This is a genomic window from Aquamicrobium ahrensii, from assembly GCF_040545755.1.
GTDB lineage: Bacteria > Pseudomonadota > Alphaproteobacteria > Rhizobiales > Rhizobiaceae > Mesorhizobium > Mesorhizobium ahrensii.
On the sequence record NZ_JBEPMN010000015.1, the window covers coordinates 1 to 57,304 of the forward strand.

The following is a 57,304-nucleotide window of genomic DNA, read 5'->3' on the forward strand; positions in this document are numbered from 1 at the left end:
CCATCTTCCAGGTCGCCGACTACGGCATCGTCGGCGACCTCTTCACCATCCTGCCAGAACTCCAAAAGGCGCTTTGACCGGGACACGAAGAGCGTCAAACCCCTGTCGGAGGGCTCCCGCAATCAGATCAATTATCGTCCTAAACGAATAAGCTAGAATAATTATTCATTTTTCTTGCTGTGACCTTCGGCCGATGATGCCATCGGGTACACGTAGATGTGCAAGTTGGAGCCGTCACCGGGCACGCCCTCAAAGGGCTGTTCCAACTCCAGGCGGAGGATTGCGGTTCCTTTCAAGGATAAATGTCTGAGGGGCATTTCAGGAAGGAAGCAATCGGCTGCAATTCAGTAGAACCGGTCTCAAGGCAATCGGTCTGATCAATGGGAGAGCAGGGAATGGATAAGTCGAAGGTCTTCAGGAAATGGCCGGCTCCGCGTCGCATGTGGCGACTGGGCGCGGTGGTGCTTGCGACGATCGCAGCTACAGAGGTGGCGGCTCAGGACAATGCCTGTGACTTTTTCAAGGGCAAGACCGTCGAATTGTCGGTGCCGTTCGAGGCGGGCGGCGGGTTCGACATTTACGCTCGAATGGTCGCGAAATTCATGGCAGGCGAGCTCGGTGCGGCCCACATGATCGTGCGAAACGAACCGGGCGCCGGGGGGCTTCTCGGCACCAACCAGACCTGGAAGGCTGAGCCGGATGGCCTGCGCATCCAACTCGCCTTCACCGGGGGCATGATCACGGCCGAACTGGGTGGCGCCGCGGGCGTCGGATTCAAGAGCAACGAGTTCTCGTGGATCGGCCGCATCACGGGAGAGCCGGATGTAATCGTCAAGGCGCCGGAGAGCACGCTCGAGGATGCTGATGGCCTGAAGAAGCTTTCCACGGAACGCAAGATACGTATAGGTTCCACCGGTGTCGGGGCGGGCAACTACATCGAGGCACGGTTGATTGCCGAGATCTTCGACCTCGATGCCGACATCATCACCGGTTTCAGCGGTGCGCCGGAAGTCTATACCTCGCTGGCGCGCAACGAACTCGACCTCTTTACGGCTTCGCTTAGCGGCGTTCAGGTTGCGAAAAAGGCCGCCACCGCAGACTACCTGTTCGTTTTCAGCGACAAGGGCGTTGCCGAATTGCCGGACATCAAACCATTATCGGAGGTGGTGGATACGCAATATCTGCCGCTGGTCAAAGCGCATTCTGACGTCATCGCCGGCGGGAGGGCGCTCGCTGCTCCTCCGGGAATGGCGCAGGACCGGCTGCAGTGCCTGCGCGATGCGTTTGACCGGACCATGTCGAGCGAGGGCCTGCAGGCGGAATCCAGGCAGTTGAACCGTCCGGTGGAGCCCCTGAGCGGCGATGAGATTGCTGCGCTGGTTGCGGGCGTCACCAAAAACCCGTTGCCAGAATATATGGAGCTTTTGAAATCGTCCTTCGGCAATTGACGGTCGGATCCATGCTCGCAGCGGCGGCTGATGCGTGAGGGTGGCTGCAAGGCTGCTCCGGTGTATGACGCCGCCGTAATCCTGACCATCTTCACCGCCGGATGCCGGCCTTAGAAAGGTGGCGCGTGTAGATCTGTTTGGCCGGGCAAATATTGGTAATAATGAATAATCCAGAAGAATTATTCATTTGCCTTGCTGGTATGACGAGCGATGATGTTGGCAAGCACACAGCGATGTGCGGCGAAAGATTCAGTAACGATAAACCGTGAGAAAGGCTGTTTCGGCTTCAAAATCGGTGTCGCGTGAGGGACGCGATATGGATCTTTGCAGATAAAGTTCCTCGAAAGCGCCCGGGCATCATTTCGACCCCGGCGTAAATGGGTGCGAGTGCGGCTCAATCGTCCGCGTCGCAATCCAAAAAACAATGGGAGATGGAAATGAAAAAACCAGACATCCTCAAAAAGGCGGGGACTTGGCGCTTGCTTGCCATGCCCTTGGCGGCAGTTATCACCGCCGCGGCAGGCGAAGCGATGGCGCAAGACAATGCCTGCGACTTCTTCAAGGGCAAGACCGTTGAGTTGGTCGTGCCTTTCGAGCCAGGCGGCGGTTTCGATATCTATGGCCGCATGGTGGCGAAATTCATGAGCGACGAACTCGGCGTTTCTCACATGATCGTGCGCAATCAGCCCGGCGCTGGCGGTCTGCTTGCAACCAACCAGACCTGGAAGTCCAAGCCGGACGGCCTGCGTATCCAGCTTATGTCGACCAGCGGCATGATCACCGCCGAGGTCGGCGGCGCCGAGGGCGTCGGGTTCAAGAGCGGCGAGTTTTCGTGGATCGGCCGCGTAACGGGCGAGCCCGATATTATCGCCACATCGCCGGAGGGCGGGGTCGAGGGTGTGGACGCGCTCGCCAGGATTTCGGCCGAGCGCAAGGTGCGTATCGGATCCTCGGGCGTGGGCGACATCGACTATGTCGAGGCGGAACTTCTCAAGATCATCTTCGATCTGAATTCCGACATCATCACCGGGTTCAGCGGGGCGCCCGAGGTCTACACGTCGCTGGCGCGGGGCGAACTCGATCTTTTCACGTCATCGCTCAGCGGCGCGGTGGTCGCCGTCAAGGCCGAGTCGGGCAAACCTTTGTGGGTTTTCGACACGGAAGGAACCGACGTCATGCCTGACGTCAAGCCGCTGTCGGAAGTGATCGATCCGCAATTCCTCCCGCTGGTCGAGGCGCATTCCAACGTGATCGCCGCCGGGCGGGCGCTGGCTGCCCCTCCGGGAGTGGATGAGGCGCGCCTGACATGCCTGCGCGACGCCTTCGACAGGACGATGGCGGGCGAGGGGCTCATGGAGGAATCCAGGAAGCTCAACCGGCCGGTCCAGCCGCTGACCGGCGCCGAAATAGACGAGATGATCAGCAGCGTCACGGAAGGCGCGCCGCAGGTCTATGTCGACCTGCTGAAACAGACCTACGGTCAATAACGGCGTATCGGATACCGGTTCGACCTTGCCGGCTTGTGGGCGAAAGACCGTCCGCAAGCCGCGCCTTCAAGGCAAATCCCTGATCAGGACAGGAAGATTCAATGCTCGAAGCCGCACTTTCCGGCCTTTTGCAAGTTCTCAGCCCCATGGCCCTCGGCCTGATGCTGATAGGAATCGTGATCGGCTTCATCGTGGGCATCCTGCCGGGGCTTGGCGGTTCCGTCACCATGGCGCTCATGCTGCCGTTCACTTTCGGTATGGAACCGATCCAGGCGTTCGCCTTCCTTCTGGGAATGAAGGTGGTGACCTCGACGACCGGGGATATAACGTCGGTCCTGTTTGGCATACCCGGCGAGGCTACGTCGGCTGCGGTCGTACTCGATGGCAACCCAATGGCAAGGAAAGGGCAAGCTGGCCGCGCGCTGGGCGCGGTACTGATGAGTTCTCTCGTGGGTGCGGTCATCGGTGCCGCAGTGCTTGCCGCCTCCATTCCCATCATACGCCCTATCGTCCTGGCGTTCGGTCCGCCTGAATTCTTCATGCTCACGGTGGTTGGACTGACCTTCATCGCGTCGCTCTCGGACGGACAGGTGATCAAGGGCCTGATCATGGCCACTTTCGGTGTTTTGATTGCGCTGGTCGGCATCGATCCGCAAGCTGGCGTCCCGCGCTATGCGTTCGGCCAGCTCGATCTTTGGGACGGGCTGGGCATCGTGCCGATTGTGATCGGCCTTTTCGGCGGTCCCGAACTCCTCCAGCTTATGCTGAGCAAGGAAAGCATTTCAGGCAAAAGCTCCGCCAGCAAAATCTCGGGTGTCGGTCAGGGCGTCATGGACACGTTCCGCCACTGGGGCTGCGTGGCCAAGGCCGGCATCATCGGTTCCGGTATCGGCGTTATTCCGGGCGTAGGCGGCTCCGTTGCCCAGTTCATCGCTTATGGATACGCCAAGCAATCTTCGAAAACACCGGAGGAATTCGGCAAGGGCAGCATCGAAGGGCTTCTTGCTGCAGCCGGCAACAACAATGCGAAGGACGCAGCGTCGCTGGTGCCCATGATCGCTTTCGGCCTGCCCGGAAGCGTCAGCACGGCGATCCTGCTCAACGCCTTCCTGATCACCGGCATCAATCCCGGCCCGGAGATGCTGACGACCCATCTGGACGTGACGTTCTCCATGGTCTGGATCGCCATCATCGCCAATGTGATCGTGGTGCTGGCCGCCTTGCCGCTGCTCAGGCCATTGTCGCGCCTGACCTTCACGGAAGGGCCGGCCCTGGTGCCGTTCCTGCTGGTGCTGGTGGTGCTGGGCGCCTATGCTGAAAACAACCGCCTGCTCGACGTCTGGGTCATGCTGGGCGCGGCCATTATCGGCGTGGCGTGCCTCAGGTGGAACTGGCCGCGCGTACCGATGCTGCTCGGCCTGGTCCTGGGTGATCTTTGCGAACGCTATCTGTTCCTGTCGACCTCGCTCTACGGCTGGTCGTGGGTGCAGCGGCCACTGGTTCTTCTGTTCGCCGTGGCTGTGGTGGCGATTTTCTTCAAGTCCGCGTGGAGCTTCGTGAAGAAGCGTCGCCAGCCTCTGGAGGTGCGGGTATGAGCGAGGTTCGGATATCGGTGCGCAGCCGGCATGAAGCGGGCGACTGGATGATCACCCTCATCCTGCTGGGGGTGATGGTCGGAGCTTATGTTCTGGCGCGGAGCTGGCCGGGCAATGCCGCCTTTTTCCCCCAGTTGGTCAGCGCCGCCGGCGCCGTGCTGTCGGTCATCAAGGTGGGCTCGATGATCTGGTCGGATTTTATGGCGCCGCCGAAAACGGTGCTGGTTTCCGAAGCCGCCCCTGCGCCCGACCAGGTTGAAGACGATGAAAAGCAGATCGCAATCGCCGGTACCGATGATGACGACCAGGGAGACGAAGACGAGTTGCACAGCGTCTTCACCACCTCCGGCGGGAAGCTCTGGGCAAGCGCTATCGCCTGGATGACGCTCTTCTTCGTCGGTCTCTATACATTCGGCCTGCTGGTCATCCTTCCGGTTTTCACCATCCTCTACCTGCGCTTCGTCGCCAGGTTTTCCTGGCTGATGTGCCTGCTCTACGTATTGGGGACAGCTGGGGTGATCTATGCGCTGTTCGTACTGGTGCTGCACCTGCCGCTGCCGGAAGGCGTGTTTCCGCTGCCGGGCGGCTGATCGCCCGCTGTGGCGGGTTTCGCAATAGCGGCCTGCCGACAACCGATCGTTCGAGAAGCGCCGGCTTTTGCGGCGCGGCAACGTGATTAGCATGCAAGGAGATAGAACATGACTGCCAGGCCAAGGGTAGGTTTCGTCGGCGTGGGAAGAATGGGGCGTCCGATGTGTCGTCACATTATAGGTGCAGGCTTTGATCTCACCGTCTACGATCCGGCGGCGGCGGCCATTGAGGCCGTCCAGAAGATTGGGGGCAAGTCCGCCGCTACGCCCCGGGAGCTTGCTGCGGTATCCGACATCATTTTCGTCATGCCAGGCTTCTTCAATGAGGTCGAGGCGGCCGTATCAGGTCCGGACGGCCTGCTGGACGGCGCGGCCCCGGGCAGCATCATCGTGGTCGCCAGCACCATCACTCCGGCGCAGGCCAAGGAATTGGCGGCGCGCTGCGCCGAGAAGGGGGTGGATTTTGTTGATGCTCCCGTCTGTCAGGGGGAGCGCGGCGCTGAGGAAGCCTATCTGGTGTGGCTTGTCGGCGGCGATGAGAAGACGGTCGAGAAGGTGCGGCCGGTGATGGAGCCTTGCGGCCGGGAGGTGTTCCACCTCGGCGATATCGGCGCGGGCATGGTCGGCAAGGCGATGAACAACATGCTGCTGTGGGCCGCCCTCATCGCCGACCACGAAGCGCTGTCGATCGCCGAAAGCCATGGCGTGAGCAAGGAGCGGCTGATCCCCGCGCTGTTGCGTTCCAGCGGCACCAACTGGCCGCTTGAGCACTGGAAGGACATGCACCGCATTCCCTGGGCGCACAAGGACATGCAAATCGTGCTTGAGATGGGCGATCAGGCGCGCCTGACCCTGCCCCTCGCGGGGCTCCTGCGTGAGCAGGTCAAGCCCGTCATGCGCGCGGCCGGCATTTCCGAAGAGCTTATCCGATGAGCGGGAAGAAATATGGTTCGGACCTGATGGTGGATGTCATCAGGTCTTTCGATATCCCCTATATCAGCCTGAATCCGGGAGCCTCCTATCGCGGGCTGCACGACTCCCTGGTCAACTGGCAGGGTGGCGGTCCGCAGCTGATCTGCTGTCAGCACGAGAAGGTTGCGGTCGGCGTGGCTCACGGCTACGCCAAGGTGACCGGCAGGCCGATGGCGGTGGCCCTTCACGATCTCGTGGGCCTGCTTCAGGCGACCATGGGCATCTATTACGCTTTTCACGATCGGGTGCCGATGCTTTTGCTCGGCGGGTCAGGACCGGCCGATACGTCGCGCCGGCGTCCTGCCATCGACTGGTTCCACAGCGCCAATGTGCAGGGCAACGCCGTGCGCGACTATGTGAAGTGGGACGACGAACCGCGTTCGGTCGCCGCCACGCCGGAATCGCTTATCCGCGCCTGGAACATAGCCCGGGTTGGGCCGGCCGGGCCTGTCTATGTTTCGCTCGACGCGGACCTTCAGGAGCAGGAACTGACCGAGGATATCGCTGTTCCGGATCCGGCGAGCTTCGCGTTGCCGACACCGCCGGGGGCGGACCCGGCTGCTCTGGCGAGGCTGGCGGAAGCGCTGATGGAAGCCGAGCGGCCGCTGATCGTCGCCGGCTATGCCGGTCGCGATCCAGACGCTTTCACGCTGATCCCCGAACTGGCGCAGATCGTCGGCGCCGGCGTGATCGATACCGGTGCGCGGCTGAACATGCCGAACCGCCACCCACTCAACGTGACCGGCACGAATGTGGCGTCCGAGGCGGATCTGGTGCTGTTCCTCGATTGCAAGGAAACGGAGATTTCCATCAGCTCGGTCGATTCGGCGACGCGCGTGGTAACCTCGCATCTGTCGAAGGACGCGCGCTGCATGTCGCTGGGCTACAGCCTTGCGGGCATCCGTGGCTGGTCGCACGACTACGGCCGCATGATGCCGATGGAGCTGGATATTGCGGCCGACACCGTTTCGGCGTTGCCGCAGCTCGTTGAAATCTGCCGGACGCTGATGCAGGAATCCGATGCGGTGAGCGAGCAGCGCCGCCAGACGCGGCGCGAAGCGCTTGCTGCCAGGCATGAGCAGCAATGGAACAGCTGGCAGAAGCAGGCCGCCGAAGTCGCCGATGACCAGCCCTTGTCGACGTCGCGGCTTGCGTCGGAGGTCTGGGAAGTCATACGCAACTATGACTGGGTGCTTACCGCCGGCACCTCCCGGGGCTGGGCGCGCAAGCTCTGGGACTTCGACAAGCACTACCGTCATCCCGGCGACAGCCTGGGCACCGCGACCCAGATCGGAATATCGCTCGGTGTCGCGCTCGCCCACAAGGGCACCGGGCGGCTGGTCGTCGATCTGCAACCCGACGGCGATCTCATGTTCGATTTGGGCACGCTGTGGGTGGCGGCCTACTACAAGATCCCGATGCTCGTCATCATGGTGAACAACCGGGCCTACTACAACGACTGGGCACATCAGGAGCACATCGCCATCGAGCGCGGGCGGCCGGTCGAGAATGCCTATATAGGCATGGAGATCAGCGGACCGGCGCCCGATTTCGCCAGTATCGCCCGGGCGCAGGGCTGGTGGGCGGAAGGGCCGATCGACAAGCCCGAAGATGTTCGCGCGGCCATCGCGCGCGCCGCCGAAGTGGTGGCCACGACAGGAAAACCCGCGCTGGTCGATATCGTCACGCAACTGACGTGAGGCCACCCTGCCGGCAAGCCACTGCCCGCAGGTTTCAGTTTGCTTGCAGAAGGGGCCGTTCGCCCTGTCCTGCATGCGTTGTAGCGTTTCAGGAAGGCCCGTCCGGCGGCGTCGCCATGCCGGATGGGCCGCTTTGTCTTTGGCGTGGCGCATACACGCCCAGAAGATGTCCACTTATTGCTTCTGATTGTGAATAGACAAAAATTAATTGTTTGTAGTCCGAAATCGATGACCTTAGACTCCTGTTCATATCGCGACGGTCAACTGATTTCTAAAGGCAATCTGCTTTCGGTGCCCGGATATATACATTGAAATTCGGTGATTGGATCGAAATCATGAGTAATGTTGAATATAAAGAGGCATGGTCAGAAATTGTTGTCCGCGTATTGAAGGCGAATGACGTCAGCCTGGTCGCCTATGTCCCGGACAATGTCCTTTCGCCACTGATCAGGCTTCTCCACGCCGATCCATATTTTACCATCGTGGTCCCGTCTCGTGAGGAAGAGGTTATCGGCATTATCGCTGGTGCCTATATGGGCGGCCAGCGCGGCATAGCCTTGATGCAGACCAGCGGCTTCGCCACCATCGCCAATGCGTTGGCCTCACTCGCCTGTCCGTTTCAGATTCCGGTCGTGATGATGATTTCCGAGCGCGGCACGCTGGGTGAATTCCAGCAGGGGCAGGCGATGGTCTGCCGCACGATGCGCCCCGTTTTGCAAAGCCTCGGCATCGAGCATTTCGCGATTCAGGAAACCGCACATGTGGAATTCGTCATCGACAAGATGATCAAGCAAGCATTCAGCACCCAGGCTCCGGCTGCCGTCATCCTGTCGCCCCTGCTGACCAAGCGTCCCCACTGAGCGGAGAGGACACCATGTCGAAGACTGAAGACAAATCGGGTCGTAATGGGGTGAAGGTGATGAACCGGAGCGCTCTCACGCGCCGCCTCGTAGCCAGGCTGAATGCCGAAGAGGCGGTGGTGGCCGGCATCGGCAACACGAATTTCGACCTTTGGGCCAGCGGCCAGCGGCCCCAGAATTTCTACATGCTCGGGACGATGGGACTAGCGACCTCCATTGCGCTCGGCGTTTCGCTGGCCCAGCCGAACCGCAAGATCTTTGCGCTCGACGGCGACGGGTCGATCCTGATGCAGCTTGGTTCGCTTGGAACAGTTGCCTCGACCGCGCCGAAGAACCTCGCCATCATCATCTGGGACAACGGGCTCTATCAGATCACGGGTTCTCAGAAGACGCTGACGTCCAGCAGTGTCGACCTTGTCGCTATGGCGAAGGGGGCCGGCATCGCACAGGGTGAATGGGCGCGGGACGAAGAGCATTTCGATGCGCTGGTGGACAAGGCGCTCGATGGCGATGGGCCCTGGTTCATCGGCGTCCGGATTGATGGCGAGAAGGCCGCGGGCACTACCGAGCGGGATCCCGTCAAAATACGCCTGAACTTCATGCAAGGCCTTGGCGTCGGGATCTGACGGAGCGAAACGATGTCCAAGCTTCTGATAGATGGAACATGGGTCGACGGCGAGATTGTCGAGCGGCTGACAGACAAGTACAGCGGGGCGGTCTACGGTGAAATGGCAGTTGCCTCGAAGGCTCAGGTCGACGCTGCTGTCGCGGGCGCTGTTGCCGGCCAGCGCGAATCGGACCTGACACCTTATGACCGCTACCGGATCCTGTTGAGGACGGCGCGCCTGGTCGATGAGCGCATGGATCACCTCGTCGCAGTGATGCGAGATGAGGCCGGTTTCACCCCTGCCGACGGCGAGAACGAAGTCCGGCGCTGCGTCCAGACGCTGGAACTGTCCGCCGAAGAAGCCAAGCGGCTCAACGGCGAACTGGTGCCGATGCTTGCTGCAGCGGGCGTCAGGGATCGTCTGGGCTTCACCGTTCACGTGCCGCGCGGCGTCATCTGTGCGATCACGCCGTTCAACTCACCGTTGAACACGCTGGCGCACAAGGTTGGCCCGGCTTTGGCCGGAGGAAATTCGATCGTCATAAAGCCTTCCAACCACACGCCACTTTCGGCGGTGGAGCTGTGCAAAGCGCTGATCGACGCCGGCCTGCCGCCGAAACTGCTGGCTCTGGTTCATGGGCGCGGGCGGGAGGTGGGCCCCCAGTTGCTTGCCGACCAGCGTATCGCGTTCTACGCCTTCACCGGCAGCACGCAGGTGGGGCGCGAGATTCAGCAGGCTGCGGGACTGCGTGGCGTCCAGCTCGAACTGGGTAGCATCGCCTCCACGATCGTTTGCCATGACGCCGACATCGACAAGGCGATCCCGAAGATCATCAATGCCGGTTTTCGCAAGGCCGGGCAGGTCTGCACGTCGGTGCAACGCCTGCTGGTCGACCGGAAGATTCTGGACATTTTCATACCGAGGATGGTTGCGGCGATCGGGGTCCTCAAGGCCGGCGATCCGGCTTCAGCGGACACCATGGTCGGTCCCATGATCACGCTACAGCACGCGGAGCGGGCGGAAAGCTGGGTTAGGGAAGCTGTTGCCGCGGGTGCGCGTATCCTGGCCGGTGGCCGGCGCCACGGCGCGGTCTTTGAGCCGACCCTTCTCGACAAGGTGCTACCGGACATGCGGGTCGTTTGCGAGGAAATCTTTGCTCCCGTCATCGCCCTCATTCCATTCGATACGATCGAGGAGGCGGTCGAGGAGGCGAATTCAAGTTCGTTCGGACTTGCAGCAGGTCTTTTCACCTCCAACCTGCACACCGCTCTTCGCGTCGCGCCGCTGCTCCGGTTCGGCGGCGTGCACATCAATGAGGCGTCCAGCGCCAGGGTCGACGTGATGCCATTTGGCGGTGTCAAGGACAGCGGCTTCGGCCGCGAGGGGCCAGCCTACGCCGTGCGTGAAATGACCGAGGAGCGGCTGATCACGGTCGCCTACTAGCCACCCGCGCAAGCGCAGTTTTTCTCTTTCAGATCATGGACGTCATGGAAAGAAAGTCTAATACCGACAATAGTTTGCGTGTCGCGGTCGATATCGGCGGCACATTCACGGATGGCGTTGCGACGCTGTACCCCTCCGGCGACATTTGGGTGGCGAAGTCGCCAACCACGCCAGCCGATCCCGGCGAGGCCGTTTCAACCGTCATTCGCGACCTGCTGCGCCAGGTGGAAGAGTCGGTTCCGCAGGAGACGCCGGTCCTGGCAGAAGTCGTGCATGGCACGACGCTCGTCACCAACACCCTGATTGAACGTAAGGGAGCCAGGACCGCGCTGGTAAGCACAAAGGGCATGCGCGATGTGCTCGATATCGGCCGCGAGTGGCGCTACGACATCTACGATCTCGATATCGAGTTGCCGAAACCGCTGATCGACGCTGACAAGCGCGTGGAGATCGACGAACGCCTTAACGCGCGCGGCGACATCATGGTGGAACTGGACGACGAGAAGCTCGACGCCATGGTTGAGGGAATCCGCAAGCTCGATGTGGAATCCGTCGCCGTGTCATTGCTTCATTCCTACGTCAACACGGACCACGAGAAAGGAATCGAGGCTAGGCTCAAGAAGGCTCTGCCGAACCTCGCAGTGTCGCTGTCTTCCGACCTGGTGCGGGAAATCAAGGAGTTCGAGCGCACTTCGACGGTTGCCGCCAACGCCTATGTCAAGCCGATCGTAGCCGCCTATTTGCAGCAACTTGAGTCCCGTATCGAACAGATCCGGGGGGGCATTCCCTTGCGGGTGATGGTTTCTAGCGGAGGCTTCTCGTCCGCGACCTCCGGCGCAGAGTCGCCCATCCTGTTACTTGAATCCGGCCCCGCGGCGGGCGTTCTGTCGGCGTTGAACACGGCACGCCAGCACGGGCTTAATCAGGTGCTCGCATTCGACATGGGCGGCACGACGGCCAAGGCCTGCGTCGCCGTTGATGGCGAAGCGCCTATTGCCCATAGCTTCGAATGCGCCCGCGTCGAACGCTTCAAGCGAGGCTCCGGCCTCCCGATCCTGATCCCGAGCATCGAACTGATCGAGATCGGTGCGGGCGGCGGCTCCATCGCCCATCGCAACAGGCTGGGTTTGCTCAACATCGGGCCCGAGTCCTCCGGCTCCGTGCCGGGGCCGGCTTGCTACGACCGGGGTGGCACGAGCGCCACCGTCACCGATGCGGACCTGCTCCTCGGCTATCTCAATCCCGACAATTTCCTGGGAGGCGAGATGAAACTCAACCTCAAGGCTGCGCAGGACGCCGTCACACAGCTGGCAGCCAGCCTCGGTGTCGAGCCGATCGATGCAGCGTTTGGCATCTGCAACATGGTCAATGAGAACATGGCAAGTGCCGCGCGTATCCACATCGCAGAGAACGGCCATGACCCGCGTGACTTCTCGATGGTCGCGACCGGCGGCGCGGGACCTGTCCATGCAGTCGAGGTGGCGCGCAAGCTGCGCATACCGCAGGTGCTCATCCCGATTGCCGCAGGCGCGGGTTCGTGCCTCGGAATGCTGGCGGCGCCTGCGCGCATCGACAAGGCGTGGTCGAATCCGCAACTGCTGGCGGATGTCGACTGGAGCGAGGTGGCGGAAAATCTGGCTGTGCTGCGCGCACAGGGCGAAGTGGAACTCGCAACTGCCGGAGCCAGTGATGTCGAATGGGCGATCGGGGCCGAAATGCGCTACTATGGACAAGGCGCGGAACTGGCCGTGTCAATTCCCTATGAGAAGATCGGCAAGGGGGCCGACAAGGCGCTGCTCGAGGCTTTCGAAGCCCAGTATGAGAAGCTCTACGGAAGGCTGGTGCCCAACGCCGCCCCGCAGGTCATCACATGGCGGCTCGTCGGGCGCGCGCCGACGGAAGGCCATCACTTCGAATGGGGCGACAGCCGCGTGAAGGCTGAGGGAGCGCCGTCGCGGATGCGAAGGATCTATCTGCCGCTGAAGAAGGATTACGCCGAGGTCAAGGTCTACGACCGCTATTCGGTGCAGCCCGGGCAGGTCCTGCAGGGGCCACTCATCCTGGAAGAGCGGGAATCGACAATCGTCGTTGCTGTTGGTGCGGACGTCACCGTCAAGCCCGATCTCACCGTTTCGGTGATGATCAAGGAGTTCGAATGATATGGATAAGATTGAACAAAGCGCCTTGGCCTCCCACGACAAGAAGACCTCGAATTTCGATCCTATTGAGCTGGAAATCCTCTGGAAGCGCCTCATCAGCGTTGTCGACGAGGCTTCAGCGGCTTTTGTACGAACCTGTTTCTCCACGCTGGTGCGTGACGGCAACGACTTCGCTATCGTGCTGACCGACGTTCAGGGTCGTTCGCTGGCTCAGTCGACCATGAGTCTTCCCGGTTTCATCGGCTGCCTGCCAGCTACCGTGCGCCATTTCATCGAACGCTATCCTGTCGAGACGATGAAGCCGGGCGACGTCTTCATCACTAATGATCCCTGGAAGGGATCCGGCCATGTTCATGACGTCACAACGGCGACGCCGATCTTCCATAGGGGCAAGATAGTCGCCTTTGCGGCCGTGGTTTCGCATCTGCCGGATATCGGCGGAAAGCTGCGTAGCAACTCCAGCCGGGAAATCTACGAGGAAGGCCTGCAAATCCCGATCATGAAGCTTCTCGATGACGGGAAGCCCAACGAAATCCTCATCAAGATGATCCAGCAGAACATTCGTGTCCCGGAGCAGGGACTGGGCGATATCTGGGCGCAGGTTTCGGGTTGCCGCACCATGGGAGAGCGCCTCCACGGCTTGCTGGACATAATCGATATCGACGCTCTGGGCGCGGAGGTCCGCCGCCGGTCCGAGGCCGCCATGCGCAAGGCCATCTGCCAGATTCCCGATGGCGTATATCGCTCGACCGTCCAGCACGATGGCTTCGAAGAACCGATCACCATCAATTGCGAACTGACGGTAAAGGGCGATGAGATAGCCGTTAACTATGCCGGCACGAGCCCGCAATTGCCGCACGCGCTGAATGTGGTGCCAATCTATACCTTTGCCTATACGGTTTACGGATTGAAGGCGCTGCTATGTCCCGACATACCCAACAATGAAGGCAGCTTCCTGCCGATCTCGACTGCCGCCCCGCTAGGTTCGCTTCTGAACCCCACCTTTCCGGCGGCCTCCGGCGGACGTAGCCAGATCGGGCATCTTCTGCCGGCGGCGGTATTCAAGGCGCTTGCCGACGTTTTGCCGGACAAGGTCTGGGCGTCGGGCTCGCCGAATTCGTCGCTTACCATGTCCGGCGAATATCGCTCAAAGCGTTTCGCGGTGGTGAACTTTCTCAACGCCGGCCAAGGTGCGACCGCGCATCGGAACGGATTTTCGGCGCTCAGCTTCCCCGCAAATCTCGGTAACACGCCGGTGGAGATGATGGAAACGCTCGCCCCCATTCGCGTGCTTCGTCGCGAGATACGGCGCGGCAGCGGCGGTGCGGGCAAGCACCAGGGCGGTTGCGGCATCAGTTTCGAGTTCGATGTGTTGCCGGATGCGTCAGAGTTAATGGCCTCCTTCCTGATGACGCAGCTCAAGTCTCCCACCGCCGGGCTTGCCGGTGGCGGGGTTGGCAAGCCCGGCCAGCTCGTTCTCAATGGAGAGCGCATCGACCCCACTATGCCAAAGGTTCTGAAAGCGCGTGACCATGTGTTGATGGAGACGGCCGGCGGTGGCGGCTATGGCCAATCATCCTGATAGGATTAAAGGAATGCACGTTATGAGTGACGATATCGGCCGTATAGATCAGAACCACAGGCGCAGCCGCGCGGTCGTCCACAACGGATTGGTCTTTACGGCCGGCCAGATTCCGGATGATCTTTCCCAGGATATAATGGGGCAAGCCGGGCAGGTTCTGGCCAAGATCGACAGCCTCCTGAGGGAGGCAGGCACGGACAAGAGCCGGGTTCTCAGCGCGCAGGTGTGGTTGCGGACCATCGATGACCTCGCCGGCATGAATGTTGTATGGGACGCTTGGGTAGTCCAGGGCCGGACGCCGGCACGAATCTGCGGCAGGGTCGAGATGAACAATCCGGCTTGCCGTATTGAGGTGCAGGTGATTGCGGCGGTCTGATCGTGCAGCTGGGGTTCTTTATTTGGTGCCAATCTGCTTTATGGTTGGCGCGATAGTTGCAGGAATGTGAACAGAGAGGGATATGGGAGCTCGAATTTCACTACGCCATCTGCGGTGTTTTTCGGCCGTGGCGGAAACCGGCTCGTTCACGATGGCCGCGCATCGCCTGTTCCTTACCCAGTCGTCCCTGACAGCAACGATCAAGCAACTGGAGGAATCGGCGGGCCTGAGGCTTTTCGATCGTACCACGCGTCGCGTCGAGCTGACCAAGGACGCGATCTGGTTCAAGACCGTTGCCGACGGGGTGCTGCGCGATTTTGACAACGCTATCGCCGATCTTCAGGCCATATCGAAAAGTCAGCGCGGCCATATCAGGATCGCCGCGGCGCCGTCGATGATGACACATGTTCTGGCGCCGACTCTCGTCGCCTTCCGGCGTTCCTATCCCGATATAGCGATATCGGTCTATGACGAGGGATCTGACAAGATCGAGCGCTCCGTTCTTGAGGGTGAAAAGGATTTTGGCCTGTCTTCCCGGCTGAATGGGTTTCCGGATCTGGACTACATGCCCGTTATCGCCGACACGTTCGGTGTGATCTTTCCGAAGGATCACCCCTTGATGAAGCGGCGGGGAAAGCTGACCTGGAAGGATTTGCGCGATTACGAATATATCGGACTGACCAAGGACACCGGCATCGGCGCGCTTCTTGAAACTTACCCCAATCTCGGGTTGGTCAGTCGCGGCGAAGACTATGACCATGCGTCGAGCACAACCTCGCTCTACGCCTTGCTCAAGCTTGGAGGCAAGATTTCGGTTTTGCCGGCCCTGGCTGCGCATACCGGACCTCTCGTCGAGTTCGAGTTCCGGGAATTGCACGAGCCGCGAATTGAGCGGGAGATCTGCCTGATCACCCGGCATCTGCGCTCGTTGTCTCCGAGCACCCACCGAATCCTCGAGATTCTGATGTCGACGATCAGGTCGGTCGACCAGATGGTGGGAGCTCGAATTCTGCAGGCGGATGCGAAGCCTCAGGCCAAGTCGTAACGATCGTTAAAGCAGTTTAACGCTTCTCGTCGGCAGGTGCGGTCAGAAAGGTGCCGCGGCCGCTCGAAACGAGCCGCCCCTGCAAGTCGAAAACCTGGCCCTCACAAACGGAAACCTGCCTGCCCAGCTTGACCAGATGCCCTTTGGCAATGAGGTTGCCCCTAGTGGCGATGCGATGATAATCGACCCGCAGATCGACCGTCAGGACAGGCCGGCCAATATCGGCAAACAGAGAAAAATTGGCGGCGAAGTCGACCAGTGCGGCAAGGATGCCGCCTTGGGTCTGTCCAATGACCGGGTTCGCCACCCATTCCTCACGCCACGTCGCACTGACTTCGATGGCGCCTTGGCGCAGGTCCAGCAATTCCAGCCCGAGCCAACTCAGATAGGGGCTACGGCCGATGATCGCCCGAAGCTCGTCGGGGCGGGAAGAGGGTTCGGTCAATTCGCTTCTCTTTCTGTCGCTTCGGCTGGTGCGGCTGCGCGTGCAGTCAGCAACTTGCGGTCGATCTTGCCGACTCCGTTCATCGGCATGGCCGGCAGGAAGATCACTTTGCGGGGATGTTGGTAGGGCGGGGCGTTGCGGAGGGAGTAATCCTTCACGTCCTGTTCCGTCAGCTCGGCACCAGCGCGCTTGACGATGAAAGCATAGGGAACGCGATATTTGATCTCGTCCGGGGCCGGCACGACCAGCGCCTGATCGATGTCAGGATGTCGCTCCAGCATGAGCTCGACTTCGCTTGGATAGATGTTATTGCCGCTGGATACGAACATGTCATCGCCGCGACCGACGAAATAGAACCAGCCGGCTGGATCGCGGCGGAGGATATCGCCGGTGTCGAACCAGCCATCCTTGACCCGTTTCTCCATTTCCGCGGGGTTGTTATGGTAGCCGTTCATCAGGCCGGGGCTGCGCACATGCAACGTACCGAAGTTCTCGTCCTCACCGCCTTCCAGGCGAAACTCGTTGCCTGCGATAGGCCAGCCGATGGAGTGACGGGGGCGGGCCTCGCCCTTGGGGTGGCGCCCGAACAATGCAGCGCTCGCTTCCGTGATGCCGAATATCTGGACGATTTCCGCCTGATGGAACAAATCTGCCACGGCATCAATCAGCGCATCCGTCGCTGGCGCTCCGCCCATGGTGGCCAGCCTTACGAAGGAATAGTCGCGTCCTGTCAGCATGTCACGCTGTTGCAGCATCATCGCGAAGATGGTGGGAACACCGGAAACCACGGTCGTGTGGTATCTGGTGACCGCTTCGATATAGGCCCGAGGTTCGAATTTTCGCATCAGCACCACGGTCGAGCCGCCGACGAGCACGCATTTGATCGAGTTCATCGCATGCTTGTGGTAAAGCGGCGCCGCCACGATCATCGTGTCCGTCGGTGAGAAATCACGATCCCGCGAAATGGTTTCCGCGACCCAGGTATGGGCGCGGTGCGAGAGAAGCACACCCTTCGGCCTGCCGGTGGAGCCTGATGTATACGGCTGGAAAGCTATTGCATCGCCGACGGGAACGAATGGTGTAAATTCACCCTCGCGCTTGAATGCGGCCAATCCGTCCTTGGCCGTGGAGTCTATGTCGACGACAGCAATGTCGGGTAGCTTCTCGCGCAAGCTCGATTCGCAGAACACCAGCTTTACGCCAGCATCGCGGATGATCCACTCGACGATCTCTTTAGGCTGCAATATGCCGATCGAGACTGGTACCACGCCGGCGCGCATGCAGCCGAAGAAGATTTCCAGGAATTCTACCCGGTTGGAGCACAGAATGCCGATCCGGTCTCCAGGCCTGAGGCCGGCTTCAATCGCGCCCTTGGCCACCGCATCGCAGGCGGCATGAAAGACAGGATAATCGATAATACGCGGATTGTCGGGATCCCACAGATCGATCACCGCCGGCCGCTGTTGGTCGCGATATTCGATGCCAAGCAGCCCAAGGTTCTTCACTGGCTTAGTCATGGCTTGATGATTACCTTTCCAAATATCCGCCGGCTCTCGAGCAGGCCGATACCTTCGGCGGCGCGATCGAGCGGCAGGACCGTCTCGACCACCGGCTTCAGCTCTCCCGAAGCAACATAGGCCACGCAGGCTTTGATGTCCTCGGGCAGATAGGCGCGCGAGCCAATGATGTCGGTTTCACGAAACCAGAGGAAACGTACGTCGATCTGGCACAGATGGTCCACCGTCGAGCCGCATGTCAGTATCCGGCCGCGGTTCGCCATGCTGCGCTGGGTCTGGATCCAAGTGTCGCCGCCGGTGAAGTTGACTGCGACATCTACCCCCTTCTTCTCGGTGGCGGTCCAGACGGCCCTGGAGAATTCGGGATTGTCCACGTAATTTATGATGTGATCGGCGCCCAGCTCCCTCAGCTTGCGCCCTTTTTCTTCGCTGCTGGTGCAAGCGAAGACCTCGGCGCCCGCCATCTTCGCGAACTGCACGCAGGAAACGCCCACCCCGCCGCTGGCGCCGAGGATAAGGATTTTTTCACCCGGCTTGATGTTGCCGCGGGTGAACAGCATGCGGTGTGATGTGCCATAGGCGATAGGCAGCGCTGCCGCATCCTCGAAACTGACATTGTCGGGAATCTCGATGAGCTGCGCCTCGTCGACTGCGAGATATTGGCAAAGGCCGCCGTTGGCGTGTTCACCCAGCACGCCGCCCTTCGGGAATCGGGGAAAAAGAACAACCCGCTTGCCAACCCACTCTGCCGGCACGCCGGAACCGACCTCGCGCACGATGCCGGCGATGTCGCCGCCGGGGATGCGGGGCATTTCGGTTGGCAGGTCCGGCATGCCATGCATGACGAAGACATCCATATAGTTCAGGCCGCACGCCTTCACTTCGACCAGCGCTTCATGAGGCTGGACGTGCGGCGTCGGCCATTCCTCGAGTTTGAGCTGTTCGGTCCCGCCGTGCTGGCGCAACGCTACAACTTTCATCGTCGGTGTCATTCGAGAACTGCCTCATTGCTGGGGTATCGGAGCTGGGTGTTGGACGCTTTTCAGCTATCCGTGTGCAACTATCCGCATAATTTCCTACAGGGCGTATTCAAATGTAACAAATTGATAATTTCACGATATTGATCACATTGACAAATCAATAGGAAGGCTAAGCCATGACTTTCGTGGTGCGACACCATTCAAGGCGTCAATAAATCGAGAGGAATTATTTGTTTGTTCCGGTGCCGGAGCCGGGCAATCTTCATGAGGGGTCGATGCGCCGATTCGGTCACGGTTCGGAAGATCGTGTCATGACATTGGTCCTGCGTGCTGCCTGTCGCCCGAAAGGAGACTGCGATTTCGTTTGAACCGCGCAAGTGGGACCTGTTCTGGTTTGCGGGGGCCCAGTATGTGACGTTCAGCGGATTCTGGATGCAGAAGACCGCAATCGGCTGGTTGACATGGGAACTGACGCATTCCCCGGCCTGGGTGGGCACAATTGCCTTGAGCGATCTGATCGCGTCCCTCTGGGTTGCGCCATTATCGGGTGTTCTCACCGATAGAAGCAATCCGTATCGGCTGATCTGGACCACCCAGCTTGCCGTCATGGCCAATGCCATTCTACTCTGGCTCCTGGTCGTGACCCACGCGATTACCCCTTGGCTGCTGCTAGGCTGGGCCATTGCCGACGCGACGCTTCAGGGGTTCAACCTGCCGGTGCGATTGCTTGTAACAGGCTCACTGGCCACAAGGGGAAAGATGAACCAAGCCATCGCGATCAGCTCGATCGCGGTTAATTTGGCCAGAAGCACGGGACCGGCCCTGGCAGGTATCATCATGCTGGGCGCCGGAGCTGATTACGCGATCCTGGCCAACATCCTGACCTTTCCCGTGATGTTTCTCGCCCTTCTCCGCATTCGCCGTGTCATCGACCGGCCCCGAGCCGAAACCGCGCGAACATCCTTTACATCGGAGCTTTCGCAGGGGCTCTCATATGTCACCAGAACGCCCAAGATAGGCCTGCTTTTCACCGTCGTCGTCATGTTTTCGCTATTGGCGCGGCCCTTCATCGAACTGTTTCCCGCCATCGCTGGCGGCGTCTTCCATGGCGGCCCGGGAACGCTGGCCATGCTCATGACGTCGCAGGGAATCGGCGCGCTCTTTGGCGCTGCGTGGATGCTGCGTTCCCGTGAGCCGATGGCACTGGTGCGCACGACATTCGCCGCGGCATTCGGCATTGGCGTCGCGCTGGTGTGCTTTTCTTGGATCGCGGACGTGACCTACGCTTACATTGCGATAGGCTTTGCTGGGCTGTTCCATGTCATCACCAACATCGGCATGCAGTCGATGACCCAAACAATGAGCCGGGAAGGGATGCTGGGCCGCGTGCTTGCCTTGTACGGGCTGCTGTTCAAGATCGGCCCTTCGGCCGGGGCGTTCCTCATCGGTTTCGGAGCGCATTGGATTGATCTCCAGATCCTTATCGGCGTATCGGCGGCGATCTTTGCGGGTGCCATCGTCATGCTATGGCCGGCGCTCCGGCGTACCTACGGATATTGAGACGATGTTTCGGCATCGGCGGGAGCATCGCCGTTCCTTCCATTCCAGCGGCAGGGCATGTCATTTATTGCCAAAAGTACATAATTAAGCGGAATTAGTTATTTGCGACAATGAACGCGCAACCCTAGTATTTTGACAAATGGCGGCTGCATGCGTTCTGCTGCAACTTCGAATACTGAAGACGGAGAGGGGGATCGTCTGGCATGATGGACTTGCGTTTCTGCGATTGTGCCGACGCCTGGTTTTCAGATGCAATGCAATCGGTTGGCCTGACGCCTGTGAAGCCGCGGTGCTTTTCCGGTCGATGCGCTGGCGCCCGCAGGAGCAGTGCTCATGAAGCCGCCGCCCTTTGAATATTTTTGCCCGACAGGTCTGAACGAGGCGGTGGAACTGCTGGCGGCGCACGAAAACTCCAAGGTTCTGGCCGGGGGGCAGTCGCTGATGGCGATGCTGAACCTGCGCTACCTGTTTCCCGACGTGCTGGTCGACATCAACCGGATAGACGAATTGGCCGGAATTGCCGTGGCTTCCGGCGCGGCGCGTATCGGTGCGATGACGCGCCAGCGGGTCATCGAGACCAACGGGGAAATCGCTCGTGTCGCGCCGATCTTCCGTGAGGCGCTGAAGCTGGTCGGACACCGCCAGACGCGCAATCGCGGGACGATCGGCGGCAGCCTCTGTCATCTCGACCCTGCTGCCGAACTTGCCACCCTAGCGTTGCTTCACGACGCCGTGGTGGAAATTGCCGGCCGCGACGGCGGCAGGCGAAGGCTCGGCATCCATGATTTCATCGCCGGCTTCATGATGCCGAACATTGAGATGCATGAGATCGTGGTGGCGATTGAAGTGCCCTTGTGGAGCGCCGGACATGGCTACGCCTTCCATGAATTTGCCAGGCGGCATGGCGATTTCGCCATCGCCTCCGCGGCGTGTCTCCTGGAGAAGGATGGCGGCGGCGCGATCTCGCGCATCTCGATCGCTCTGGGCGGCGTCGGCTCTGTACCGCAGCGCCTATCGGCGGCGGAAGAGTTTCTGCTCGGCAAACGAGGGGAGCCGGGGAATCTGGCGTCCGCACTCGAATTTTGCGCCGGACTGGAGCTCATCGGCGACTTCCATGGCAGCGCCGAGTACCGTCTGAGCGTGGTCCGCTCCATGTTGCGCAAGAGCCTCGAACTGGCATTGGCTCGGGCCGGGAGGCGGGACACATGAGAACCCACCTGATCGAGATGAAGGTCAACGGCAAGGCTTGCAGTGGGGAGGCGGTTGCACGCACCACGCTTGCAGATTTTCTGCGGCACACGCTCCACCTCACCGGCACGCATGTCGGCTGCGAACATGGGGTGTGCGGCGCATGTACCGTGCTGGTCGACGGTGTGAGTACGCGCGGCTGCCTCATGCTGGCTGTCCAGGCGAACGGCGCGCGCGTGGAAACGGTGGAGGGCCTGGCGTCGGCGGAGGGCGTGCTGCATCCGCTCCAGCAGGCGTTTCGTGACCAGCATGGCCTGCAATGCGGCTTCTGCACGCCCGGCATGCTCATCACGCTCAAGGAGTTGCTGGCGGAGAACCCCGACCCCACGGAAGACGAGGTCCGCGACGCGATCTCGGGCAACATCTGCCGCTGCACCGGCTATCAAAGCATCGTGGCGGCGGCCTTGCAGGCGGCGAAGGAACTGCGCCGAAGTGGGTCCGCACCATGAATCGCCTGATCGGGAAATCCGTACCGCGTCTGGAAGACCCGGCCCTCCTGGTCGGCAAGGGGCGATATGTCGACGACATTCACCTGTCGGACATGCTGCATTGCACCTTCGTGCGCAGCACCATGGCTCATGCCGCCATTACCGGTTTCGACGCCGAATTTGCGCGCTCCATGCCGGGCGTCCACGCCGTTCTTACCGCATCCGATCTCGCTCCGATGCTGATGTCGAAACGCATGCCGCTGAGCGCCGCTCCAAGCAAGGAGGAAAACAGCAGCACGCCGTTCGTGCTCCAGGACAGGGAAGTTTCCTATGTGGGTGAGCCAGTCGCGCTGGTGATCGCCGATTCACGCGCCGAAGCGGAAGATGCGGCGTCGGCCGTCCAGGTGGAGTACGAGCCGTTGCCAGTGGTCGTAGATGCACGCAAGGCGTACGAACCGGGCGCCGAGGTCGTGCGTTCGGAGCTGAAATCCAATCTCCTCAACAAGCTGCATGTCGGTTATGGCGAGGTGGACGAGGCTTTCGCCGCCGCCGCCCATGTCTTCGCCGACGACATCTGGCAACACCGCGGTTGTGGCCATTCGATCGAAACGCGCGGCGTGGTCGTGGAGTCGCGTTTCGGCGGGAGCGAATTGTGCATCTGGTCGTCGACGCAGATGCCGCACGACCTGTTCTACATGCTGGTCGCCATGCTGGACATGGACGAGAATCGGTTGCGGGTGATCACGCCGGACGTCGGCGGCGGCTTCGGGCCGAAATATTGCATCTATCCGGAAGAGATAGCCATTCCGGCCGCGGCGCGGTTGCTTAACCGCAACCTCAAATGGATCGAGGATCGCCGGGAATATTTCATGGCTGCGGTCCAGGAACGCGACCAGTACTGGACGCTGGAGATCGCGGTCGATGCGGATGCGCGCATCCTGGGCCTGCGCGGTCGGCTGGTGCATGATCAGGGCGCATATGCGCCCAAGGCGGTCAATCTGCCCTACAATTCTGCCACCGCAATGACCGGTCCCTACATCGTCCCCGCCTACGGCATGGATGTGCTGATCGTGCACACCAACAAGGTGCCGGTCTCGTCGGTTCGCGGCGCGGGCTATCCGCAGGCGGCTTTCGCCATGGAACGCATGATGGATCTGATCGCGGTCAGGATGGACCTCGACCGGGCTGAGGTGCGCCGCCGCAACCTCATTCCGCCGGAGAAAATGCCTTATGTGAAGCAGCTGAAGGCGCGCTCGGGCGTGGCCATGATCTATGACAGCGGCGACTATATCGCCTCGCAGGCCGAGACGCTGGCGGCGGCCGGCTGGGAAGATTTTCCGGCGCGCCAGAAGGCGGCGCTCGCCGAGGGGCGCTATATTGGCATCGGTCTCGCCAATGCGGTCAAGGGCACCGGCCGTGGTCCGTTCGAAAGCGGAACCGTACGCGTTTCGCAGAACGGGAAGATCAGCGTCTTCACCGGCGCGACCGCCATGGGGCAGGGGCTTGCGACTGCGCTGGCGCAGATCTGCGCCGAGGAACTGTCCGTGACGCCCGAAGACGTCACCGTCATCGCCGGGGACACAGCGGTCACGCCTCTGGGCCTGGGCGGCTTCGCCAGCCGCCAGCTCGTTACCGCAGGGTCCTCCGTGCATCTCGCCGCCAAATCCGTCGCGGCCAAGGCCATCAAGGCGGCCAGCCGGTTAATGGAGGTGGACGAGGATGCGCTGAAGCTGGAGGAGGGGCGCGTCTGGATCAGGGACGGCAATCGCAGCCTCGGGCTTGGCGAGCTCGCGCAGGTGCTGCGCGGCGCGCCCGGCTTCGCGTTCCCGGCCGATCTGGAGCCGGGTCTGTCGACGAGCATCCAGTGGAAGACCGATGCGCTGACCTACGCCAATGCCTGCCACATTGCGGAGGTAGAGGTGGACATCGACCTCGGCGAGGTGACCGTGGCCCGCTATGTCGCCTTCCACGATTCCGGACGCCTGATCAATCCGATGATCGTCGAGGGACAGGTCGTCGGCGGCATAGCGCATGGCATCGGCAACGCCCTTTTCGAGTTCATGGGTTATGATGAAACCGCTCAGCCGGTGACCACGACATTTCAGGAATATCTGCTGGTGACGGCGACGGAGTTGCCGAACTTCGAAACGATCTACCGGGAAACGCCTTCCGGGCTCAACCCGATCGGGGCGAAGGGCATTGGCGAGGCCGGAACGATTCCGGCGGCCGCCGCGGTCGTGTCGGCGGTGGAGAACGCCCTTTCCCCTTTCCGTATCCGCATCTCCCAGACCCCCATCCTGCCTGAAAGGCTTTTCAATCTCATCCAGGCCGCCAGAGCCACGACATAGCGACAAAGGACCTGCCAGTGACCAAGAAACTATCCCTCACCCTTGCCTGCGGCGACTACGAGATTATCCGGCCGCTCAAGGAAGGCGCGGTCTCCCCGGATGGGATCGAACTGAACGTCCTTACTGGTGCGGACTCGGCCACGCGCCATTGGCGTTTCCTGCACAACCAGTACGACATCGCTGAATGTTCGGGCTCATCCTATATGGTCGCCACTGACCGGGGGCTGCCGTTTCGTGCGATTCCGGTGTTCCTGCACCGGCGCTTCCGCCATGGCTTCATCTTCATCAACAACACCAAGGGGATCACCAAGCCGACTGACCTGATCGGCAAGAAGGTCGGCGTCAAATTCTATCAGGTTTCCGCGATCGTCTGGCTGCGGGGCATCCTCGAGGAGCATTACGGCGTGCCGCACAAGTCGATCGAGTGGTACACGGAACTGGACGAGGACATTCCCTTCACGCCTCCCGCAGGTGTCACCATCCATAAGATCGATCATGCCAAGTCGGCCGAGAAGATGCTCGCCGAAGGCGAACTCGACGCATTGCTGCATCCGGATATCATCGATCCGATCCTGAATAAGGATCCGCGGGTCGGCCGTCTTTTCCCCGCCTACAAGCAGGAAGAACTCGCCTATTACGGGAAGACCGGCATTTTTCCGATCATGCATGTGCTCGGCATCAAACAAGAACTGGTGGAGCGCTATCCGTGGATCGTTCCCAACCTCTACCAGGCGTTCGAGCAATCGAAGGCGCTCGCCATGAAGCGCATGCGCAACCCGCGCCTCGTTCCGCTGGCCTGGTACCAGGAAGCCTGGGAGGAACAGGAGGAGATTCTGGGGCCTGATCCTTGGGAGTTTGGCCTCACCGAACGAAATCGCAAGAATTTCGAGACCTTCGTGGGCTATTCCCATTCGCACGGGCTCATCAGCCGCAAGATTCCACTGGAGGAGCTGTTCCTGGACGTGTCGCAAGGACGCAAGCGAGGCACCTCGCGGGCCTGAGCCTCGTTCGGGAAAGGGGATGAAGTATGGAAATCAAGAACAATTTCGAAGTTCCTCTGCCACCCGTCGAGGCGTGGAACGTGCTGATGGATATTCCACGTGTGGTCCCCTGCGTGCCGGGCGCCGAACTGGTCGAGATGGTCGATGACAGGACCTTCAAGGGGAAGGTGGCGGTCAAGCTCGGTCCCATTGCGCTCGTCTTCAACGGCACGGCGCATTTCGACGAGATCAATGAGCAAACCCACAGCGTCCGCGCCACCGCCCAGGGTGCGGATACCAAAGGCCGTGGCGGTGCGAACGCAACGGTGCGGTTCGCACTTACGCCGGTTCCGGCCGGGACGAGGGTCGATGTCGTGACCGACGTCAACCTGTCGGGCTCGGTCGCGCAGTATGGTCGCGGCACCGGCATCATACAGAGTGTGGCGACTCAACTGGTCAATCAGTTCGCGGCCAATTTGCGCGCCATGCTGGGACAGCAGCCGGATATGCCGGTCCCGGCTTCGGCTGAGGTGCCGCACGCGGGAGAGGATTCGCCGGTGCGGGCTGCGCCTTTTTCTCCGCAGCCTGCGCCGGCAAAACCCATCTCCGGCTTCGGCCTGATGATGAGTGTGCTGTGGCAATCGCTTGTTCGCCTTTTCAGCAGGAAACGCGACAGCTGATCCGGCCGCAGAAATGTAAGAAAGGCATTCTGCGGAAAGGTTCGCCACAATGGTTCGCAAGACGGTGGTGCGACTGGATACATGGTACGACAAGGCGATGGAGGAGCGTCTTGCCTGTGAGCGGGATATCGATCTTATCACCTGCGAGCGGCTCGATGTTGCTGCTGCAACGGCGGCGCTCGGGCAGGCCCATGTCTACCAGATATGCTCTACCCGTGACGAGGTGCCAGAGGGGCTGTTCGTCACCGGTTCGCTTGTAGGGCGCTGCCCCAACCTGTTGTGCGTTTCCACCAGCGGGGCGGGGTTCGACACCGTCGATGTAGCGGCCTGCACGGCGGCCGGCATCCTCGTGGTCAATCAGGCTGGCGGCAACGCCGCCGCCGTAGCCGAGCACACCATCGCAATGGTGCTGGCGCTCTCGCGGCGCATTCTGGAATCGGACCGCAGGCTGCGGCGCGAACGTGGGTTTACCCGCGAGGACCTGATGGGCAGCGATGTCGCCGGCAAGACCATCGGTCTGGTCGGGCTTGGCCATGTCGGCACATGCGTCGCAGCCTTGGCGCAGGCCTTCGGAATGCGCGTCGTTGCTTGCGATCCTTATTTGACGCCGGACGAGATTTCGCGGCGTGGCGCATCGGCCCTGTCCCTGGAGGGAGTGCTGGCGCAGGCCGATTTTGTTTCCCTGCATTGCCCGCGCAACAAGGAGACGCTGGGTATGATCGGGCAGGCCGAGTTCGGCCGCATGCGGAAGGGAGCCTTCTTCCTAACCACGGCGCGGGGCGGGATTCATGACGAGGCCGCCCTTGCCGAGGCCCTCGCTCGCGGCCATCTTGCCGGTGCTGCGGTTGACGTGTGGGATCGCGAACCGCCGCCACTGGACCATCCCCTCCTCGCGTCGGACAAGGTCATCGCCACTTACCACACGGCCGGCGTCACCCATGAAGCGCGGCGCAACATGGCCGCAATCGCGGCGGAGCAGATTGTGACAGTCCTGCGCGGAGAGCGTCCGCCACGCCTTGTGAATGTTGCCGCCTTTCCAGCCTTCCTGCGCCGCTTTGAGGAAACGATTATCGCGGAAGCATGTGAGCAATGAACAATAATAGAAGTGAAGAGTTAAGGCGGCGATGCCAATCATCGGTTGTGTTGCAAAATTTTTCGCAAGAGCTTCGGGCATGAGGCGTCTCCATTAGTGGAGGGGATTTCATGTTCAAAGGCCGTCACTTCGATTGCTCTGTGATCCTGTTATGTGCGCGCAGCGCCTCACCTTACGGTCTGGGCTTGCGAGATCTGCAGGAGATAATGGCCGAGCACGGAATTCGACGATCCATCGCAGGGTCATGTGGCTCCCCCCGGGACTGCTAGCGGTTCAATCGCCGAAGCGTTCCGTCGGAAGCAAGCGGCACATGGACGAGATTTATATCAAGGTCCGCGGCTGTCGATTGGCACTTACCGCAAGAATGCAGCCATAGCGCTGGAAGCGGGAAAAAGGTGGGGGTTCGATAAGCCCACGTCAGCCCTTGACCCCAAGATGATTTCAGAAGTTCTTGACGTCATGACTGATCTTGCGAACGAAGGGATGACATGCTTTGCGTTACGCATGAGATGGGATTTGCAAGAAATGTAGCTGACAAGGTGATTTTCATGGACCAGGGCAAAATAGTTGAGCCGGGTGATCTCACCAATTTTTTCAAAAACCCACAATCTGAGCGAACACGGACCTTCTTGAAGCAGATTCTTCTTTAACCTTTAACCGTTTCTGTGGGTGTGAAGAACGCGCCCAGTGCCCCCGCGATCATCTTGCCAATGATCGTGCGTGTTCGCACCAAGCAGGCAGCGAAAGAGTCATCCCGATCAGTCCCTCTTCCGTGGATTCCAGGCATTGAGCCGGAGGACACGCCATAAGCGGATCATCGACATCACCCCAAGCGTCTTACGCTTCTTTTCCTGGTCGATATGAGGATCGCCACAAGCTGGGATCGGAAGGTCGGGCGACCAAGTTAACTCACGTCCTCGCTGTCGCAGAATGCAATGCGGACAAGATTCTCAACGCGCTCACCCGAACCCTCGTCCCTCGGGGGACATCTCTCCGCGGCAGCGGAACTCTCAGCCTACGTCCATGCGGATGACAGGCAGATGGCCTTAATCGGCGGGAGCGGAATGCGGTACGATTGCCTGACCATCATCTGTTTTCCAGATGAATGTGGTTTCGGGAGCGGGAAAAGGTGGGGTCAAGCCGCAAGGTCGAACTTGGCTTGTTTAAGCCGACCGTCGGCAACTGCGGCGCGGAGCTGAAGTAGCCTGTGCGCCGACCGGCGACCAACTTCCTGAGCTTGCCGTTCTCATCCTCAAGCTGCTTTAGCCGCTTCATCTCGGTCGGCAGTAGCCCGTCATATTTCTTTTTCCAATTGAAGTAGGTCGCCTGGCTGATCCCGGCACGGTGGCAGATCTCCGCCACCGGAATCCCGTCCACCTCCTGCTTCAGAATGAATGCCTTCTGTGCGTCCGAAAACTTCGACGCCTTCATCGTCTTCCGCTCCTCTCCCAGCCAGGAAATCGCAGCGGAAAACTCCAGTTCTGAACGGTCCAGTTTTCGGGGATCAGATCAACGCCAAAATATCAGAGGCTCTCCTTGCCACAGTGCCGGTATTCAAAACGTTGCAACAGAACCAGGAATGGCGGCATAGAGAGCGGCCGCTTTCACAAGATGATCCTTCCAGGTTATCTCGTTGGGAGCATGTGCCTGTTCTTCCTTGCCGGGTCCGAAGCCGATGCACGGAATCCCGTGGCGTCCCATGATCGCTACGCCATTGGTGGAAAATGTCCAGACGTTGACTTCCGGCTCTACGCCATAGAGCGACGCGTGAGCTGAGAGCAGAATCTGGCAGACCGGGTGCTCCCGTTCGATGTACCATGCGGGGAAATAGCATTCGGTCGGGTAATCGAGGCCCCTCCACGACGTTCTGGAATAGGTGTAGAGAGATACCTTCGCTTTAGCTGCCTGCACTGCGGGTAGGCTGCGGATTTCCTCCAGCGCCCCCTGCACGGTTTCGCCCAGCGTCATGCGACGGTCTATGGAGATTGTGCACTGGTCGGCCACTGCGCAGCGGGAGGGCGAACTTGCGAATATCTCGGAAACCGTCAGTGTTCCCTTGCCAAGGATTTCGTTATCCGGCAGGCGCGCATGCAGTTCCTCCAGCTCCGACAGAATCCTGCCCATGCTGAAGATCGCATTGTCGCCCAGATGCGGCATGGAGCCGTGAGCGCTTCTTCCGCGCACATCGACCCGGATTTCCATTCTGCCGCGCTGGCCAAGGTGGATGTTGCAGTTTGTGGGTTCCGTGCTGACGACGAAATCCGGCCTGATGCCCATCTCCTCGATCAGATATTGCCAGCAAAGGCCGTCGCAATCCTCTTCCTGAACCGTCCCGGTGCACAGAAGAGTGTAACCCTCGTCCAGACCCAGTTCCTTGATGATCTTGCCGGCATAGATCATTGCGGCCATGCCGCCTTGCTGATCGCTCGCGCCCCGGCCGTAAACGATCTCATCGTCGTCATAACCCAGATAGGGATCATGTTCCCAGTTGGCGCGATCGCCGATACCGACTGTATCGATATGGGCGTCGAGGGCGATCAGCCTGGGACCGTTCCCGATATAGCCGAGGATATTTCCCATCGGGTCGATTTCGATACGATCGAAACCGACCTTTTCCATTTCCGCCTGAATGCGCTGTATGACCGCCCCTTCCTCACAGCTTTCGCTTGGGATTGCGATCATGTCACGCAGGAAGCGCGCGATGTCTTCGCGATGGAATTCGGCCATTTCTCTGATCTTCTGAAAATCGGCAGCCATGATCTTTCCAAGCCCTCGGTGGTTCGTTTGGTAAAACAATGCGCTCGTGTTCAGTGATGAACGACGTGGCGCAGAAATTCTTTCAGACGCGGGCTCTTTGGCGCCCTGAACACGTCTTTCGGGGGACCGTCCTCGACGATGTGGCCGCCATCCATGAAGATCACCCGGTCGGCGACTTCGCGCGCGAAGCTCATCTCATGGGTGACAACGACCATAGTCATCCCCTCGTTGGCGAGGTCGCGCATGACCGCCAGAACCTCGCCCACGAGTTCCGGGTCCAGCGCAGATGTCGGCTCATCGAACAGGATCGCCTTGGGTGACAAGGCCAGCGAACGGGCGATGGCCACGCGTTGCTGCTGGCCCCCTGAAAGCTGCGAGGGAAAGGCGTTTATTTTGCCGGAAAGCCCCACTTTTTCCAGAACTCTGCGCGCCACCTCATTGGCGGTCTTCACCGGCATGCGGCGTACTTTGCGCGGGCCGAGGGTGACGTTTTCCAGAACGCTGAGATGAGGAAACAGGTTGAACGACTGGAACACCATGCCAATTTCTGCGCGTACCAGATTGATGTTGGTGGTGCGCGCGCAAAGGTCTTGTCCGTTGACGACGATCCGGCCCGACGTTGCTTCCTCAAGCTGGTTTATACATCGCAGGAAGGTGGATTTCCCCGATCCTGACGGGCCGATGACCGACACCACCTCTCCCGCTTTGATGCAGACGTCTATGCCCTTCAGAACTTCGAGTTCGCCATAAGCTTTGTGCAAATCTGTAATTTCGATCATCTTCCGGCTCCGGATCTTTCAAGGCCGATCAACGGCGCTCCATGTATTTTATGATCTGCGAGACTGAGAACGTCATGACGAAGTAGATGACGGCAACGGCGAACCAGACTTCAAATGCGCGGAAATTGTAGGCAATCACCTCCTGGCCGGTCCGTGTCAGTTCGCCCACGCCGATGACGACGAGGATCGAGGTGTCCTTCAGGGAAATGATGAACTGGTTTCCCAGCGCAGGCAGCATGCGCCGGAAGGCCTGCGGCCAGATCACGTAGCTCATTGTCTGAGGGACAGTCAGGCCGATCGAGCGGCCGGCTTCGGTCTGGCCACGATCGATCGACTGAATGGCGCCGCGGACGATCTCGGCAATGTAGGCACCGGCGTTCAGGGAGAGCGCTATGATGGCGGCGACCAGTGGCGGAATGCGAAAGCCCATAGCCAGCGGCACGCCGAAATAGAGGAACATCACCTGGACGATGAAAGGCGTGCCACGTATGGCCTCGATGTAGATATTGGCGATTGCCCTGAACACGATATTTCCGGCCAGCTTGATCCAGCCGGCGGTTACACCGATGATGAAACCGAAGAACAGCCCGCCAAAGGTTATGATGACAGTCAGTTCCGCACCCTTGACGAGTGCCGGAATGGCCTGGAACACCGCGCTCCAGTCGAATTCAAAGTTAGTCATCTGGCCTCCCGGAGAATAGGGAGCGGTAAGGACCCGCTCCCCTGTTGTCAGTGTCTGGACTTGGCCTATTGGGCGTCCGAGCCGAACCACTTATTGTGCAGTTCGTTCAGCTTGCCGCTTTCCTGCATTTCGAGGAGAGCGACATTGATCTTCTTCCGGAGTTCGCTGCCTTTAGGCATTCCGATGCCGTAGTAATGACCGAGATAGAGAGGACCGACGAGCTTCACTGCATCCTTGCCGACCGTCGTCGCATAATCCTGAAGCGGCGGCAGGTCGAACATGACGGCGTCGGCGCCGCCGGCACGCAATTCCAGGAAGGCATCGGTGATGTTGGGAAATTCCTTGACCTCCTTCGGAGCGACCTTTCCGGCTTCGGTGTTTTCCTTAAGGAAGGGGACAGTCGAGGTGCCCTGCTTGGTGGCGATCACCTTGCCGGAGAGATCCGAGAGGTCGCTGACACCCTCCTCGTCCGCGCGCACCATGATGGTGATGCCCGCCTTGTAATAGGGATAGGAGAAGTCGATGACTTCTTCCCGTTTCGAGGTAAGGGACATCGCAGCGATGGCCACATCGATGTTGCCGGACTGGATTCCAGGAATGATGCCGTTGAAATCCATCGGCCGCAGTTCGTATTCTATACCGGTTATCTTCCCGATTTCTTTCCAGATATCGACATCGTAGCCGACATAATCGCCTTTCTCGTTGCGATAGGAAAACGGTTTGAAATTGGTGTCGGTGGCGACGACGATCTCATCGCTCGCAGCCGCGAAACCTGCCGTTGCAAGGCTGATTGCACCGGCTACCAATATCGTCTGAAAGAATTTCATGCTCACTCCTCCTTGGTTATAAACGAATGCGGGAGCGGGCCCTTTTCCCATTCCCGCATCTTTTCAGGCAGTCAGGTTCTCCGCGGCAAAAGCCGGATCGCTTTCCATAATCGACTCGTAGACGTGCTGGTCGGTAGCGCCTTCGCTGCCGATGCAAAGAACCACGGAATTCTCGTTGAGTCCGAGCTGGGTCCGGATATCGGCATCGTCCAGCGCGGTGAGAAGGCCGACAAGGCCGCCGACAGCTGACTCGCCAGCAATGATCGCAGCGTCGCCATCGTGCGGCCGGGCCAGAGCCCGCATGCAGGCGCTTACCGCGTCGTCCGATACCGCCAATGCAGCATTCGCGCCCACCCGCAATATGTCCCAGGCTATCAGGGATACCTCTCCGCAGGACAGGCCAGCCATCATGGTTTCGAGATCGCCATGGACAGCTGTGGGTGTATTCGCCCGTACGCTTTCACAGAAGCAGGCTGCGTTTTCGGGTTCCACAACCACAAAGACAGGGCGCTCGCCGGCCCACGCCTCCCAGAAATAGCTGCACACGGCTGCGGCCAGGCCACCGACACCACTTTGCACGAACACATGGGTGGGAGGAGCCTTGTCGGCGAACTGCTCGACGATCTCGGCGGCCAGGACGGTGTAGCCCCGCATCACATCGCGCGGAATCTCGAAGTAGTCCTCATAAGAGGTGTCAGAGACCACGATGTGGCCGAGTCGTTCCGCTTCGCTGGCGCAGAAGCGGACGGTATCGTCGTAGTTGCCGGAGACACGCACGACCTGCGCGCCGTAGCTTTCTATCGACAGTTTGCGGCCTTCGCTCACCGTTGCGTGGATATAGATAACGCATTTGCAGCCGAACATTTTCGCTCCCCAGGCGACAGATCGCCCGTGGTTGCCATCGGTCGCGCTGCATACCGTCATTTCGTTCGTCAGATGCGCATATTTTCCCGACAAAAGCTCGGAAGCGTCGATTTTCCTCCCCACTTTTTCCTCGACATATCTGAGCAGGATTCTGAGAACCGCATAGGCCCCGCCAAGAGACTTGAAGCTGCCGAGGTTGAAGCGGCCGGATTCATCCTTGTAGTGCAGGGAGGCAATCCCGAGTCTGGCTGACAGCTGGGGGAGAGCTGTCAGCGGCGTGACGTCGTAGCCTTTCCAGGATCCAATTTCAGAGCGCGCCTCGTCACTGTCAGCGCGGTTCAGGATCGAACGCAGATTCTCCGGATATTTCGCAGAAGCATCGAAACTGTTGTTTACGACAAACGAGTGTGTGGCCGATTTCATGTTTGAACTGTTCCAGCTTGATTGCGACATTTTGCCAGCACTGGCAGGGTTCAGCCGGGTCTGGCTGACCCGGTGATTTCAACCGCCGTGCTCACGCTGGATTGAAGAATAATTCAGTTCATGGGGAAAATCGGCTTGATATTGACCTCTTCATAGGAGTTATGTCTCGTTTTTGGGTATAAAAACGAGCGAAAATTTCATGAGCACAAAGCCAGATCTTGACAGGGCGGACCGGGCGATCCTCGCTGCGCTACAGATCGACAACAAGATGCCGCAGCGGAAAATCGCGACGCTGGTAAACCTGTCGGCGCCCGCTGTTCAGCGGCGTATCCGGAGGATGGAAGAAGCGGGGGTCATTCAGGCCAATATCGCTGTCGTCAATCTCGCCAAGGTCGAACAGACGATCACCATCTTCGTGGAAGTCGAAATGGAGAGTGAGCGTCTCGATCTCTATGAGGGAGCAAAGCGCGTCTTCGCGCGCGTTCCTGAAATCCAGCAGTGCTACTATGTAACCGGAGAGGCAGATTTTCTGCTGATCGTGAACGTCAAGTCCATGGCCGACTACGAAAGCCTCACCCGCCAGCTGTTCTTCGAGAACAACAACGTCAAGCGCTTCAAGACATTCGTCGTCATGGACCGGGTCAAAGTCGGCCTTTCGGTGCCGGTTTGACCTTGTGTGTTGGTTTCCGCGGAGAAGTGACCCATCTTCATGTATGCTTTGGGTCTCAGGCTTTGGGCAAGGGGGTGCTTTCTCCTTCTTTGTGGCGGTTGTATGGGCCGACCTTGTCCTGGGCCTTCTGCTGCTCGAGCGTTGACGAGTTCCACGGTGGAGAAGAAGCGCTTGCGGTGGCGCTCGACCGCCTGCACGCCAATGACAGTGGCGATGTGAGTCTTTCCCGTTCCCGGACCGCCGACAACCACGACGTTATTAGCCTGATCCATAGACTCGTACCGATGAAGCTGGCGCATGAGGACCTCGTGATCTCGCTGCTGGCAAAGTCGAAGCCGGCCAGGTCGCGATAGACCGGGAAGCGGGCTGCCTTGAGCTGGTAGGCCACTGATCTCCCGCTTGGCCATCTCGGCCATCGTTGAAGCATCATGGCCGGCCCGATCGTATCGTCATTGATGGCAGCCAGACGAACGGAGAGGCAATCATTATCTGCGACAGTGAGAGCAGGTTGCAGGATCGATCCCGCCGACCGCTGAAGCGGATCCGTATCCGCCAAAGTCAATATCTTAGCAACCGCATCGAGCAAGATCACCGGCGCATCAAGCGCCGGATCCGGTACATGCTCGGCTTCAAATCGACCACGTGCGCAGCGACTATCCTGTGCGGTATTGAAATGGCCCACATGATGCGCGACGACAGGCGAGATACGCCTGTATCCCAGCATCTTCATTGGCCGGGCAGTTCGAAATCCTGGCTGCCTGAAAACAGGACCGCGATTCCTCCCCGTCTCCGTCCCAAATTTGCGACGGAACCAATATCGACAGTCTTACGAACCCATCGCCAGGCCGAAATCACCGGCCAAGGAAGCGGGGCCGCGCAAAGGCTCTTCAGCTCTCGGGCAGCGTCGCACCGGATAGTTGTGCATAGAGCCGCGCCAGGGATGCGTCGTCATCTTTTCCCATGCCCACCCCAGCGGCGGCGAGATACATTTGCAACGCCGCTGCGGCGAGGGGGGCGGGATATCGTTCGGACCGTGCCATGTCCTGAATGATGCCGAGATCCTTGACGAAGATCTCGATGGCGCTGAGGGGCCGGTAGTCGCCCGCCAGCACGTGGGGCATCCGGTTTTCGAACATCCATGAATTGCCCGCCGACGCGGTGATGACCTCATAGACCTTCGCAAGGTCGAGATTCTGCTTAGCGGCAAAAGTCATCGCTTCGCAGGCGGCGGCGATATGCACGCCGGCAAGAAGCTGGTTGATCATCTTGAAGGCGGCGCCTGTGCCGGGTGCATCGCCCAGTTCGTACAGCCTGGCGGCCATGGCGTCGAGGGCCGGCCGGGCCGCGTCGAAAGCGGCCGCGCTGCCGGAAGCGAGCACCGTCAACTCGCCCTGGGCCGCCCGCGCCGCGCCGCCGCTGATGGGGGCGTCGAGATAGTGGCGTCCGGTCGCCTCCAGCCGGGCTCCCAACTGGCGCGCGATTTCCGGGGACATGGTGGCGCAGGAGACGAACACCGTGCCCGGGCGCATCGCGGATGCGGCCCCGTTCTCGCCGAACAGCACCGATTCGGTCTGGGCGGCGTTGACCACCACGGAAATCACGACATCGGCGCCGCTCGCTGCTTCCGCGGGGCTGCCCGCCGAACGCCCCCCGGCTGCGATCAGTTTGCCAACCAGTTCGGATGAGACGTCACAACCCACGACTTCGAAACCGGCGCGCATCAGTGCAGTTGCCATGCCGCCTCCCATCGACCCGAGGCCTATCACCCCCACCACGCTCTTACGATCGCTCGGGGACTGGTCGCCTGCGGTCATCATGCGCTCCATCGTTCATTTCCTGTCATGGTTGGTCCGCGCCGCATCCATCCGCAGGAAGCTCCCTGCGCCGGTTTCGGCGAAGGACTTTCAAGGCGCTGTCCTATTCCTTGGGCATAGCTTGTTTGCGCCGCACTGCCAAGCCAACCCTTCACCAAGTTCTATGATTACGCATTCACAAACACTGATTTTAACAACAGAGATGGCGGTGTAGAATTTGCCGTAGACAGAATATGGAGAAAAATTTCATTTAAAAACAATATGATGTGAGATTATCCATTTTTGGTTACGTCGAAGTCGGCTCTGTTGACGTATCCAGAAAACTATGATTACGTATTCTTGAGAACGTCAAAAGGCGTCATCAGGGAGGCTTGGGAGAAGGTCCGGCGTATGCCGTCTTCTTGCTGGCGAGGCCACGTTAGGAGGCGTGGACGAGCATGAATGTTACCAGCGTCGATATAGCCAGGGTGGCGAAGGTTTCGCAGGCGACCGTCTCGCGTGTTCTCAACGGCAATCCCAATGTCAGCGAGGAGAAGCGGGCGGCGGTTCTGGCGGCCATGGAAGCGACCGGCTATCGGCCCAACGCTCTGGCGCAGGGGCTGCGTATGCGCAAGACCTCCACGATCGGCGTGGTCGTCGCAGGCATCACCAATCCGTTCTATCCTGAGGCGCTGGAAGCGGTCGGCAAGCAGTTGGAGCGGGTCGATCAGCGCATGGTGCTGTGGGATTCGGATCGCGGCGGCGAAGATGCCGCGCTGGACGCCGTGCGGCAGGGGTTGGTCGATGGGGTGATCTTCACCTCCGTCTCGGAAGGGTCGGGCACACTCGATGAGGCTCTGAGGCTCGGCGCGCCGGTTGTGCTCCTCAACCGCGGCAGCGCCGACGCGTCCTGCGACCAGGTCACCAGCAACAATTTCGAGGGAGCGGCGGAAGCGGCGCGCTACCTGTATCAGATCGGCCATCGCCGGATGGGGCTTCTGGGCGGTCCGCTGGTTGCTCGCACTGCGCGCGACCGCATGGACGGTTTCCTCCATGGTCTGCGCGAACTGGGCCAGGCGGTGCCGGACGAACTGGTGCGAGACGCGCTGTTCACTCATGAGGGTGGGCGTATGTGTATCCGCGAACTGCTCGACCTGCCCGATCCGCCGACCGCCGTTTTCTGCGTCAACGATTTCTCCGCTTTCGGAGCGATTGACGGCGCGCGCGAGGTAGGCCTCGACGTGCCCTCGCAGCTTTCTGTCGTCGGTTACGATAATGTCGCGATGGCTGCCTGGCGCAGCTATCAACTCACCACCGTCAGCCAGCAGCTCGATGCGATGGCCGGCCGGGCGGTGGAGCTTTTGCTGCGTCGTATGGGCCGCCAGGAAGCTCCCATCAGACACGATCGTTTTGCCGGCGCGCTGGTGATTCGCAACACAACGGCTGCTCCCGCCCGCCAGATATGATCGGCAAAACCCAGATGGAACATTCAACCCGACGCACTGTGTGAGACAATATGCAAGCTAAGCTAGAGGCCCGCAATATATCCCACAGCTACACTTCGAACAGAAATGTTGCGGAGGTGCTGCGCGATCTCAATTTTCACGCTGATGAAAACGAATTCATATCCTTTGTAGGCCCCAGCGGCTGCGGAAAGTCGACCCTATTCAATATCATTGCCGGTCTGCTGACGCCGACAGGCGGTGAGGTTCGTATCCAGGGCGAGACAAGCACCGGCAAACCGCATCCTTCGCTTGGCTATGTGCTGCAAAAGGATCTTTTGCTGCCCTGGCGCACCATCATGGACAATGTCATCCTCGGTCTTGAGGTGCGCGGTGTCGACCGCAAGACGGCAGTGGAGCGTGCACGGCCCCTTTTTGAGGATTACAACCTCAAGGGCCGCGAAAACGATTATCCTTCCGCTCTTTCGGGAGGTATGCGCCAGCGCGCCGCCCTGATGCGCACCTTGGTCATGGATCCCGAAATCCTGCTGATGGACGAGGCCTACAAGGCGCTCGACTATCCGTTGAAGATCGCGCTGGAAAGCGAACTTCTGGAAACCGTGCGGCGTCTGCGCAAGACCGTGATCTTCGTGACGCATGACATCGAGGAGGCCGTCACGCTCTCCGACCGTGTCTATGTGATGAAGGCCCGTCCGGGCCAGATCATCAAGGAGATCAAGGTCGATCTCGGCGTCGAGAGCACGGATGTCCAGGATCGCCGCATGGCCCCCGCCTTCAACCATTATTACCAGCTCATCTGGAAGAGCATCGCCCAGCAATCGCTGCCGGCGAAGAACCGAAAGGTTGCATAGATGTCCGCGCAATCGCAAACGTCACAAGGCGATGTAGAGGCTCGGCGCACGTCGTCTTCACTGGCCGGCATGAGCCCGGCGCGTGAAACGCTGCTGGTCTGGGGTCTTCAGGCTGTCATTCTCGCGGCCTGCCTCATATTGTGGGAGGTCGCCGCGCGGCAGGGCTGGATCAGCACTTTCCTGTTCGCTAGCCCATCCAGAATCTTCGACGTGCTTACTCGCCAGTTCGCGAGCGGCCAGCTTTTCAATGATGTGAAAGTGACCACGATGGAAACCGTTCTCGGCTTCATTGTGGGCGGTGTCGGCGGCTCCATCATCGGGCTGGCGCTGTGGTATTCGCCGCTGGTAGCGCGGTTGACGCGGCCCTTCATCGCGGCGGTCGGGTCGATTCCGGTGCTTGCAGTCGCACCGCTCATCATTATCTGGTTCGGCACGGACATAACCTCGAAGGTCGTCATCGTCGCCTTTTCCTGCGTCGTCGTCTCGCTGATGAGTTCCTATAGCGGCGCCCAGCAGGTCGATCAGGACGAAATCAACCTGATGCGCTCCTTCGGCGCGACGCGCAATCAGATATTCCTCAAAGTGGTCGTGCCCTCGTCGATGACGTGGGTGATTTCGGGCCTGAAGCTGAACATCGGCTTCGCACTTATCGGAGCCATCGTCGGCGAGTACATCTCTTCCGAGAGCGGCGTCGGCCACTCCATTCTTGTCGGTAGCGCCAATTTCGCGATCGACACCGTTCTTGCTGGTCTGCTGGTCGTGATGATCCTGGTCACTTGCTTCAACGCGATAGTCCGGGTCCTCGAACGGTGGATTCTTCCCTGGAAATACGCGTGACAGGGGGCGGGCAAGATCACGCGCGGGACAGTGCCTGAAAAATCAAGTCGAACCTGTAGAGTGGAGAATTAAATTGTTTAATTACAAGGCCATCATCACAACGGCCGTCATGCTTGGCGCGACCGTTTCCTTCAGCCATGCGGAAGCGGCAAAGACCGTGCGCATCAATCAGGCGTTCCAGTCGCTGCTTTATCTTCCCCTGTATGTCGCGCGCGACAAGGGCTTCTTCGAGGAAGCCGGAGTGGACGTGAAGATCACGACCGGCGGCGGCGCCGCTCAGTCCTGGTCGGCGGTTCTCGGCGGCTCGGCCGACTTCTCGATCCATGATCCGGTCTTCATCCCGATCTCCAAGGCCAAGGGCGGTCCGGGTGTCGTCGTTGCAGCCATCCAGGATGCTCCGGCGGTGTGGGTTGTGGGCAAGGATTCGACCGACTTGCAGGATAATGTCGCGCTGTTCAAGGACAAGATCGTCACGACTATGCCGGAGCCGGACAGCACCTGGGCCTTCTTCAGCTATCTGATGCAATCGAACAATTTCGACAAGGACTATGCCAAGATCAACCAGGTGGGTGTCGGCAATGAAATGGCGCCGCTTCTGGCCGGCCGTTCCGACTACGCGCTCGGCACCGAGCCCCAGATCAGCCAGGTCGAGACGGAAGGTATGAGCGTCGTCTACTCGTTCTCCGCCGATCCCGACTGGTATCCGTTCGCATTCTCCGCGCTGCTTTCGACCGAGGCTTACGTGAAGGACCACGCCGATGAGACGCAGCGCGTGGTCAATGCGCTTCAGCGCGCTTCGGAATACATCTACACCAACACCGATGATGCGGTGAAGGTTGCGCAGGATGCGTTCCCGGATCTCGACAAGGCGGTCGTGGAAAAGGCTGTCCAGCGTGAACTGGCCGCCAAGGCCTATCCGAAGGAAGTGACCGTTTCCGAAAAATCCTGGGAAAATGCGATGCGCATCGCGGATTTTGTCGGCATCATCGACAAGGACGCCGACACCAGCAGCTATGCCGGCAACGTCAACACCGAGTTCGCGAAGAACGCTGTCGGCCAAGCCGACTAAGGCGTATCGCCCGGTAACCCTCGCCGGGCCAGGCAAGACCTTTTCGCTCTCATGGCGGAAAGATCGGACCGGGTCCGGCGAACATCTGCAATCATATCTGAGCGGTTTCGGATTGCACCGCACAAGGGACGACATGAAGCGGTTGTCCATGAGTCACGAACGAGGCCTGCCGTGAGCGAACTTCATTTTCTCGAACTGCTTGAACTGACCCGTCTCATTCATGCTGGCAAGCTGTCGCCGGTGGAGGTTACGGAAGCCCAGTTGCAGCGGATCGAAAATGTCGACGCCGATATTTCAAGCTACGCGGCGGTCAGCGCCGACAGTGCTCTGGAAGCCGCGCGACAGGCCGAGGCGGAGATCAGGGCCGGAAGGATAAGAGGCCCGCTTCATGGCGCGCCGGTGGCCGTCAAGGATCTGTGCTGGACCACCGATGCGCCGACGGCGGCAGGTACGGTCGTCCGTTCCGGTTTCATGGCCGATGAGGACGCCACGGTGGTCAGGCGCTTGCGCGATGCGGGCGCGATCATTCTCGGCAAACTCAAGCTCACCGAAGGCGCTTACACCGATCATCATGCCGACATCGCCGCTCCGAAGAATCCGTGGGGGCGCTCCCACTGGGTCGGCGCATCCTCATCCGGCTCCGGCGCAGCGCCCGCTGCCGGGCTTTGCTACGCCGCCATCGGCACAGATACGGGCGGCTCGATCCGTTTCCCGAGCGGCGCCAACAGCATCACCGGCCTGAAGGGAACCTGGGGCCGCGTCAGTCGCCATGGAGTGTTCCCGCTGGCCCCGACACTGGATCATGTCGGCCCGATGGCGCGCAGCGCCCGCGATGCGGCGGCTGTCATGGGTGCGATTGCCGGCGCGGATTTGCTGGACCCCACAGCCACGCTTGCCCCCGTCCCGGATTATCTGGCCGAAACCTCCAAGGGGGCTAAGGGGTTGCGGCTGGGCATCGACGCCAAATGGCTCTCCGATGTCGACGGCCCGGCCGGCGCTGTGCTGGACGAGGTCAGGCGCGTCGCCGTGCAGCTTGGTATGGATCTGGTGGAGATCGCGTTTCCTGATTCCCGACAGATAGTCATGGACTGGTTCCCTCAATGTGGTGTCGAGGTGGCGGTGGCGCATGAGGGAACCTATCCCTCACGCCAGGGCGAATACGGTCCCTCGCTCGCCGGACTGATTGAACTCGGCCGCGCCACAAGCGGGTTGGAGTACCAAAAGCTGGTTCTTCGCCGCGTCGATTTCACCGGACGCGTTCGCCGCCTGTTCGAGGATGTCGATCTGATCCTCGCGCCGGTGCAGAGCTTTTCGGCTCCGACTTGCGAATGGATGGCCGGACTTGGCGTCAATGTCGAGACTGTGCGCCGATTGCATCAATACACCAGTCCGTTCGATTCCTCCGGGAATCCCACCATCACCTTGCCGGGCGGCTTTACAAGCGGGGGATTGCCGATCGGCTTCCAGTTCATCGCCGGGCATCTGGAGGAGTCGCTGCTGCTGCGGGCCGGCGCTGCGTTTCAGGACGCGACAGACTGGCATCGGCGGCACCCGCAGATGTAGATCCCGGGGTTCGCTTCCCAAGCCTGACAGCCTCATAGGAGATAACCATGCTGCTCGGTTGTATCGCCGACGACTTCACTGGCGCGAGCGATCTAGCCAACACTCTCGCCAGGCAGGGAATGTCGACGGTGCAGTTTGTCGGCGTGCCGGATAAGCCCGCGCTGGAATGCGAAGCGGGAGTGGTTGCGCTCAAGACCCGCTCCATCGCCCCCGAGGAGGCCGTGGCGCAATCGCTGGTCGCGTTGGATTGGCTTCTGGAACAGGGTTGCCAGCAGATATTCTTCAAATATTGCTCGACTTTCGATTCCACTCCACAGGGCAATATCGGTCCGGTGGCCGAAGCTCTCCTGGATGCGCTCGGCGCGCACAGCGCTGTGGTCTGTCCGGTGTTTCCGGCGGCCGGCCGCCGGCTCTTCATGGGGCATCTTTTCGTCAATGATCGCCTGCTCAGCGAATCAGGTATGGAGAAGCATCCTCTTAATCCCATGATCGATCCGGACGTTCGCCGGTGGCTGCGCCTGCAAACGAAAGGTGAGGTCGGGTTTGTCGGATACAAGCAAGTCCGCATGGGCCCTGAGGAGATTGCAGCCGCGCTGGAAGCGGAGGCCGGGGCCGGCCGACGGCTTATCGTAATCGACGCGGTAGAGGACGACGATCTGTTCGCCATCGCCGCGGCGCTGGTTGGCCAGAAGCTGGTCACCGGTGGTTCCGGCCTTGCGCTCGGGTTGCCGGAAAATTTTCGCAGGGCCGGGCTGCTGGGAAAACAGAGCGCGCCTTATACGCGTCTGAGCGGCCCCGGCGTTGCTCTGTCCGGATCGTGCTCGACTGCCTCGCAAGCGCAATTGGCTCACTATCTAAAGTCTCATCCGGGACTAGCGCTCGATCCGGCTGAACTGATGGCGGGCCGGCAAACCCCGGACATGGCTGTCGCGTGGATCCGCGAGCATCTGGACAGTCAGCCCATGGTCTACTCGACCGCCGATCCAAAGCAGGTCGCGGCCGATCAGATCCGGTTCGGGCGTCAGGAACTAGCCGAAAGGATCGAAGGCTTTTTCAGGATGCTTGCGACGAAACTGGTGGAGGCCGGCGTGGTCCGGATCGCGGTTGGCGGTGGCGAGACTTCGGGTTCTGTGGTCGCCGGTCTTGACGCACACAGTCTGTTAATCGGCCCCGAGATCGATCCCGGCGTCCCGGCGCTTGCTGCGATTGGAACGCGGCCCGTGCGCCTTGCGCTCAAGAGTGGAAATTTCGGTGCGCCCGATTTTTACGAAAAGGCGCTGAACGCGCTGGGAGATGGCTGAGATGAGCAGCAATGAGGAGCGGATATGCGAAGACATCGTGCGGTGGAGCCGTTCGCTGTTCGAGCGCGGCTTCACCGTGGGATCGTCCGGCAACATCTCGGTAAGGCTGGACGATGGTTTTTTGTCCACGCCGACCAATTCATGTCTCGGCTTTCTGGAGCCGGAGCGTCTGTCGCGCTTGGATGCCGAAGGGCGGCATATAGGCGGTGACGCGCCGACCAAGGAATTGCCGCTGCACATGGCGTTTTATGCGGCGCGCCCGACCGCGCGCGCAGTGGTGCATCTGCATTCGACTTGCGCCACCGCGCTTTCCTGCCTTGCAGACGTCGATCCCGACGATGCGATCGCGCCGGTTACGCCCTATGTGGTCATGCGTGTCGGACGCGTGCCGGTCCTGAATTACACCAGACCGGGCTCCGCCGACATCGTGCCCCTGATCCGCGAACGGGCCAGCCGCTGTTCAGCTGTCCTGCTCGGAAACCATGGGCCGGTGGTGGCCGGCACATCGTTGGAAGGCGCGGTGTTCGCAGCGGAAGAGCTGGAGGAAACCGCGAAGCTGATCCTGCTTACGCGCGGCATGGCCGTCCGCACGCTCGATGCGGTGGCGGTGGCCGATCTAGAAAACTCGTTCCGTCTCAGGTGATCATGCCCCGTTTTTCAGCAAATCTCGGCTTTCTGTGGCCGGAACTCGATCTCATCGGGCGCATTGAATGCGCGGCTGCGGCCGGGTTCGGGGCAGTCGAGCTTCACTGGCCCTATGACGTTCCGGCGGGCGATGTGCGCGCCGCCTGCACGCGTCACGATCTTGCCCTGCTGGGCGTCAACACAGGCGTTGGAGATGCATCGCGCAGCGAGTTCGGACTGGGCGCGGTTTCAGGCCGCGAAGCCGATTTCCAGGCGCTTGTGGACCAATCGATCGCCTATTGCCGCGACAGCGGTGCAACATCCATCCATGCCATGGCTGGCGTCACGGCGCCCGATGAACGGATTGCGGCGAGATCGACGTTTCTGCGCAATCTCGAAGTTGCCTCGAAGAAAGCGGCGCGGCACGATCTGACGCTGTTGCTGGAGCCGATCAATCCGCGCGACAAGCCGGGCTATTTCTATTCGCGCATCGGCGAGGCTGCGGAACTCATTCAGGAGCTTGGCGCCACAAACGTCAAGCTAATGTTCGATGTCTACCATGTCGGCGTGACGGAGGGCGACGTTCTGAAGCGGCTGGAGCGCTTCATGCCGATGATCGGCCATATCCAGATCGCGGCGGTTCCCTCGCGCGCCGAGCCCGATGAAGGCGAAATCGCTTATGGCCGGGTTTTGAAGGCTATTGACGCGCTGGGCTACGAGGGCTGGATCGGTTGCGAGTACAAACCCCGCGCCGATACCGGAGCAGGGCTTGGGTGGATCGATGCGCTTGGTCTTGGCGCCAGCTTCCGCCGCTGATTCCTGGTTTTCTGCGTTTTCGCCGCGCTGCACAATGCCCTAACCAAGCGGCCTGCCGCCATCGACGGGAATGATCGCGCCCGTCATGAAGGACAGGCTGGTCGCCGCAGCGATCACGGCGCTTCCGATCTCCTCCGGCCGCGCGAGACGGTTGAGCGGCGTACGTCCGGCCTGATCGTTGCGCCAGTCTTCATCGAGCTGCTTGACGAATTCCGTGTCGACTAGCCCCGGCGCGACCGAAACCACGCGCACGTCAGGCGCCAGCGCCCGCGCCAGCGACCGGGTGAGATTGTCCACCGCCGCCTTGGAGGCGCAATAGGCGATGTTGCTGCCCATGGCCGTCGTTGCCGCAATGGACGATATGTTGACGATTAGCGGCGAGGGTGCGGCCCGCAACAAGGGCAGCATGGCGCGGGTGGATGCGATCACCCCACGCACATTGACCGCGAAAATTTCGTCGATCAGCGCATCGTCGAGCATGTCGAGATCGTGATGGGGTACGAAGCGGGTGATGCCCGCGCAATTGACGAGCAAGTCGAGACGGCCATACGTCTCGTTAACCCTCGCGGCGGCAATGGCCAGCATTGCCGAATCCGTGACCGGTGCGTGAACGGCGATATGACCGTCGCCGGAAAGTTCTGGCAGCAGGGTTTGCGCCTTGGCCCGTGTCGTATAGCCGAGCGCTATCCGCATTCCCGCATTCGCGAGAGCATGGCATATGGCCTGGCCGAGGCCGCCGGTAGCGCCGGTGACGAAAGCGCATTGTCCTTCAAGCATCGCCCTTGTCTCCGCTTTGCTTGCGGAAGGCCGCTATCCGCGTGAGGTAGGCGTCCCGCCACTCGCGCCGCGCGGACAGGTCAGTCTCTGCCAGAACCTGCCGCCGTTCGTCTTCGACGCGCGCGATCAATTCGTCGGACCACGGGCGCGGTTCCTTCCGCGACCGGGCGATTCCGTGGTAGAGCGTTCCCAGGCGCTTCGCATAGTCGGCGACGCCGCCCGGCGCGTTGAGGTCGATAGTCTCGAACGGGCCCATGAAGGACCACCGAAGCCCGAGTCCGTGAGCGACGGTCTTGTCGATGTCAGCGGCGCTGGCGTAGCCTTCCTCGAACAGCGCCCACGCCTCGTTGAGCAGCGCGCCCTGAAGCCGGTTGAGAATGAAGCCCTCGATCTCCCGGCGCACCATGACGGGAACTTGGCCGACCCTCTCCATCAGAACGCGGACACGCTCTGCCGCTGCCTTGTCGGTCCACGGTGTGGGTACGATCTCGACCACCGGCACCAGATGCGGCGGATTCACCGGATGCGCCACCATGAAGCGCTCCCGGTTGACACAGTCCTGCGTGAAGGCGGATGCGGGGATGCCGGAACTGGAGCTGCCGACGATGGTGCCGGGAGCCATCGCAGCATCGATGAGTTGCGAGACCTCGCTTTTGACATCGACGCGCTCGAATACCGATTCCTGCACATAATCGGCATCGACAAGCGCCTCCTCTATCGTTCCGGCGATGCGGATGCGGGCAAGTATTTGCGCCGCATCATCGATCAGGCCGACGCCTTGAAGGTCGGCGAGCGCATCCTTGATGAAGGGCAGCGCCCCTTCGCGCACAGTGGGAAGCGTATCGTAGACGGCGACCTCCAGTCCTGCTCTCGCAAACACGATGGCCCAGCCGGAGCCGACAAGGCCAGCGCCCACGATAGCGATCTTGTTGATGGGCTCAGTCAATGTGACACCTCAGGAGATTGTAGCCGGAAGGAATGGCAAAGAGATGGGAACAATGATCTAGCGCCGGCGTGTAGTGGTGCGCTCGACGATCGCGCGCGGCGCAAGCCGGGTCACGATGGGTTTTTCGCGCGGATCGGCGGCCAGCGTCGCGGCAAGCTCGACGGTCGCCGACACCATCTCGTCCACTGGCTGCCCCACCGTAGTGAGGCCGTGCGAGGGCCAGCCGGCCATGGCGATGTCGTCGAAGCCCACCACCGAGATGTCGCCGGGAACATCGAGGCCGAGCCTGTTGCGAACGCCGTCGATGAAGCCCAACGCGACAATGTCGTTGGCGCAGAAGACCCCGTCCGGACGCTCTTCCAGTTCGCCAAACGCGCCGGCCGCTTCATAGCCCGCCTCGTAGCTGAAGCTCCCGGCTTCTATCACCACGGGCCGGGTGAGACCTCGCTCCACGACGCGCTTCAGAAAGCCGTCGCGCCGCTCCATATTGGTCGAGGCGTCGGCATAGGCCGAAATATAGGCGAGGCGCTTGTGGTTGCGCTTGATCAGAAAATCCGCCGCCTTGCCGCCGCCCTTGGCATTGTCGCAGCTTACGCCGAAACTGTCGGGATCGCTGGACAGGCGGTTGAAGAAGATGCACGGGCTACCCGCCGTCCGGCACTCTCGCATTGCTTCCGATGACAGGGTAGCGGCAAGTATGATGACCAGATCGGGCTGATAGGAGAGCAGCAGCTTGACCGCATCGTCGATCTCACCCGCTTGCGGAGCGGAAATCAGCATGACGTTCATGCCTATCTCGTGAAGCCCGGCGGCAAGCCGCGACATTACTTCCGGATAGAACGGATTGGTGATATCGGATACGACCATCCCGGCGATCTGGGTGCGGTTCGTCTTCAGGCTCTGGGCCATCGGATTGGGCCGATAACCGAGTTCCCGTGCACGTTTGAGCACCAGTTCGCGGGTTGCCGGAGCGACGACGGCCTCGGCGTAGAAAGCGCGTGAGACGGTCGAAACCGACATTCCCAGATCGCGCGCCAGGTCCTTGACTGTGACCCGCGACCTGCCCTTACGCGAGCCCGGACCCGCCGAGACGCCCAGTTCGTTCACTTCCTCCATTCATACCGACCCGGATTTCCCGTACCGCCTGACGCGGATATTGGCCTGCTCCGAATGGCCGATGAAGCCTTCGAGCCTGCAGAGGCGGGAGCAATAATCGCCGACAAGTGCGCTGGCTTCGTCCGTCTCGATCCGCTGATATGTGCAGGTCTTGAGGAACTTACCAACCCACAGCCCGCCTGTATAGCGCGCCGCCTGTTTGGTCGGAAGCGTGTGATTGGTGCCGATCACCTTGTCGCCATAGGCGACATTGGTGCGTGGCCCAAGGAACAAGGCGCCATAATTGGTCATGTTTTCAAGGAAGAAATTCGGATCCGCCGTCATGACCTGCACATGCTCGAAAGCCAGCCGGTCGGCGACCGAAACCATTTCCTGCTGCGTTTCGCATACGATCACCTGCCCGTAATTTTCCCAAGCGACGCGGGCGATGTCGGCGGTCGGCAAAACGGAGAGCTGGCGCTCGACCTCCGCCATGGTCTCACGGGCGAGAGCGTGGGAAGTCGTGAGCAGTATGGCTGGGCTGGTTGGTCCATGCTCGGCCTGGCCAAGCAGGTCGGTCGCACAAATTTCCGCATCGACCGTTTCGTCGGCGATGACCAGCGTTTCCGTCGGACCGGCGAAGAGATCGATGCCCACACGCCCGTAAAGCTGGCGCTTGGCCTCCGCCACATAGGCGTTTCCGGGGCCGACAATCATGTCGACCGGAGCGAGCGTCTCGGTGCCGAGCGCCATAGCTCCGATTGCCTGCACGCCGCCGAGCACATAAATCTCGTCCACACCGGCCAGATGCATCGCGGCGATGATTGCCGGGTGCGGCTCGCCGCCGAAGGGTGGCGCACAGGCGATCACGCGTTTCACGCCAGCTACCTTGGCGGTCACGATGCTCATATGGGCGGAGGCCACCATCGGATATTTGCCGCCGGGAATGTAGCAACCGACGGCGTTCACCGGAATGTTGCGATGGCCGAGAAATACGCCGGGAAGCGTTTCGACCTCGAGGTCCCTGATGCTGTCGCGCTGCCTGCGGGCGAAATTGCGGACTTGTTCCTGTGCGAAGCGGATGTCGTCGAGATCGCCCTTTGTAACCTTGGACATGGCCCGCTCAATGTCAGCGTCGTCGAGGCGGAAACTTTCAGGGCTGTATTTGTCAAAGCGGGCGGACAGTTCCCGGACCGCGGTGTCGCCGCGGACGCCGATGTCGGCGAGAATGCCCTCAACTACGGACTTGACGGCGTTATCGTCGGCCAAAACCTCATTCTGATCCTTGCCAGTCTTCAGATATTCCATTTGAGGCAGCCCCTGTGATCCATCCCGGTTTTCTGCTGGGAGGTGTCTTGATAGAAATGGGAACGTTCTCTGAGAACGTTCCCATTTCTATTTCCGGCGAGAGACGATTGTCAAGCCATCTAAGTGTTTAGTCCGTGTTTTGATGGACTGGATTGAGTCTGAATCTTTCAGGCTCTTTTGTGCAGCGCTGGCAGATGAACTCGTAGGGCGTGAGGCTCTTGAGGGTCTTGAGCCTGCGGGCAAAGTTGTAAGCTGCGGCGAAGTCGGCGAGGTGTTGCCTGAGCTGGTCGTGGCTCTCGTAGTAGAAGCGCTTGACGGTCGCATCCTTGATCAGCGGTACGGCAGAGCCTCCGGCACCGGGTGTGGTGAACTGAACGCCGTTGTCGGTGAGCACGGTGTGGGTCTTGTAGGAGATGGAAGCGAGCAGCCGCAGCAGGAACTCCCTGGAGATGGCGGTTGTGGCCTTCTCATGCAGTTCGACGAAGGCGCACTTCGAGGTGCGGTCGATGGCGACGAACATATGCAGCTTGCCCTGTTCGGTTCCCACCTCGGCGATATCGATGTGGAAGTAGCCGATCGGATAGCTCTTGAACTTCTTCTTCGCCGGCCGATCGCCTTCAACATCGGGCAGGCGGCCGATGCCATGGCGCTGCAGGCAGCGATGCAATGACCAGCGGTCAGATGCGGGATCGTTGGCGGGAGGGCGTAGAGACAGTCATTCAGCGGCAGTAGCGTATAGCGCCGGAAAGCCACAATGACGGCCTCCTCCTCCTCGACTGTGAGGACGGTGGATCGCGGCTGCTTCGGGCCGGTCGGCAGATCGGCCACCGAGGTCCGCTTCTTCCACTTCGCAACTGTCTTCTGGTTGATCCCGTAACGCTTGGCCAGCGCTCTCAGGCTCTCTTGACTATGTTGTATAGCTCGACGGACCGCCGCTGTCGTCGTGGCGCTCCCATGGTGAACCTGGCCCATAGCGCATCCTTTGATTCCGAGGATAAGGATGCTCCATCAAAGCCTGGGATCAAACACCTAGCGCACGGGGCCGGCGCATCCATGGATTCAACATTGATGAACGCAATGGCCAAGTCTCTCGCGTCGGCGGGGCTACGGGTCGCGCGCTTTGAATTCGCTTACACAGCAGCGCGACGCCCGGGGGATGGACGAAAGCCGCCTCCGAAGGCCGAACGTCTCCTATCCGAATACGTGGCTGCCGTCGATGATCTCGGCCCGACCACTGGACCACTTATCATCGGCGGAAAATCGATGGGCGGACGCGTCGCCGGCATGGTTTCCAATCCGTTCTTTGAAGCGGGCTGGGTCGCAGGACTTCTTTGTTTAGGCTATCCGTTTCATCCGCGCAAAAGACCCAACCAGGTACTCAAAACGTTGCAACACAACCGTTCCGCAAGCTAATGCGGATTGCGAAGGACCGGAGGGAGCAGGCTCTCCGCCAGCGCCCCGATCTTGAGAGTAGCCAGGTCGGAATATCGACGACCGACGACCTGCAATCCCGTGGGCAGGCCGGTTGCAGTGAGACCGCTTGGAACCGACAGGGCAGGGCATTGCCCGATGAGGTTGAACGGCGCGGTCATATCCAGCCCATGATAGAGGCCCTCGCGATCAATCGCACCAAAATCGCGGTCGGTGAGCGATGCCAGTGGGGCGGGTATCGCCGTGGTCGGGCAAATCAGCGCATCGAAATCACGCAGCACCGACCGAAAGCCGTTCCAGAATTTGGTGCGTTCAATCTCCAGCCGTTTGTAGTGCACTGCCGAGATCTGACGGCCCTGTTCGATCAGCCTGCGTACGGCCGGGTCGAGAAGCGACGCGCCTTCATCATAGGCACCCTTGAAATAGGCCGCCATGAAGACGCGCCAGTAGTCCATCCAGACATCCAGTATGCCGGTGGACCAGCCAAGCTCGACCTCTTCGACGATTGCGCCGGCTTGCCTGAGTTTGTCCGCGGCGTGCCGCGTGTTGCGCTCCACTTCGGGGTCGACCGCATAGAATCCGAAATCAACGGACAGTGCAAGGCGTAGCTTCCGCGCATCCAGGTCCAGCGAGCCGTCATAGCCGAAGGGAACCGGCAGGGACTGAATGTCACAATCATCGGGGCCTTGCGTGGCGGCCACGAACAGCGCCGCATCTGCGCAGTTCCGTGACAGCGACCCGAAATGCGAGATGTTGTCGAAACTGCTCGGCAGTATGTCGAGCGGAATTCGGCCAAGACTGGGTTTCAGCCCGACGATCCCGCACAATGCCGCCGGAATGCGCACGGAGCCACCCATGTCGGTGCCTTCGGCAAGCGGCACCGCGCCGGTGGCGACGGCGACGGCTGAGCCGCCGGAACTGCCGCCGGACGTTCGGGTCTCATCCCAGGGATTGCGCGTTACTCCGAACAAGGGGCTTTGGGTAAAGCTGGAAAATGCGAATTCAGGCGTCGTCGTCTTCCCCACGATGATCGCGCCGGCACGACGCAGCGCGGAGACGATCCACGCATCGTCTTGCGCCACTTGCTGCTCGTACGCGCGCGAGCCCAGGGTAGTGACCTTGCCCTTTATGGGCGTCATGTCCTTGATGGCGACGGGAACGCCGTGCAGCGGCCCGACATCTTCGCCGTCGCAAATGCGGGTATCCGCCATCTCGGCGTGGGAAAGGGCATCCTCGCGGTAGACGTCGGCAAACGCATTGTATCGCGGATTGATCTCGTCGATGCGGCCGAGGCTCGCTTTGACGACTTCGGTGGCGCTCACTTCCCGAGACCGGAGGAGCCGCGCCAGTTCGGTCGCCGAGCGGGAGAGTATCTTATCGTCGTGAGATCGGTTCACCTCAGTCTCCCAAACTTACGCGCCCAAACCCAGCCGGTCGCGCAGGCGATAGTAACCTATCGCGGCCGTCAGCATGGGCTGCCTTATGAAGCGCCACGGCACGACGGAAAGATTCGTCACGGGGATGGCGTCGGCAAGCTCGCCGCCTGTTATCCGGTCCGCGATCACCCGGCCCATCGTCGTTGCCGCCGCTACGCCTCGCCCGTTGTATCCCTGGCCGATATGCAGACCCGGTTCCGGCTCGTGTAAATGCGGAAGCTCGTCCATCGTCAGACCTACCCGGCCTCGCCAGCGATACTCCACCCCCAGCCCGCGAACGGTGGGGAATATTTCGACGAGCCGCTTGTACAGGTCCCGGTAAAGCGAATCCGGCCTGCCGTCCCCTACGGGCCCACGCCCGCCGATGAGTAGCTGTCCATGCGGGCCTCGCCGCATGTAGATGGCAACTTTCCGCGTCTCGGAGAGGCATGCGCCCGTCGGCAGGATCGGCGCGCCGATATCATGGGGCAAAGGCGTAGTCGCGATCTGCAGGCTGCTGACGGTCAGTAGCGACCGCTCAAGCGCAGGCAGCAGAGGGCCGGAATAGGCATCCGTCGCCACCACGACTCGCTCGGCCTCAATTTCGAAACCGCGGCCGCTCAGACGCCAAACGCCGCCGTCGCGAACCAGCTTCTCCACCCTCGAATTCTCGAGCAGAACCGCTCCCCGATCCCGCGCCGCCCGCGCCAGTCCGCGCGCATAGGCCAGCGGCTGGACGGTCCCGGCCCTCCGGTCGATCAGCCCGCCGGCATAGGCATGGCTGCCAGTCAATTCGCCAATATCCGCTGCGGAAAGCAGCTCGATGTCGGCGCCCCGCGAATGCCAGTCCTGCCAACGGCTCCTGATGGGCGGCATGGCGCCTGGCGCATGCGCAGCGAGTATCCACCCGGCGCGGCACGGCGCACATCTGATCGAATGGCGGTCGACCAGGGAAAAGACGAATCCGGCCGCGTCGCCGAACAATTCGACGAGGGGGCCGGCCTTCGATCCGAAAATGCGCTCCAGATTCCTTGGATCGCGCTTCAATCCGGGGATGACCTGCCCGCCATTCGCACCGGAAGCGCCGCTTCCAACCTCTCCGGCCTCCAGCAGCGCAACCCCGACCCCGCGCTCAGCCAGATGCAGCGCGGCACTAAGCCCTGTATAACCGCCTCCGATGACAGCGACATCGGTCTGGAGGAAGCCGGTCGCAGGAGGAGCCTCGAGGGGCGGCTCTTCGGAGATCGCCGACCAAAGAGAGCGTTGCCGGGCTGGGGCTGAATCGGGCATCAACAACCTCAGTCGCCAAAAGGCGCGTTGCATTTTGCGGATTTGATTGCAATAAGACTAAAACGTAGCGGAGTCAATTTAATGAGCGGTGGAACTATCCAGGAAGATCATGCAACGAAGGGGGACGTCTCCGCAAAAGAGATATCCCCCGCCGATCTGTGGCTCGGCCTGCAACTTCGGACCCTGCGCAAGGCAGCGAAGCTGTCGATGAGCGAGCTGGCCCAGAAAGCCAGTCTGTCGATCGGGATGATCAGCCAGATCGAACGCGGAATCGCGTCGCCTTCGATACGTTCGCTGCGACAAATCAGCGATGCACTGGGTGTGGCCCCGGCCCAGTTCTTTCACGACGGACTGCAGCCCCCTTTGGAAGAAATGGGGAAAATCGTAAGGAAATCAGGGAGACGACAGTTATCGCTTCCAAGAAACGGTGTCGCCAAGCAGCTTTTGACTCCGGATCTGGACGGCGCCACCGAAATGCTGCTCGTCATCGTCGAACCCGGTGGCACGTCGGGTCCGGAACATTACGTCCACAAGGGCGAGGATGCCGGAATCGTCCTCTCGGGCTCGCTGGAACTGTGGATCGAAGGGCATATGCACCTGCTCCAGGAGGGCGACAGCTTCAGGTTCAAAAGCACCTTGCCGCACCGTTTCGCCAACCCGACGGACGCAGAGACGCGGGTTCTGTGGGTCATCACCCCTCCACTTTATTGATCTATCACGTTATAAATTGGGCCGTATTTTGAAATCCTATTGCAATTCATCCTTTTCCATGCAACGACTCCGGCCAGACGGGAAGGATGGATAATGGATTACCGCGACGACGTCTATTTCAACAGCAAGCCGGAAAACGAATCTCCGTTCAGCGCTGAGGAGTTCGCGTCGCGATTGACGCGGCTGCGCCAGAAGATGGCGGAGGCGAAGATCGACATGCTCTACCTGATGGCGCCGGAGAGCATGTATTATCTCTCCGGCTATCAGGCTGAATGGTATCAGGCGCAGTCGCCCCAGCAGTGGCCTGCAAGCTCTGCCATCGCGGTCCATGTCGATCACGACCGGTACATCCTGTTCGACAGCGAGCGCGAGGCGGTGCTGGGGCGCATTTTTACGCGTTCCGTCGACACGCGCTACTTCCCGCGCGATGCCCTTCGCGGCAGCGCGGAGTTCATCGCGACGGAACTGAAGCGCGAGGGCTGGCTGAACGGCACCGTCGGCATGGAATTCTGGAGCTATCGCCCCAACCGGATGATTAGCCACCGGCTGGAAGATGCCTTCACCGCAGCCGGCGCGAAAGTCGTGGACGGCACGCAGCTGCTTCGCGAAGTGCGCTGGGTGAAGTCGCCGGCGGAAGTGGAATGCCTGAAGGAAGCCGCCCGCATCGCCAACGTAGGCATGGCGGCGGCAAGGGCCGCGATCGGAGCAGGCGTTTCCGAACTCGAGGTCTACGGCGAGATGGTTCGGGCCATGGCGTGCGCAGGCGGCGAGAATCCCGGCATCACGATGCCCGTACTTTCCGGAACGAAGACCAACGCGCTGCATGGACTGGCGACGCGCCGCAAGATGCAGCATGGCGAAATGGTGCTGGTCGATCTGTCGGGCGTCTTCAAGCGCTACCACATCAACATCGCCCGCTCGTTCTCCATCGGCGAGCCCAGCCCGGAAGTGAAAGACCTCACCGACCGGGCGGCACGCTCGATGGATGTCATCCGCTCGATCCTGCGTCCGAACCTGCCTGTCAGGGAATTCAACACGACGGTGATGGACTATCTGAAAAAGGAAGGGCTGTGGGAGCGGCGCGGCTGGATCGGCGGCTATGAAATGGGCGCTGCCTTCCCTCCCGACTGGGTGGGCAACTTCATCTTCGACCCGCTGTCGGACGTGAACGCGGATCGCCTGTTCGAGCCGGGCACGGCGGTCAACTATGAGAACCAGTTCTTCATGCCCGCCCATCAGGGCCAATACTTCACGATCGAGTCTTTCCTGTTCGAACAGGACAAGGCGAGCATGCTCTCGGACCAGCCGTTCGAGTTGATCGTGATCGACTGACGCGACGAAAATCAAGGGAGGAGTGAGATGACAAGAATGAAGCTGCTGGGCTGGAGCTTGGCCCTTTGCCTGCTGAATTCGACCGCAATGGCGCAGGCGGACTGCCTGCCGGCCATCAAGTCGGCCGGCGTGCTCAAGGTCGGCGTCGGCATCATGGGGCTCAAGCCATGGATATGGCAGGACGACAAAGGCGACTACACGGGTCTGGAAAAGGAGATCATGGACTTCGTGGCCAAGGATATCGGCGTTTCGAAATACGAATATGTGGTCACGGAATGGTCCACCCTTATTCCGGGCCTGAAGGCCGAGCGCTGGGATGTCGTCATGTCGGCGATGTCAAAGACCCAGCAGCGCATGCAGGAAGGCGGCGTCATCTTCTCTGACCCGTACTTCATGTATAACGACCGGCTGATCGTGCTGAAGGACTCCAAATACCAGAAGCCCGAGGACCTCAAGGGCGAGAAGGTCGCGTCCGTCATGGGCTCGATGGATTCGATCGTCGCGCATTCGCTCGCCGACAAGGGCGAGATCGGCGAGGTGCTCGACTTCAACAATTTCGGCGAGCCTTTCCAGGCTCTGCGCAACGGTCAGGTCCAGGCCGTCGTGCTGGATCAGGCCACGCTGCTCGGCCAGATGTCTGAAAACTCCGACCTGCGTGTCGTCGGCGCCCCGCTGTTCTACGTGCCGGGCGAGGAATGGGAAGAAGCGGAAAGCAAGGCCGATTATCGGCTCGGCGCGGTAGGCATCGCCATGCGCCCCGAATGCGCCGATGTTCAGGCTGCCGTGGATCAAGCGCTTGAAAAGCTCGACAAGCAAGGCCTGCGCAAGGACATTCTGCAGCGTTATGACCTGTGGGACGACACCCAGGTGAAGCTCCTCAAGTAGGACCGGCGTGGTTCGATCCGGCGCCGGTGCGCGGGATCGACTGCGCCAGCAGTGGTAAATCATGCACGATCTTTTCTTCGTACTCGCGCCAAGATATCTGCCGCGCCTGCTGGAAGGCGCCTTGGTGACGGTTCAGCTTTCCGTCATCGCCATGGCGATCGCCACGGCGCTAGGCCTGTTGGTGGCGCTCGGACGAATGGGAAAGTCGCGCCTCCTGCGCTTTGTCCTGAACGCCTATGTCGAGATTTTTCGCGACGTTCCGCTGATCGTCCAGTTGCTGGTAATCTATTTCAGCCTGCCGAGCATCGGCATTTCGCTGCCGGCATTCTGGGCCGGGGTTCTGGGGCTCAGCCTCAATCTCGGCGCCTACATGTCCGAGATGTTCCGGGCCAGCATTCTATCCATCGACAGCGGTCAGCGTGAAGCCGGGCTTTCGATCGGCATGTCCCATGCCTCGATCCAGCGTCGCATCGTTCTGCCGCAGGCCTTCCGCGTCGCGCTTCCCACGATGGGGGGCTATTTCATCGCCCTTCTCAAGGATTGCTCGCTGGTGTCGTTCATCGCCGTCAATGAGCTGCTGCGGCAGGGCAGCATGATCATCGCCTCGACCTTCAAAAGCATGGAAATTTACCTGCTGGTGGCAGTCATCTATTTTGTGATGAGCTTTGTCGCCTCGCGCCTTGTGGGCTTGATCGAATGGTGGCTTACACCGGCCTACCTGCGGTCACCCTCTCTGGTCGCACGCATCACCGACGGGAGTGCGCGCTAGTGGAACCGGTTCGCGACGAGGCCCTGATCCATATCCGCGGGCTGGAGAAATCTTTCAAGGGGGTTCCGGTCCTACGCGGCATAGATCTGAGCGTGCGCAAAGGCGAAGTGGCCTTCATCATCGGGCCGAGCGGTGGCGGCAAGTCGACGCTGCTGCGATGCATGAACTTCCTCGAGACACCCAACGCGGGCACCGTCAGCTTCGCAGGACAGCGGCTGAGCCAGGGCAGCAAGGACTCCTTCCAGCTGGCGCCGGATGTCGAACTGCGCAAGGCACGGGCGCGCATGCCCATGGTGTTTCAGCACTTCAATCTGTTCAATCACATGACCGTTCTGGGCAACATCATTGAAGGGCCAGTCGTCGTGAAGGGGCAGGGCAAAGCCGATGCAATTGCGAATGCAAGGCGGCTTCTCGCCCAGTTCGGGCTGGCCGAGCATGAGTCCAAATATCCCGCGCAGCTTTCCGGCGGACAGAAGCAGCGTGTCGCGATCGTGCGGGCGCTGGCGCTGCAACCCGAAGCGATCCTGTTCGACGAACCGACATCGGCTCTGGACCCGCAACTCGTCGGTGACGTGCTGGAAGCGATGCGCGAACTGGCGGGATCCGGCCTGACGCTCATAATCGTGTCGCATGAGATGTCTTTCGCCAGGGTCCTGGCGGACAGCGTGCACTTTGTAAGTGGAGGTGTGATCGCGGAGAGCGGAAGCGCGGAGCAGGTCTTTGAACGCCCTCAGACAACTGCGCTTAGACAATTCATGGATTCCATTCAACGGTGAGGTAAATAACCAGATCGTCGGCACATCTAGAAACCGTGCCTAAGTGATTGGATTTGATCGCCATGGCGTGGCGGTTTCAGCACTGCGTTTGCGATTGGTAAGAGCC

The 57,304-nt window shown here is 60.6% G+C and carries 50 protein-coding genes and 7 pseudogenes (1 of these 57 cut by a window edge); 38 read left to right on the forward strand and 19 right to left on the reverse strand.

What is annotated here, in order from left to right:
* Positions 1–440 precede the first annotated feature (440 nt).
* The 13 genes from ABID44_RS15525 (at position 441) to ABID44_RS15585 (ending at position 15,865) form a co-directional block, all read left to right on the forward strand.
* The gene (locus ABID44_RS15525; RefSeq protein WP_354152624.1) at positions 441–1,448 is read left to right on the forward strand and encodes a Bug family tripartite tricarboxylate transporter substrate binding protein; all 1,008 of its coding nucleotides are present in this window, start codon (positions 441–443) and stop codon (positions 1,446–1,448) included.
* 437 nt (positions 1,449–1,885) lie between these two features.
* Positions 1,886–2,935, forward strand: a complete 1,050-nt coding sequence (locus ABID44_RS15530; RefSeq protein ID WP_354152625.1) for a Bug family tripartite tricarboxylate transporter substrate binding protein — start codon at positions 1,886–1,888, stop codon at positions 2,933–2,935.
* Between the two features lie 101 nt (positions 2,936–3,036).
* On the forward strand, positions 3,037–4,530 hold the full coding sequence (locus tag ABID44_RS15535; RefSeq protein ID WP_354152626.1) for a tripartite tricarboxylate transporter permease: 1,494 nt from the start codon (positions 3,037–3,039) through the stop codon (positions 4,528–4,530).
* Positions 4,527–5,120, forward strand: a complete 594-nt coding sequence (locus ABID44_RS15540) for a tripartite tricarboxylate transporter TctB family protein (protein WP_354152627.1) — start codon at positions 4,527–4,529, stop codon at positions 5,118–5,120. Before ABID44_RS15535 ends, ABID44_RS15540 begins: the two co-directional genes overlap by 4 nt.
* Positions 5,121–5,228: 108 nt before the next feature.
* Positions 5,229–6,053, forward strand: coding sequence for an NAD(P)-dependent oxidoreductase (locus ABID44_RS15545; protein WP_354152628.1), 825 nt, complete (start codon positions 5,229–5,231; stop codon positions 6,051–6,053).
* The gene (locus tag ABID44_RS15550; RefSeq protein ID WP_354152629.1) at positions 6,050–7,792 is read left to right on the forward strand and encodes a thiamine pyrophosphate-binding protein; all 1,743 of its coding nucleotides are present in this window, start codon (positions 6,050–6,052) and stop codon (positions 7,790–7,792) included. Before ABID44_RS15545 ends, ABID44_RS15550 begins: the two co-directional genes overlap by 4 nt.
* A 335-nt stretch (positions 7,793–8,127) precedes the next feature.
* Complete coding sequence (locus ABID44_RS15555; RefSeq protein ID WP_354152700.1) at positions 8,128–8,652, forward strand: thiamine pyrophosphate-binding protein; 525 nt, start codon at positions 8,128–8,130, stop codon at positions 8,650–8,652.
* Between the two features lie 14 nt (positions 8,653–8,666).
* Positions 8,667–9,278 (forward strand): thiamine pyrophosphate-dependent enzyme, encoded by a 612-nt coding sequence (locus ABID44_RS15560; protein WP_354152630.1) that lies wholly within the window; start codon positions 8,667–8,669, stop codon positions 9,276–9,278.
* Positions 9,279–9,290: 12 nt separating this feature from the next.
* Complete coding sequence (locus ABID44_RS15565) at positions 9,291–10,703, forward strand: aldehyde dehydrogenase family protein (protein ID WP_354152631.1); 1,413 nt, start codon at positions 9,291–9,293, stop codon at positions 10,701–10,703.
* A 44-nt stretch (positions 10,704–10,747) separates the two neighbouring features.
* A complete protein-coding gene (locus tag ABID44_RS15570; RefSeq protein WP_354152632.1) occupies positions 10,748–12,862 on the forward strand; it encodes a hydantoinase/oxoprolinase family protein in 2,115 nt (704 codons plus the stop codon).
* Between the two features lies 1 nt (position 12,863).
* A complete protein-coding gene (locus ABID44_RS15575) occupies positions 12,864–14,444 on the forward strand; it encodes a hydantoinase B/oxoprolinase family protein (protein WP_354152633.1) in 1,581 nt (526 codons plus the stop codon).
* A 22-nt stretch (positions 14,445–14,466) separates the two neighbouring features.
* Positions 14,467–14,820 carry a RidA family protein gene (locus tag ABID44_RS15580; protein WP_354152634.1) on the forward strand — a complete coding sequence of 118 codons (354 nt, stop codon included), beginning with the start codon at positions 14,467–14,469 and terminating at the stop codon, positions 14,818–14,820.
* A gap of 82 nt (positions 14,821–14,902) precedes the next feature.
* Positions 14,903–15,865, forward strand: a complete 963-nt coding sequence (locus ABID44_RS15585; protein WP_354152635.1) for a LysR family transcriptional regulator — start codon at positions 14,903–14,905, stop codon at positions 15,863–15,865.
* Positions 15,866–15,881: 16 nt separating this feature from the next.
* On the opposite strand, the gene ABID44_RS15590 is transcribed toward ABID44_RS15585, so the two are convergent.
* The 3 genes from ABID44_RS15590 to ABID44_RS15600 are packed head-to-tail and all read right to left on the reverse strand — an operon-like array spanning position 15,882 to position 18,819.
* On the reverse strand, positions 15,882–16,310 hold the full coding sequence (locus tag ABID44_RS15590) for a PaaI family thioesterase (protein WP_354152636.1): 429 nt from the start codon (positions 16,308–16,310) through the stop codon (positions 15,882–15,884).
* Entirely contained in the window at positions 16,307–17,827 is a 1,521-nt protein-coding gene (locus ABID44_RS15595) for a class I adenylate-forming enzyme family protein (RefSeq protein WP_354152637.1), read from the reverse strand. Before ABID44_RS15595 ends, ABID44_RS15590 begins: the two co-directional genes overlap by 4 nt.
* Positions 17,824–18,819 carry a zinc-binding dehydrogenase gene (locus tag ABID44_RS15600; protein ID WP_354152638.1) on the reverse strand — a complete coding sequence of 332 codons (996 nt, stop codon included), beginning with the start codon at positions 18,817–18,819 and terminating at the stop codon, positions 17,824–17,826. Before ABID44_RS15600 ends, ABID44_RS15595 begins: the two co-directional genes overlap by 4 nt.
* Before the next feature lie 399 nt (positions 18,820–19,218).
* On the opposite strand from ABID44_RS15600, the gene ABID44_RS15605 reads away from it, so the two are divergent.
* The 9 genes and pseudogenes from ABID44_RS15605 to glnQ all read left to right on the forward strand — a co-directional run.
* Positions 19,219–20,367 carry an MFS transporter gene (locus tag ABID44_RS15605; RefSeq protein ID WP_354152701.1) on the forward strand — a complete coding sequence of 383 codons (1,149 nt, stop codon included), beginning with the start codon at positions 19,219–19,221 and terminating at the stop codon, positions 20,365–20,367.
* Between the two features lie 333 nt (positions 20,368–20,700).
* A complete protein-coding gene (locus ABID44_RS15610; protein WP_354152639.1) occupies positions 20,701–21,576 on the forward strand; it encodes an FAD binding domain-containing protein in 876 nt (291 codons plus the stop codon).
* Positions 21,573–22,064: a (2Fe-2S)-binding protein gene (locus ABID44_RS15615; protein WP_354152640.1), complete on the forward strand. Its 492-nt coding sequence runs from the start codon at positions 21,573–21,575 to the stop codon at positions 22,062–22,064. Before ABID44_RS15610 ends, ABID44_RS15615 begins: the two co-directional genes overlap by 4 nt.
* Positions 22,061–24,391, forward strand: a complete 2,331-nt coding sequence (locus tag ABID44_RS15620; RefSeq protein WP_354152641.1) for a xanthine dehydrogenase family protein molybdopterin-binding subunit — start codon at positions 22,061–22,063, stop codon at positions 24,389–24,391. Before ABID44_RS15615 ends, ABID44_RS15620 begins: the two co-directional genes overlap by 4 nt.
* 17 nt (positions 24,392–24,408) lie before the next feature.
* A complete protein-coding gene (locus ABID44_RS15625) occupies positions 24,409–25,392 on the forward strand; it encodes an ABC transporter substrate-binding protein (protein ID WP_354152642.1) in 984 nt (327 codons plus the stop codon).
* A gap of 26 nt (positions 25,393–25,418) precedes the next feature.
* Positions 25,419–26,051, forward strand: a complete 633-nt coding sequence (locus tag ABID44_RS15630; RefSeq protein WP_354152643.1) for an SRPBCC family protein — start codon at positions 25,419–25,421, stop codon at positions 26,049–26,051.
* Between the two features lie 49 nt (positions 26,052–26,100).
* Positions 26,101–27,144 carry a hydroxyacid dehydrogenase gene (locus tag ABID44_RS15635; RefSeq protein ID WP_354152644.1) on the forward strand — a complete coding sequence of 348 codons (1,044 nt, stop codon included), beginning with the start codon at positions 26,101–26,103 and terminating at the stop codon, positions 27,142–27,144.
* 110 nt (positions 27,145–27,254) lie between these two features.
* Positions 27,255–27,484, forward strand: a pseudogene (locus tag ABID44_RS18690) (IS6 family transposase); the annotation flags it as partial.
* 62 nt (positions 27,485–27,546) lie between these two features.
* A pseudogene (glnQ, locus tag ABID44_RS15645) lies at positions 27,547–27,794 on the forward strand (glutamine ABC transporter ATP-binding protein GlnQ); the annotation flags it as partial.
* Between the two features lie 568 nt (positions 27,795–28,362).
* On the opposite strand, the pseudogene ABID44_RS15650 reads toward glnQ, so the two are convergent.
* From ABID44_RS15650 to ABID44_RS15675, 6 genes and pseudogenes are all read right to left on the reverse strand, one after another.
* Positions 28,363–28,575, reverse strand: a pseudogene (locus ABID44_RS15650) (transposase); the annotation flags it as partial.
* Between the two features lie 123 nt (positions 28,576–28,698).
* Positions 28,699–29,901: a YgeY family selenium metabolism-linked hydrolase gene (locus ABID44_RS15655; protein WP_354152645.1), complete on the reverse strand. Its 1,203-nt coding sequence runs from the start codon at positions 29,899–29,901 to the stop codon at positions 28,699–28,701.
* 50 nt (positions 29,902–29,951) lie between these two features.
* A complete protein-coding gene (locus ABID44_RS15660) occupies positions 29,952–30,680 on the reverse strand; it encodes an amino acid ABC transporter ATP-binding protein (protein ID WP_354152646.1) in 729 nt (242 codons plus the stop codon).
* A 28-nt stretch (positions 30,681–30,708) separates the two neighbouring features.
* Positions 30,709–31,362: an amino acid ABC transporter permease gene (locus tag ABID44_RS15665; RefSeq protein ID WP_354152647.1), complete on the reverse strand. Its 654-nt coding sequence runs from the start codon at positions 31,360–31,362 to the stop codon at positions 30,709–30,711.
* A 65-nt stretch (positions 31,363–31,427) separates the two neighbouring features.
* A complete protein-coding gene (locus ABID44_RS15670; protein ID WP_354152648.1) occupies positions 31,428–32,189 on the reverse strand; it encodes a transporter substrate-binding domain-containing protein in 762 nt (253 codons plus the stop codon).
* 63 nt (positions 32,190–32,252) lie between these two features.
* Positions 32,253–33,476 carry a diaminopropionate ammonia-lyase gene (locus tag ABID44_RS15675; RefSeq protein ID WP_354152649.1) on the reverse strand — a complete coding sequence of 408 codons (1,224 nt, stop codon included), beginning with the start codon at positions 33,474–33,476 and terminating at the stop codon, positions 32,253–32,255.
* Between the two features lie 199 nt (positions 33,477–33,675).
* Here ABID44_RS15675 and ABID44_RS15680 point away from each other — a divergent pair, with 199 nt between their 5' ends.
* Positions 33,676–34,146 carry an Lrp/AsnC family transcriptional regulator gene (locus ABID44_RS15680; protein ID WP_354152650.1) on the forward strand — a complete coding sequence of 157 codons (471 nt, stop codon included), beginning with the start codon at positions 33,676–33,678 and terminating at the stop codon, positions 34,144–34,146.
* A gap of 125 nt (positions 34,147–34,271) precedes the next feature.
* Here the strand turns inward: ABID44_RS15680 and ABID44_RS15685 are convergent.
* A pseudogene (locus tag ABID44_RS15685) lies at positions 34,272–34,540 on the reverse strand (ATP-binding protein); the annotation flags it as partial.
* Between the two features lie 15 nt (positions 34,541–34,555).
* On the opposite strand from ABID44_RS15685, the pseudogene ABID44_RS15690 reads away from it, so the two are divergent.
* Positions 34,556–34,908 (forward strand): annotated as a pseudogene (locus ABID44_RS15690) (DDE-type integrase/transposase/recombinase); the annotation flags it as partial.
* Positions 34,909–35,033: 125 nt separating this feature from the next.
* Here ABID44_RS15690 and ltnD read toward each other — a convergent pair.
* A complete protein-coding gene (gene ltnD, locus ABID44_RS15695; protein ID WP_354152651.1) occupies positions 35,034–35,972 on the reverse strand; it encodes an L-threonate dehydrogenase in 939 nt (312 codons plus the stop codon).
* A gap of 425 nt (positions 35,973–36,397) precedes the next feature.
* Here ltnD and ABID44_RS15700 point away from each other — a divergent pair, with 425 nt between their 5' ends.
* The 8 genes from ABID44_RS15700 to ABID44_RS15735 all read left to right on the forward strand — a co-directional run bounded on the left by ABID44_RS15700 (position 36,398) and on the right by ABID44_RS15735 (position 44,463).
* Positions 36,398–37,405 carry a LacI family DNA-binding transcriptional regulator gene (locus ABID44_RS15700; protein WP_354152652.1) on the forward strand — a complete coding sequence of 336 codons (1,008 nt, stop codon included), beginning with the start codon at positions 36,398–36,400 and terminating at the stop codon, positions 37,403–37,405.
* 50 nt (positions 37,406–37,455) lie between these two features.
* A complete protein-coding gene (locus tag ABID44_RS15705; protein ID WP_354152653.1) occupies positions 37,456–38,253 on the forward strand; it encodes an ABC transporter ATP-binding protein in 798 nt (265 codons plus the stop codon).
* A complete protein-coding gene (locus ABID44_RS15710) occupies positions 38,254–39,090 on the forward strand; it encodes an ABC transporter permease (protein WP_354152654.1) in 837 nt (278 codons plus the stop codon).
* Between the two features lie 73 nt (positions 39,091–39,163).
* Positions 39,164–40,159, forward strand: coding sequence for an ABC transporter substrate-binding protein (locus ABID44_RS15715; protein WP_354152655.1), 996 nt, complete (start codon positions 39,164–39,166; stop codon positions 40,157–40,159).
* Positions 40,160–40,330: 171 nt separating this feature from the next.
* Positions 40,331–41,722 (forward strand): amidase, encoded by a 1,392-nt coding sequence (locus tag ABID44_RS15720; protein WP_354152656.1) that lies wholly within the window; start codon positions 40,331–40,333, stop codon positions 41,720–41,722.
* Positions 41,723–41,769: 47 nt separating this feature from the next.
* Complete coding sequence (gene otnK / locus ABID44_RS15725) at positions 41,770–43,023, forward strand: 3-oxo-tetronate kinase (RefSeq protein ID WP_354152657.1); 1,254 nt, start codon at positions 41,770–41,772, stop codon at positions 43,021–43,023.
* Position 43,024: 1 nt separating this feature from the next.
* A complete protein-coding gene (gene otnC, locus ABID44_RS15730) occupies positions 43,025–43,666 on the forward strand; it encodes a 3-oxo-tetronate 4-phosphate decarboxylase (RefSeq protein ID WP_354152658.1) in 642 nt (213 codons plus the stop codon).
* Positions 43,667–43,668: 2 nt separating this feature from the next.
* Positions 43,669–44,463 carry a hydroxypyruvate isomerase family protein gene (locus ABID44_RS15735; RefSeq protein ID WP_354152659.1) on the forward strand — a complete coding sequence of 265 codons (795 nt, stop codon included), beginning with the start codon at positions 43,669–43,671 and terminating at the stop codon, positions 44,461–44,463.
* Between the two features lie 39 nt (positions 44,464–44,502).
* Here the strand turns inward: ABID44_RS15735 and ABID44_RS15740 are convergent, their stop codons facing one another.
* The 5 genes and pseudogenes from ABID44_RS15740 to ABID44_RS15760 form a co-directional block, all read right to left on the reverse strand.
* A complete protein-coding gene (locus ABID44_RS15740; RefSeq protein ID WP_354152660.1) occupies positions 44,503–45,240 on the reverse strand; it encodes an SDR family NAD(P)-dependent oxidoreductase in 738 nt (245 codons plus the stop codon).
* A complete protein-coding gene (locus ABID44_RS15745) occupies positions 45,233–46,186 on the reverse strand; it encodes a 3-hydroxyacyl-CoA dehydrogenase (protein ID WP_354152661.1) in 954 nt (317 codons plus the stop codon). Before ABID44_RS15745 ends, ABID44_RS15740 begins: the two co-directional genes overlap by 8 nt.
* 57 nt (positions 46,187–46,243) lie before the next feature.
* Complete coding sequence (locus tag ABID44_RS15750) at positions 46,244–47,302, reverse strand: LacI family DNA-binding transcriptional regulator (RefSeq protein ID WP_354152662.1); 1,059 nt, start codon at positions 47,300–47,302, stop codon at positions 46,244–46,246.
* Positions 47,303–48,589, reverse strand: a complete 1,287-nt coding sequence (gene hisD, locus ABID44_RS15755) for a histidinol dehydrogenase (RefSeq protein ID WP_354152663.1) — start codon at positions 48,587–48,589, stop codon at positions 47,303–47,305.
* A gap of 127 nt (positions 48,590–48,716) precedes the next feature.
* Positions 48,717–49,561 (reverse strand): annotated as a pseudogene (locus ABID44_RS15760) (transposase family protein).
* A gap of 48 nt (positions 49,562–49,609) precedes the next feature.
* On the opposite strand from ABID44_RS15760, the pseudogene ABID44_RS15765 reads away from it, so the two are divergent.
* Positions 49,610–49,966, forward strand: a pseudogene (locus ABID44_RS15765) (alpha/beta family hydrolase); the annotation flags it as partial.
* Between the two features lie 32 nt (positions 49,967–49,998).
* On the opposite strand, the gene ABID44_RS15770 reads toward ABID44_RS15765, so the two are convergent.
* Together ABID44_RS15770 and ABID44_RS15775 are read right to left on the reverse strand one after the other, a co-directional pair.
* Positions 49,999–51,417 (reverse strand): amidase, encoded by a 1,419-nt coding sequence (locus tag ABID44_RS15770; protein WP_354152664.1) that lies wholly within the window; start codon positions 51,415–51,417, stop codon positions 49,999–50,001.
* A 15-nt stretch (positions 51,418–51,432) separates the two neighbouring features.
* A complete protein-coding gene (locus tag ABID44_RS15775) occupies positions 51,433–52,725 on the reverse strand; it encodes an NAD(P)/FAD-dependent oxidoreductase (RefSeq protein WP_354152665.1) in 1,293 nt (430 codons plus the stop codon).
* An 81-nt stretch (positions 52,726–52,806) separates the two neighbouring features.
* On the opposite strand from ABID44_RS15775, the gene ABID44_RS15780 reads away from it, so the two are divergent.
* The 5 genes from ABID44_RS15780 (at position 52,807) to ABID44_RS15800 (ending at position 57,198) form a co-directional block, all read left to right on the forward strand.
* Positions 52,807–53,436 (forward strand): cupin domain-containing protein, encoded by a 630-nt coding sequence (locus ABID44_RS15780; protein WP_354152666.1) that lies wholly within the window; start codon positions 52,807–52,809, stop codon positions 53,434–53,436.
* A 93-nt stretch (positions 53,437–53,529) separates the two neighbouring features.
* Positions 53,530–54,768 (forward strand): M24 family metallopeptidase, encoded by a 1,239-nt coding sequence (locus ABID44_RS15785; RefSeq protein WP_354152667.1) that lies wholly within the window; start codon positions 53,530–53,532, stop codon positions 54,766–54,768.
* Positions 54,769–54,795: 27 nt separating this feature from the next.
* Positions 54,796–55,653 (forward strand): substrate-binding periplasmic protein, encoded by an 858-nt coding sequence (locus ABID44_RS15790; RefSeq protein ID WP_354152668.1) that lies wholly within the window; start codon positions 54,796–54,798, stop codon positions 55,651–55,653.
* A gap of 61 nt (positions 55,654–55,714) precedes the next feature.
* Positions 55,715–56,422, forward strand: a complete 708-nt coding sequence (locus ABID44_RS15795; protein WP_354152669.1) for an amino acid ABC transporter permease — start codon at positions 55,715–55,717, stop codon at positions 56,420–56,422.
* Positions 56,422–57,198, forward strand: coding sequence for an amino acid ABC transporter ATP-binding protein (locus ABID44_RS15800; protein ID WP_354152670.1), 777 nt, complete (start codon positions 56,422–56,424; stop codon positions 57,196–57,198). Before ABID44_RS15795 ends, ABID44_RS15800 begins: the two co-directional genes overlap by 1 nt.
* Positions 57,199–57,224: 26 nt before the next feature.
* On the opposite strand, the gene ABID44_RS15805 is transcribed toward ABID44_RS15800, so the two are convergent.
* A protein-coding gene (locus ABID44_RS15805; RefSeq protein ID WP_354152702.1) for a transposase crosses the window boundary here: on the reverse strand, positions 57,225–57,304 show its 3' portion. Its footprint extends 265 nt past the window's final position; 80 of the gene's 345 nt are visible here — the last part of the coding sequence; its start codon lies off the right edge, out of view — the gene reads right to left on this strand; its stop codon occupies positions 57,225–57,227.

What these genes read in the sequence shown, in the direction of transcription:
- ABID44_RS15585 (WP_354152635.1), top strand. Translation starts at nt 14,903, where the DNA reads ATGGGAGCTCGAATTTCACTACGCCATCTGCGGTGTTTTTCGGCCGTG.
- ABID44_RS15630 (WP_354152643.1), top strand. Translation starts at nt 25,419, where the DNA reads ATGGAAATCAAGAACAATTTCGAAGTTCCTCTGCCACCCGTCGAGGCG.
- ltnD (WP_354152651.1), bottom strand. Translation starts at nt 35,972, where the DNA reads ATGGAGCGCATGATGACCGCAGGCGACCAGTCCCCGAGCGATCGTAAG.
- ABID44_RS15705 (WP_354152653.1), top strand. Translation starts at nt 37,456, where the DNA reads ATGCAAGCTAAGCTAGAGGCCCGCAATATATCCCACAGCTACACTTCG.
- ABID44_RS15655 (WP_354152645.1), bottom strand. Translation starts at nt 29,901, where the DNA reads ATGGCTGCCGATTTTCAGAAGATCAGAGAAATGGCCGAATTCCATCGC.
- ABID44_RS15635 (WP_354152644.1), top strand. Translation starts at nt 26,101, where the DNA reads ATGGTTCGCAAGACGGTGGTGCGACTGGATACATGGTACGACAAGGCG.
- ABID44_RS15550 (WP_354152629.1), top strand. Translation starts at nt 6,050, where the DNA reads ATGAGCGGGAAGAAATATGGTTCGGACCTGATGGTGGATGTCATCAGG.
- ABID44_RS15785 (WP_354152667.1), top strand. Translation starts at nt 53,530, where the DNA reads ATGGATTACCGCGACGACGTCTATTTCAACAGCAAGCCGGAAAACGAA.
- ABID44_RS15540 (WP_354152627.1), top strand. Translation starts at nt 4,527, where the DNA reads ATGAGCGAGGTTCGGATATCGGTGCGCAGCCGGCATGAAGCGGGCGAC.
- ABID44_RS15775 (WP_354152665.1), bottom strand. Translation starts at nt 52,725, where the DNA reads ATGCCCGATTCAGCCCCAGCCCGGCAACGCTCTCTTTGGTCGGCGATC.
- ABID44_RS15700 (WP_354152652.1), top strand. Translation starts at nt 36,398, where the DNA reads ATGAATGTTACCAGCGTCGATATAGCCAGGGTGGCGAAGGTTTCGCAG.
- ABID44_RS15595 (WP_354152637.1), bottom strand. Translation starts at nt 17,827, where the DNA reads ATGACTAAGCCAGTGAAGAACCTTGGGCTGCTTGGCATCGAATATCGC.
- ABID44_RS15660 (WP_354152646.1), bottom strand. Translation starts at nt 30,680, where the DNA reads ATGATCGAAATTACAGATTTGCACAAAGCTTATGGCGAACTCGAAGTT.
- ABID44_RS15790 (WP_354152668.1), top strand. Translation starts at nt 54,796, where the DNA reads ATGACAAGAATGAAGCTGCTGGGCTGGAGCTTGGCCCTTTGCCTGCTG.
- otnC (WP_354152658.1), top strand. Translation starts at nt 43,025, where the DNA reads ATGAGCAGCAATGAGGAGCGGATATGCGAAGACATCGTGCGGTGGAGC.
- ABID44_RS15735 (WP_354152659.1), top strand. Translation starts at nt 43,669, where the DNA reads ATGCCCCGTTTTTCAGCAAATCTCGGCTTTCTGTGGCCGGAACTCGAT.
- ABID44_RS15530 (WP_354152625.1), top strand. Translation starts at nt 1,886, where the DNA reads ATGAAAAAACCAGACATCCTCAAAAAGGCGGGGACTTGGCGCTTGCTT.
- ABID44_RS15680 (WP_354152650.1), top strand. Translation starts at nt 33,676, where the DNA reads ATGAGCACAAAGCCAGATCTTGACAGGGCGGACCGGGCGATCCTCGCT.
- ABID44_RS15610 (WP_354152639.1), top strand. Translation starts at nt 20,701, where the DNA reads ATGAAGCCGCCGCCCTTTGAATATTTTTGCCCGACAGGTCTGAACGAG.
- ABID44_RS15535 (WP_354152626.1), top strand. Translation starts at nt 3,037, where the DNA reads ATGCTCGAAGCCGCACTTTCCGGCCTTTTGCAAGTTCTCAGCCCCATG.
- ABID44_RS15600 (WP_354152638.1), bottom strand. Translation starts at nt 18,819, where the DNA reads ATGACACCGACGATGAAAGTTGTAGCGTTGCGCCAGCACGGCGGGACC.
- ABID44_RS15795 (WP_354152669.1), top strand. Translation starts at nt 55,715, where the DNA reads ATGCACGATCTTTTCTTCGTACTCGCGCCAAGATATCTGCCGCGCCTG.
- ABID44_RS15555 (WP_354152700.1), top strand. Translation starts at nt 8,128, where the DNA reads ATGAGTAATGTTGAATATAAAGAGGCATGGTCAGAAATTGTTGTCCGC.
- ABID44_RS15675 (WP_354152649.1), bottom strand. Translation starts at nt 33,476, where the DNA reads ATGAAATCGGCCACACACTCGTTTGTCGTAAACAACAGTTTCGATGCT.
- otnK (WP_354152657.1), top strand. Translation starts at nt 41,770, where the DNA reads ATGCTGCTCGGTTGTATCGCCGACGACTTCACTGGCGCGAGCGATCTA.
- ABID44_RS15560 (WP_354152630.1), top strand. Translation starts at nt 8,667, where the DNA reads ATGTCGAAGACTGAAGACAAATCGGGTCGTAATGGGGTGAAGGTGATG.
- ABID44_RS15620 (WP_354152641.1), top strand. Translation starts at nt 22,061, where the DNA reads ATGAATCGCCTGATCGGGAAATCCGTACCGCGTCTGGAAGACCCGGCC.
- ABID44_RS15525 (WP_354152624.1), top strand. Translation starts at nt 441, where the DNA reads ATGTGGCGACTGGGCGCGGTGGTGCTTGCGACGATCGCAGCTACAGAG.
- ABID44_RS15565 (WP_354152631.1), top strand. Translation starts at nt 9,291, where the DNA reads ATGTCCAAGCTTCTGATAGATGGAACATGGGTCGACGGCGAGATTGTC.
- ABID44_RS15615 (WP_354152640.1), top strand. Translation starts at nt 21,573, where the DNA reads ATGAGAACCCACCTGATCGAGATGAAGGTCAACGGCAAGGCTTGCAGT.
- ABID44_RS15580 (WP_354152634.1), top strand. Translation starts at nt 14,467, where the DNA reads ATGAGTGACGATATCGGCCGTATAGATCAGAACCACAGGCGCAGCCGC.
- ABID44_RS15545 (WP_354152628.1), top strand. Translation starts at nt 5,229, where the DNA reads ATGACTGCCAGGCCAAGGGTAGGTTTCGTCGGCGTGGGAAGAATGGGG.
- hisD (WP_354152663.1), bottom strand. Translation starts at nt 48,589, where the DNA reads ATGGAATATCTGAAGACTGGCAAGGATCAGAATGAGGTTTTGGCCGAC.
- ABID44_RS15750 (WP_354152662.1), bottom strand. Translation starts at nt 47,302, where the DNA reads ATGGAGGAAGTGAACGAACTGGGCGTCTCGGCGGGTCCGGGCTCGCGT.
- ABID44_RS15575 (WP_354152633.1), top strand. Translation starts at nt 12,864, where the DNA reads ATGGATAAGATTGAACAAAGCGCCTTGGCCTCCCACGACAAGAAGACC.
- ABID44_RS15665 (WP_354152647.1), bottom strand. Translation starts at nt 31,362, where the DNA reads ATGACTAACTTTGAATTCGACTGGAGCGCGGTGTTCCAGGCCATTCCG.
- ABID44_RS15780 (WP_354152666.1), top strand. Translation starts at nt 52,807, where the DNA reads ATGAGCGGTGGAACTATCCAGGAAGATCATGCAACGAAGGGGGACGTC.
- ABID44_RS15570 (WP_354152632.1), top strand. Translation starts at nt 10,748, where the DNA reads ATGGAAAGAAAGTCTAATACCGACAATAGTTTGCGTGTCGCGGTCGAT.
- ABID44_RS15670 (WP_354152648.1), bottom strand. Translation starts at nt 32,189, where the DNA reads ATGAAATTCTTTCAGACGATATTGGTAGCCGGTGCAATCAGCCTTGCA.
- ABID44_RS15740 (WP_354152660.1), bottom strand. Translation starts at nt 45,240, where the DNA reads ATGCTTGAAGGACAATGCGCTTTCGTCACCGGCGCTACCGGCGGCCTC.
- ABID44_RS15710 (WP_354152654.1), top strand. Translation starts at nt 38,254, where the DNA reads ATGTCCGCGCAATCGCAAACGTCACAAGGCGATGTAGAGGCTCGGCGC.